We start from the raw sequence: 54685 nt of genomic DNA, 5'->3' as shown, positions 1-54685 counted from the left end.
GCATCGGTCAGACTGGGTCGCATGGCTCTTCTCGACCACCTCGGCATCTCCGTCCTCGACATCGACCAGGGCAGGCGACAGTTCCATCCGGTGCTGACAGCGCTCGGCTATTCGATGGGCATCGAGGCGCCACACGGGATCTCGTGGGACAACGGCGACGAGACGGAGATCATCATCTTCCAGATCAGGGACGAGGCGGATGCCTCGCCGCACAGCCACGGCGAGGCGGGCTGGCAGCACCTCGCGTTCTCCGCGGAATCGCGCGACGAGGTCGATCGACTGCATCGCATCGCCATCGAGGCCGGGTGGACCGCCGTCCGGGACCCCAAGTCGTATCCGCGCTTCAGCGAGCGCTACTACGCGTCCTTCGTGGAGGACGCCAGCGGCATCCGCCTGGAGTTCGTCCACAACCCGCCGCGTGACGGCGCCGCCGGATGAGAACCTCCTTGCCGATGTCGGTGGCCGGTCGCAGACTGTAGCAAGTCGGCGACGACGCCGGCATCCGATCGGAAGGTGAACCGATGGCTGTGCTCAATCCCTACCTGTCGTTCCGCGACAACGCGCGCGAGGCGATGACGTTCTACCAGTCGGTGCTGGGCGGCAAGCTCGACCTGGTCGAGTTCTCTGCGTTCCCCGACATGCCGCAGGATCCGGCCGACGCCGAAAAGATCATGCATTCCTGGCTCGCCACCGAAGACGGAATGGTGCTCGCCGGTTCTGACACGCCCACCGGCATGGAGTATCGGGAACCTCAGAACATCTCGATCTCCATCAGCGGCGAGGAGGCCCGGATGCAGGCCGTCTGGGATGGTCTCAGCGAAGGCGGCACCGTCACGATGCCTTTCGAGACGCCGCCGTGGGGCGGTCGCTTCGGCACGCTCGTCGACCGTTATGGCATGTCCTGGATGGTCTCGGCGGACGCTGCCGGGTAGTCGCGGCCCCGGCGGCGCCGTCCGGTGTCAGGCGGTGCGCTCGGCCGGCGCGAAGCGGAGCTCGTCCAGGGAGACGGCGTGGTGAACGTGCCCGACCGGCTCCTCCCCGAGCCGGGCCAGGTGGACGGCGTGCAGACCCGCCGCGAGGGCACCCTGAACGTCGGCCTCGATGGAGTCGCCGATCATCACCGCCTCGTCCGCGGCGACACCGAGCCGATCGAGCACGGCCGCGTACGCCCTGGGGTCGGGCTTGCCCGCGGGCAGCTCCGACGAGCAGAGCACGACGTCGATCTCGGAGACCAGAGCGAAGCGCTCGAGCTTGCGGAACTGCTGCGTCTGCTGGCCGTTGGTGAGCAGCGCGACGACCAGGCCCGCCTCGCGCGCACGGCGCAGCACGGGCACAGCGTCGGCGTAGATCTGCCAGCCTGCCTCGTAGCGTGTGAGGTAGGCGCCGAAGATCTCGGTCGCGTCAGCGTCAGAGAAGTCGCGGCCGAGGAACTCGCGCACGCGTTCGCACCTCTGCTGCTCGAAGGTGATCTCTCGAGTCTGATAACGGCGGTAGTGGCGGTGCGCGATCACGTGCCAGCGCTCGGCGACATCGTCGGCGACGATGCCGTGATCGGCGGCGAAGGCGACCGCCGCAGCATCCTGCGCGACCCGCTGATCGATCAGCGTCCCGTCCAGATCGAAGATCGCCGCACGCAGGGGCAGGTGGGCGAGCATCGTCAGCCCTTCCCGCCGGCGCGCAGGTGACGACGGCGCGGGACGACGTGGGGCGGCTCGCAAGCGCGGGTGGGGGCGGCGGCGGTCATGACACCAGTCTGCCCTGCCGGATGTCGGCGGCGTCCGGCACACTGTAAGGATGGCGACCTTGGATCACCTCGGCATCACCGTCGATGACGTTCCCCGGGCATCCGCCCAGTTCGATCCGGTCTTCGCGGCGCTGGGCTACACGCGTGCGTACGACGCAGAGGATCATGCGTACTGGCGGCGGCCCGGTCAGCCGGAGATCCTGCTCTACCCCTCACGCGATGCGGGGACCGGGCCGCACGTGCATGGCCGCGTCGGCTGGCAGCACCTGGCGTTCGCCGTCGACTCTCGCGAGGAGGTCGACCGGCTGCACCGGATCGCGCTGGATGCGGGGTGGGCGGCCGTGCGCGAGCCGAAGGAGTATCCGCGGTTCGCGGAGCGCTACTACGCCACCTTCCTCGAAGACGACAACGGCATCCGCCTCGAGATCATGCACAACCCGCCGCGCGACGCGGGCTGACCGCGTCACGGGATATGGCTGCGCACCGCGTCGAGTGCACTCGGCGGCGCCGGCGAGAGTTGACGGGGACGAGCGAAGACCCCTATGGTTGCAAGGCTGTGCCGAACGGCGCAGCAGCCAGCCGAGGAGACGACGGATGACCGCTCAGCAGCGGAGCCTTCCCACGGTCCTTGCCTTCGAACTGAAGCGCAATGACCGCGACGAGTCGTACCCTCCGGCGCGCGCCGTGTGACAGCATCCGCTGCTCGCATGCCCCGCACCGTCAGGTCCGGGGCATTTCCCTTGAATCCTCCGTGACCTGTGACCGGCACATCACAGAAGGAAAGGAATCATGGAGAGGCTCTCCGCACGGCTGCTGTCGTGGGCGTCACTGATCGACGACAAGACGCTCGATCAGGCGCACACCACCGCACGCATGCCGTTCATCCAGCCGCATCTGGCACTCATGCCGGATGCGCACCTCGGCAAGGGGGCGACGGTCGGCTCGGTCATCCCGACGCTCGGCGCCATCATCCCCGCCGCCGTCGGCGTCGACATCGGCTGCGGCATGATCGCCGTGCGCACGCAGTTCTCGGCATCCGAGTTCGCCCAGCGCGACCTCGCCCCGCTGCGCGAGGCGATCGAGCGCGCCGTCCCGCTCTCGGCAGGACGGTACAACCGCAAGATCGTCGCGACCGCCGAGCCCCGGATCGCGGAACTGGAGAGCCTCGCCGAGAAGGCGGGCTTCGACCCGACTTCGTACGCCGGCAACTGGATGCTGCAGCTGGGCACACTCGGTTCGGGCAACCACTTCATCGAGGTGTCGCTCGACGAGCTCGACCGGGTGTGGCTGTTCCTGCACTCCGGCTCCCGGGGCGTCGGCAACAAGATCGCCGCGCACCACATCTCCGTCGCGCAGCGGCTGGCCAAGCAGTTCTGGATCGACCTTCCCCACCCCGACCTGGCGTATCTGGTGGAGGGCACGCCGGAGTTCACCCGGTACATCCGGGAGCTGCGGTGGGCCCAGCACTTCGCCCTGCTGAACAGGGAGGAGATGATGGACCGGGTCGTGCGCCAGGTGTCGGAGTTCGCTGGCACCCCGGTCGACGAGCAGGAGCGCATCAACTGCCACCACAACTTCACCGAGTCGGAGAAGCACTTCGGCAAGCAGGTGTGGGTGTCCCGGAAGGGCGCCATCCAGGCGGACGTCGGTCGGCCCGGGCTCATCCCCGGATCGATGGGCACCGCGTCTTACGTGGTGGAGGGGCTCGGCAACCCGCTGTCGCTGAACTCGTCACCGCACGGGGCGGGTCGGGAGTACTCCCGGTCGGCGGCGCGGCGCACGTTCACGCACGACCAGCTGCGCGAGGCGATGGCCGGGATCGAGTTCCGTGACACGGACGCCTTCATCGACGAGATCCCGCAGGCGTACAAGCCGATCGATCAGGTGATGGCCGACGCCGCCGACCTGGTGTCGATCCGGCACACGCTGCGCCAGATCGTCAACGTGAAGGGCGACTGACCCGCCCCCGTCGAAGCACGGGACCTCGCCGAGTGCACGGCTTGTTCGCGCGAACAGGCCGTGCACTCGGCAGCATCGGCGCACTCGGCGAAGGGGCAAGCGCCCCGCCCCGCCCCCGTCAGGCGACCGGGACGCCCTGGGCCGTGCGGTCGGTGAACGCCTGCTTCGGCACGAACGCCAGCAGTGCGGCGGCCGCCAGCGCGGTCACGCCGCACACGATCCACACCGTGAGGTAGCCGGTCAGCGAGCCGGCGGTCGCCTCGGAGCCGGTGGCGGTGGCATCCGCCACGCCGTTCAGCAGCGCGATGCCGAAGACGCACGAGGCGATCGCCCCGCCGACCGTCTTGACGGAGTTGGTCAGCCCGGTCGCGACCCCGGTCTGCGTCGAGGGGGCGGCGGATGCTGCCGCGGCGGGCAGCGCGGCCACGAGCGCACCCGACCCCAGGCCGGCGATCACCATGTTCGTCACCACCTGCAGGTAGGTGTCGTGGAATGGGAGGAACAGCAGGAAGCCCACGCCGACGAGCGCCGAAGCACCCATCAGCGTCACCCTCGGCGCGGTCAGACGTGCGATGACGGGAAACAGCAGGGCGCCGGTGATCATCGCGATCAGGTAGATGCCGATGATCAGCGAGGTCGCGAACCCCGTCGTGCCGAGTCCGTAGCCGTACACCGACGGGTCGGTGCGGGCGAACGTCGACAGCGGCGCCTGGGCACCCAGCACACTCACCCCGAACAGCCCTGCGGTGAGGAACACGGGGCCGAGCGCCGGTGAGCGGAACATGCGCACGTCGATCACCGGATCGTCGTGGCGCAGCTCCCAGAGCACGAACGGAACGACGAGCAGGACGCCGAGCACGACGACACCCCACGCCCAGGCGCTCGTCAGTCCGCCCGGAAGGCGCAGCAGGCTGAGCCCGCCGGTGAACGCGATGAGCGCCAGCGAGATGAGGGTGATGCCGACCGTGTCGAGTCGCCCGCCGGTGAGCTCAGGCGACTCCTTCACCCCGAACAGGATCACGAAGAAGCAGACCACGATCAGCACCGCGGGCACGAGCAGCACAACCGTGAGCGGCAGCACGTCGATGAGCGCTCCGCCCGCCAGCGCCCCGAGGATGGCGCCGGTCTCCAGCGCCGCGACGAGCAGGCCCGCGGCGCGCGCGGTGATCACCGACCGGCCCTCCATCGATCGCGAGCGCGACCAGATCAGGGCGATCTCCAGCGGCAGCCACACCACGTAGAAGCCCATCAGCGCCCAGCCGATGAGGAAGACGACGAACGAGTCGGTGAAGGGCAGCACCAGGGCGGCCGCTGCGGTCAGCGCTGTCGAGACGAGCAGCATCCGCTTGTGCCCGATCATGTCGCCGAGCTTGGCGAAGGCCGGGACGACGAGCGCCGAGAGCATCAGCTGGGCGCCTTCGAGCCAGTTCACATCGGCGTCGTGGATTCCCAGATGCCGGGCGATGTCGGTCAGCATCGGCGTGTAGTAGCCCTGCAGCACACCGCTGGTGAACTCGACGAACGCGAGGAAGCCGACCACGGCGGCGAGCGCGCCGAGGGTCACGCGGGTGGTGTCGGTGCGCGTCATCGCGCCTCCTGTTCGGGTGCCTCGAAGGGTCGGGTCAGCTCACTGTAGCCGCTCGATGAGCGCGCGATGGAACCGCTCCCCTCGTTCGAGGGCGTCGACGTCGACGTACTCGTCGACGCCGTGGATGGACGCCCGCTGCGCGGCCGACATCTCCAGCGGGGCGAACCGGTACACGGCGGGCGAGAAGCGGTGGAAGTGCCGGGAGTCGGTCGCCGCCATCATCACGTAAGGGGTGGCGGGGATGCCGGGATGCGAGACGCCCAGCGCGGCGGCGAGCAGTGCCCAGGGCTCTCCGTCGGCTGCGGATTCCGGCGAGGGGTCGCTGCCGTCGAGCACCTCGATCGCGACCGACGGGTCGGCGAGCCGGTCGCGCACCCGAAGCACTGTCCCGTCTATCGTCTCGCCGAGCGCGAGCCGGAGGTTGATCGTGGCGGATGCCTGAGACGGGATGACGTTCGCCGCCGTCCCGCCGGACTGCATGGTCGCCGCGACCGTGGTGCGCACGAGCGCAGCCGGCTCACCACCGAGCCGGGCGAACAGCAGCGCGGTGAGTGCGGGCATCCGGCTCAGCATCCTCAGCCCGAAGCCGGCGGCGCCCGGTGTGCGGGTGGCGAACTGTGCCAGCATCCGCTGCACCGCCTTCGGCGACCGGGCGCGGAACGTGGACGGTCCCAGTCTGCTGACCGCGCGGGCGACGCGGCGCACCGCCGTGAGCGTCGGCGGGGTGGAGGCGTGACCGCCGTCACCGCGCGCCGAGAGCCGCAGCGTCACGATGCCCTTCTCCCCGACGCCGATCATCGCGGCGCCGCCGGGCACGAACGGCAGCGGCGAGTCGACGACGGCACCGCCTTCGTCGACGACCATCCACGGCGTGATGCCGCGCTCGCGGAACGCGTTCGAGATGGCGAGAGCCGCATCACCAAAGGTCTCCTCGTTGCCGCCGATGGAGAGGTACACGTCGCGGGCGGGCGTGAAGCCGGCGGCCAGCAGGTTCTCCACGGCTTCGATGACGACGATCAGCGGCCCCTTGTCGTCGAGCGCGCCGCGGCCGTACACCCGCCCGTCGGCGATGACCCCGTCGAAGGGCGGGTGCGTCCAGGCGTCGGACTCGTCGACCGGCACGACGTCGTAGTGCGCCATGAGCACCACGGGGTCGGATGCCGCATCTCGCCCCTTCCAGTGGAAGAGCAGTCCGAGTTCGGTGTGCTTCTCGAACGTCAGGTGCTCGTGCACGAGCGGGTAGAGCTCGGCGATCAGCCGCTCGAACGCCTCGAAGGGCGCATGACCGCGCTGCTCGAGCTCGGCGGAGACGGTCGGCAGCTGGATCATCCGGGACAGGCGCTCGGCGATGCCGGGGCGGGCGGTGCTCATCCGCTCAGCCTAGTGATCGCTGCCGTGCGAGACGCGGGCCGTCGAGCACTCGACGAGACGGCATGCGCGCGAAACCGGAGAGAATGGAGTCGTGAGCCTGTTCGCCTTCGGTCCCTCTCGCGGCCCTCGTTGGCAGATCGGCTTGCAGGCCGGCGTGGGCATCGCGGCTCCGATCGCGTTGATGACACTCATCGGTCATCCGCTTCTCGGCTACTTCGCGGCCTCCGGCGCGTTCACGGTGCTCTTCGCGGCGTCGTCGCCGGTGGCGGAGCGCGTGCGTGTGCTGCCGATCGTGGCAGGCGCTCTCGTTCTCAGCGCCGCACTCGGCGCCGCAGCGGCGGCGAGTCCCGTGACGGTGACGGTCGGCATCGTCGTCGTCGCGATCGTCAGCGCGACTCTCGCGTTCGGGTTCCGTCTCGGACCTCCGGGGCCCCTGTTCTTCGTGCTCGTGTTCGGCCTCTCCGCGACCGTCGCGTCGTCTGCGCCCGTCCCAGGATGGGTGTACGTCTCGGCGGTCGCGGCGGGCTGCGTGTTCTGCCTGCTCGTCTCGGCCGCGCCGCTGCTTCTCCGACGGATGCGGGCGGTGCGGGCCCGCCCGTTGCGCCGGCTGTTTCCGGGTCCCGCCTGGGACGCGGATGCGAAGTTGCTCATCCTGCGCGTCGCGATCGTGTCGGCGGTCGGCGTGCCGGTCGGCCTCTGGCTGGATCCCGCCCGGATGTATTGGGTCGTCGGCGCCGCGATCGCCGTCGTCGGCGTCGCCACCACTCGCCGCGCGGCCTTCGAGCGCGCCCTGCACCGGCTGCTGGGAACCATCGTGGGTGCGGGAGCGTACGTTCTGCTCGCCGCGCTGCATCCGAGCGGCCTGTGGCTGGCGCTCCTGCTGGGCGTGCTGCAGTTCTCGATCGAGCTCGTCGTCGTGCGCAACTACGCGCTGGCCCTGACGCTCATCACGCCGCTGGTGCTGCTGCTCCTGGGAGCGGCGACCGGCACATCGGGCGATCTCGGCATCGCGCTGGAACGCGTGATCGACACTCTGGCCGGTGCCGCCCTCGGAGCGCTCTCCGGACTCGTGCACCCGCGTGCGCGTGCTGAACCGCGCGCCTGAGCCGATCGCGTCAGTGCAGCGCGTGCTCCGACACGAAGGCGCGCAGCGCCGCCTCGTCGTCCGCCATCTCGGTGACGTGCTGCGGGGCATCCATCATCTGCCGCAGCTCGGGTGAGAATTCCAGCTCGACGCCGATGGCCTCGGTGATCGTCTCGGCGAACTTCTGCGGCTTGGCGGTCTCGAGCACGAGCATCGGCACGTCGTGCTCGACGAACTCACGCGCGACCTTCACGCCGTCTGCCGTGTGCGGATCGATGATCTCGCCGGAGCCCTCGTACACCGACCGGATCGTCGCGAGTCGGTCGGTGTGCGTCGAGGTGCCGCTGACGATGCCGAACTCCGCCTCGAAGCGCGGCTGCTCGGCCGAGAAGTCGAAGAAGCCCTGCGAATCCAGCGCCGCCCACGCGTCGATGACGCCCTGGCCGTCGCGCCCCACCAGGTCGAAGATGAAGCGCTCGAGGTTGGAGGCCTTCGAGATGTCCATCGACGGGCTCGACGTGGCATGGGTGTCGGCGGCCGACCGGGGGCGGTAGACGCCCGTGCGGAAGAACTCGTCGAGCACGTTGTTCTCGTTCGCCGCGAGCACCAGACGTCGGATCGGCACGCCCATTCCCTTGGCGAAGTGCCCCGAGAGGATGTTGCCGAAGTTGCCCGAGGGCACCGTGAACGACACCTCGAACCCTGGGCGGTACTCCGGCTCCACGGCGTCGGTCACGCGCAGCCAGGCCCAGAAGTAGTAGACGACCTGGGCGGCGATGCGCCCCAGGTTGATGGAGTTGACGGCACCGAGGTGCTGCGCGCGCTTGAAGTCGAGATCGCCGGCCAGCGCCTTGACCAGGTTCTGGCAGTCGTCGAAGACCCCCTCGACGGCGATGTTGTGCACGTTGGCGTCATCGAGCGAATACATCTGCGCCCGCTGGAACGAGCTCATCCGGCCCTGCGGCGACAGCATGAACACCGAGACGCGCTCCTTGCCCCGCAGGGCGTGCTCGGCTGCCGACCCGGTGTCTCCCGAGGTCGCGCCGACGATGTTCAGCACGCGGTCCTTCTTCTCCAGCACGTCCTCCAGCGCCTGCCCGAGGAACTGCATCGCCATGTCCTTGAAGGCGAGGGTCGGCCCTTCGGAGAGGCCGACGAGCGTGATGCCGTCGCCGATGGAGCGCAACGGCACGACCTCGTCAGGGAAATCGGCGTAGGCCGCGGCGGTCATCCGGGCGAGGTCTTCGCGCGGGATGTCTCCGGCGAAGAGCCCGAGCACCTCGGCCGCGAGCTGCGGGTAGGTGAGCGCGCGCCAGCGCTCGAGCGTCTCGGCCTCGACGCGGGGCAGGGTCTCGGGCACGGCGAGGCCGCCGTCGGGCGCGAGTCCCTCGAGCAGCGTCTCGCTGAACGGCTGCGGCTGCATGCCGCCGCGGGTGGAGATGTACTGCGCGTCGCTGCTGGACAACAGGGGACTCCTCGGGTCGGTCGCACGGGGTGCTTCCATTGTCGCAGGGTCGACCGTGTGCGAGATGCGCATGACGCCTGTCACACTTTCGGTCCGGTCTCCGACATGGTTGTGACGGCCTCGAACGAGCCGCCGGAGAGGACACCATGACCAGGATCGACATCGGACGCACCAACAAGCTCGGCTACGCCGCCGTGATCGGGATGGAGGCGTATGCGAGCAAATCGGTCGAGAAGCGCCTGTACGAGTTGATCAAGCTGCGAGCCTCGATCCTGAACGGGTGCGGCTTCTGCGTCGACATGCACGCCACCGATGGCGCGAAGCACGGCATCCCCCAGCGCACGCTGCACGCGGTCGGGGCGTGGCAGCACGCCCGCAACCTGTTCGAGCCGAAGGAGCTGGCGGTGCTGGCGCTGACCGACGCGATCACGCAACTCGGCCCGGACACGGTGACCGACGAGATCTGGGATGCTGCGGCGCAGCACTTCTCCGACAGCGAGATGGGCGGGATCGTGATGGCCATCTGCACCATCAACGTGTGGAACCGGATCGCCATCTCGACGCGGATGGAGCCGCCGGTCGATGACCGGCATCCGATCGTCTGACAGGGGGATGGCGGCGGTAGCGTGTCAACCATGACCACCGTCATCACCCCCGCGACCCGCGCCTGGGAGACCGAGCGCGGCCGGCTGATCGGCATCGCGTACCGGATGCTCGGAGACTTCGGCCACGCCGAGGACGTCGTCTCCGAGGTGGCGATCGACGCGCTGAACGCCGAGCGGGCGGATGCCGACGGCATCCGCTCGTGGCCGGCGTGGCTGACCACGACGTGCGTGCGGCGGGCGATCGATCGCGTGCGCTCCCTGTCATCCGTGCGCGAGGAGTACACCGGGCACTGGCTGCCCGAGCCCGTGGCGACCTCGCGACTGCCGGAAGAGGCGGTCGCCGACCGCGAGATGCTCTCGCTGGCCCTGCTGCACCTCGCCGAGCAGCTGACCCCCGAGGCGCGGGCGGCGGTGGTGCTGCACCGCGCCTACGCCATGTCGGCGGTGGAGATCGGCGAGGTCCTGGAGAAGTCTCCGGCGGCGGTGCGGCAGCTGATCTCCCGGGGCGAGCGCCGGCTGCGACTCGACGACGATTCGACGCCGCCGCGCGCCGCTGACCCGCGGACGCTGACGGCGCTGGTCGATGCCGTGCAGGGCGGAGATCTGCAGGCACTGCTGGGGCTGCTCACCGACGAGACGATCCTGTGGACGGATGGCGGGGGCGTCGTCTCGGCGACCCGGAATCCGATCTTCGGTGCCGCGAAGGTGCACCGCTTCTTCGTCGGCGTGCGCGAGAAGGCCGCTGCCTACGACCCGTCCCACCCGTTCACGATCACGCCGCTGGACGTCAACGGCGAGCCGGCCCTGGCGCTCGCCCACTCCGGCCGCGTCGATGTGATGACGATCGAGTTCGATCCCTCGGGGATGATCCGCGGCATCCGTCAGGTGTGCAACCCGCACAAGCTGACCCGGGTGCTCGGCTGAGAGGGCGCGGTCCGGGCCTCACGCCGGACGGGGCTGCTCCGCTGCGGCCAGCTTGCGCGCACGCAGCGCCGATCGGCGCACCTTGCCGGCGTCGTCGCGGATCGCCTCGTCGCTTCGCTCGAACGCGCGGGGGATCTTGTACGGCACGAGCCGCTCCTGCAGATGGGCTCTGAGCTCGTCGTCGCTCACCGGCGTCGAGGTCTGCACGATGGCGTGCAGCACGTTTCCGTACTCCTCGTCCGGGATGCCGTAGACGCAGCTCGACAGCACTGCCGGATGAGCCTCCAGCGCCCCTTCGACTTCTGCCGGGTAGACGTTGAATCCGCCCACGACCGCCATGTCGGCCTTCCGGTCGGCGAGGTACAGCCACCCGTCGTCGGTGTGCCCCATGTCGCCCACCGTCTCCCATCCCTGCTCGTCGCGTTCCGGCGTGGCGCCGAGATAGAGGTAGGGAGGCGGTGCTCCGGCGCCGCGGCGCACCCACAGCTCGCCGGTCTCGCCGTCCGGAAGCACACGGCCCCGGCTGTCGCGCACCTGGAGCTCTCCGATCGCAACGCGTCCGACCGTCCCCGGGTGCGCGATCCAGTCCTCCCCGGTCGCGATGACGATCGCCTGCGTCTCGGTCGAGGCGTAGAACTCGGAGAGACGGTCGCCGCCGATCCAATCCACCCAGAACTCCTTGAGCCACTGCGGGAGCATCGCGCCGCCGGTCGCGATGGCGCGCAGCGTCGAGAGGTCCGCACGGTCGCGCACTTCGGCGGGCAGCTTGGCGATCCGGTGCAGCATAGTCGGCACGAGACACGTCCAGTCCACTCCATGCCGGTCGATCAGCTCCAGGGTCGCCGCGGCGTCGAAGCGCGGCGCGATCACCAGCGTGCCGCCGGTGATGAGCGGGCCCGAGGAGAACATGATCCCCATGTTGTGGCTCAACGGCGTCGTCGTGAGCTTCACGCCGCCGTGATCCATCTTGAACAGCGGCATGAGCGGAAGCAGCACGTCGATCACCGCGGGGCCGGTCGAGACGATCACCTTGGGGGTGCCCGTGCTGCCGCCCGAGGTCGGTGCCTTCCAGCTCTTCGAGATCACGACGGGGAGGGGCCCGTCGTCGAGCTGCGGATCGGGCTCGAAGCCCGCCGGTATGCTCGCCCACCGCGCGCCGGCCTCCAGCCCCACCACCAGTGATGAGCCGGCGACCTCGATGATCGACTCCAGCTCACGCGCCGGCAGACGGTGCGACACCGGCTGCGGCGTGGCACCGAGCTTCCAGACCGCGATCACCGCCTCGAAGAACGGGATGCCGTTGGGCAGCCCGATCGTGACGAGGTCGCCTTCCTGTACACCCAGGCCGGCGTAGGCCCGAGCGAGCCGGTTGGTGCGCGACTCGAGTTCGCGCCGGGTGATCACCCCGGTGTCGTCGGTGATCACGACCTCGTCGGGACGCATCTCGGCGTACCGCCGGATGGCGGTGACGAACGGCGTGCCGGGGGTCAGGACGGCGGAATCCGGGTGTGCGGTTCCCATGTTGCTCCGATCGGGGTTGCGTCATTGCAATTCCCGGTTATCGTGCCCTGTCCGAAAGTAATAGTCAAGCTGTACTAGTCAGTCGATGACTCCAGAACGTGGTGCGCGAGGCGCTTCCAGCCCGGCAGGTTCGGATCGCGCTCATGGTCGCGGGCCTGGAACGTGTGGGTCAGAGCCACACCGCGCATGCTGCTCAGCAGCGTGCGGGTGAGGTCCTCGAACAACGGGTGGGCGGCGCACTCCGGGCCGAAGCGCTCGGCGATGACAGCGCGGATGCGCATCCCCAGCTCGCGCTCGCGGGGCCGCAGTGCCGCGGCGAGCTCCGGTCGGTGGTCGGCGGCGGCCCACAGCTGCAGAGCGGCGCGGAACAGGGTTCCTTGAAAGCTCGCCCAGAGGATCTCCACGGCTTCGTCGATGGAGACCTGCCCCCCGCCCTCCTCGGCGGGTGACGAGTTCGTCCACTGCTGCGCGAGATGCTGCACTGCGGCGATGAGCAGGTCGTCCCGCGCGGGGAACTGGTGCAGCAGGCTCCCCCGCGAGACGCCGGCGCGCTCCTGGATCCTGGATGTCGTCGTCGCCGCGTAGCCGTGCTCGGCCAGGCAGGTCACAGCCGCATCGAGAATGCGCTCGCGCGTGTCCCACGCTCGCTTCTGAACGGGCAGCGCTGCCTGACCGGATGCCATGACTGCATGTTAGCCGCTGCCACATCCGGCCTGACTAGTCCAGCTTGACTAATTTTCGGGAATCCGTCATAGTGCCTCACGGGCGACGCACGTCGCGTCGGCGACGAGCGACCGAGGCTCAGCGAGGAGGCGCGCATGACGAAGACCGTGGTGGCGGGCGTCGGGATGGTTCCTTTCTCCAAGCCGAGCGCCGGCGCCCGATACGAGGACATGGCATCGACCGCGACGATCAGGGCACTGCGAGATGCCGGCGTCGACTACGGCGACGTGCAGCAGGCTTATGCCGGCTGGGTGTACGGGGACTCCACCTCCGGCCAGGCGGCGCTGTACCGGGTCGGGCTCAGTGGCATCCCGATCGTGAACGTCAACAACAACTGCTCCACCGGATCCACGGCGCTCTTCCTCGCTCGCCAGGCGATCGAGTCCGGGATGGCCGACTGCGTCCTCGCCGTCGGGTTCGAGCAGATGACGCCGGGCGCACTGAGCGCCGCCTGGAGCGACCGGCTGTCGCCGTTCGCACGATTCGACGAGGTCACCGCGGCGGTGCAGGGCGCTAGCGATGCCCCGATGGCCGCCCAGTACTTCGGCGGCGCGGGGCGGGCGCACATGGAGCAGTACGGCACGAGCGCCGAGACGTTCGCGAAGGTCTCGGTCAAGGCGCGGCGGCACGCGGCCGGCAATCCGTATGCGGTCTTCCGTGAGCCGTTGACCCTGGATGACGTGCTGCGCTCTCCGTCCGTCTTCGCGCCGCTCACGCGTCTGATGTGCTGTCCGCCCACCTGCGGCGCCGCCGCCGCCGTGCTCTGCACGCCCGAGTTCGCGGCCGCCCACGGCATCGATGCGACGGTCCGCATTCGCGCACAGGCCATGACGACGGACACGGCGAGCACCTTCGAAGCCAACGACCTGCGGCAGCTCGTCGGCTACGACATGACGGCGAGCGCGGCGCAGCAGGTCTACGAGTCGTCCGGGGTCTCACCGACGGACATCCCCGTCGTCGAGCTGCACGACTGCTTCGCCACCAACGAACTGCTCGCCTACGAAGCGCTCGGACTGACACCGGAAGGCACCGGGGAGCGACTCGTCTCCGATGGCGACAACACCTACGGAGGCCGCGTCGTCACGAACCCGTCGGGCGGGCTGCTCTCGAAAGGTCACCCGCTGGGCGCGACCGGCCTGGCGCAGTGCGCCGAGCTGGTGTGGCAGCTCCGCGGGACCGCCGGCCCCCGACAGGTCGACGGCGCAGCTCTCGGGCTGCAGCACAACATCGGTCTCGGTGGGGCCGCCGTCGTCACCCTCTATGAGAGGGCGGCATGACCCGGTTTCCCGAGGCGCCTCGCCTCGGCCCCGGAGGAAGACAGGGAGACACCGTGGGAACGCTCGACGGCAAAGTGGCGCTCGTGTCAGGTTCGGGGCGCGGAATCGGACGCGAGATCGCGCTGAAACTCGCCCGTGAAGGTGCTCGACTGGTCGTCAACGACCTCGACGCCGAGCCCGCGGAGGACACGGTTCGCAGCATCCGCACAGCAGGCGGGCAGGCGGTGGCCGTCGTCGGCAACGTGACCGACCCCGACTTCGGCGACAGGTTCGTCGGCGCGGCCATCGACTCCTACGGAGGTCTCGACATCATCGTCAACAACGCCGGGTACACGTGGGACTCGGTGATCCAGAACATGACCGACACGCAGTGGGATGCCATCGTCGACGTGCATCTCAAGGCCCCCTTCCGCATTCTCCGTGCCGCGCAGCCCACGATCTCGCGCCTCGCGAAGGCCGAGGCCGCGACGGGCCGGCCGACGTGTCGGAAGGTCGTCAACATCTCATCGATCGCCGGTCTCGGGGGAAATGCCGGCCAGGCGAACTACGCGGCGGCGAAAGCCGGAGTGACGGGGCTGACGAAGACGCTGTCCAAGGAGTGGGGCAGGTACAACGTCACGGTCAACACCGTGGCGTTCGGGCTGATCGGCACCCGGCTCACGGAGCACGACGGCGACCGCCGGATCGACATCGACGGACGCTCGATCACCGTCGGAATCAGTGCGGGACTGCGAGAGATGTCGGAGACCATGATCCCGCTCGGCCGCGTCGGCACGACCGAGGAGGCCGCCGGTGCGGTCTACCTGCTGTGCCTGCCCGAGTCGGACTACGTCAGCGGGCAGACCCTGGTCTGCAGCGGCGGCCTGTGATGCGATCGCACATCCGCGCTCGTCCCCGCGCCTGACGGGCGGTCTCGCCTCAGTCGAGCAGGTGCCGCAGGTACCGCTCGGGCGCACCGAGGAAGGAGCGCCAGTGCCGCACGAGCTCGAGGTCGTCCCACTGCGCTTCGCGCAGGCCCCAGTCGCCGACCTCGAGAATGCGCGCGCCGGGGAGCGCGGCGAGCACCGGGGAGTGCGTCGCGCAGAGCACCTGCCCGCCCTCGGCGGCGATGCGCTGAAGGACCGAGATGAGAGTGAGCGTCGAGCCGAACGAGAGCGCGGCCTCGGGCTCATCGAGGCAGTAGAAGCCCGGGTCGTCGAAACGCGATCCGAGCAGCGCGAGGAACGATTCGCCGTGGCTCATCTCGTGGAAAGCCACATCCGGACCACTCAGGGAGGGGTTGAGTTCGAGATACGTGTAGAACGAGTGCATCGTCTCGGCCCGCAGGAAGAAGCCCCACCGGCTGGCGCCGACGCCGCGCTGCAGACGCAGCCAGTCCGACAGCGGCGACTCCGTCGGACGCGTGCTGTGCCGTGCCTGCCGTGAGCCGCCCTCGGGAGAGAGTCCGTAGGCGAGCGCGATGCCCTCGACGAGCGTCGACTTGCCGCTGCCGTTCTCGCCGACGAGGAAGGTCACACCCGGCGGCAGCGCCAGACCGTCGCGCAGCACCTGTGCGACGGCGGGAATGCTCGCGGGCCACTGCCCGCTCGGCGCCGGCGCCTCGTCGTTCGGATGCACCGCGACGATCGGATGCTCGCGCCGTGCGCCTGGTCGCCCGCCGTACCCGGCCATGTTCCCTCCCGCCGCTCAGAACAGCGCCGTCGGCAGGGCTCCCTCGTGCTCGAGCAGCCAGCGCTTGGTGAGCAGTCCCTCACCGGGACCTCCCCCCGAGTATCCCCCGAGCCCGTCGCTCGCGACCACGCGATGGCACGGGACGAGGAGAGGCAACGGGTTCGCGCCCATGATGGCGCCGATGCCCCGTGCGGGCACGTCGGTGCCGCTGCGGGCAGCGAGTTGACCGTAGGTGACGGTCTCGCCGTGCCCGACGGTCTCGTACAGCGCCATGAGCACCGCGTGCGTGGCGCGGGTCTGCCGCCCGAGATCGATCGGCAGATCGAAGGCGACGCGCTCCCCTCCGAAGTACGCCTGCAGTCGACGCAGCGCCTCCCTCACCAGCGGATCCGGATTCCCGGGAGCGCGCGGTCCGGCATCCGCCGGCCAGAACACGCGCGTGATCGCGGCACCGTCGCTTTCGACCGCGACGAGACCCACAGGTGTGGCCATGGTGTCGCTGTAGGTCATGCAGCGAACCTACCGGTGATCTCCGACGCCGGGCGCCTGCGACGTCCGGCGTCGGTTCCGCGGGCCCGGATTGTCCCAAACGTCGCCGCACCGCGGAATCCCCTTTCCCCGCGCGACCGCCCACTGTGGACTGGGCCTGCCCGGTTGACGACGAGAGTGAGGTCGGAGTATGCGCGAGCGCAGGATCGTTCGATCGCTGCGCGATGCGGTGGCGCCCGCGCGTCTGCTGCTCGCGGTGAAGACGGCCGTCGCCGTCGGCATCGCCTGGACGCTCGCCCCGCTCATGCCCGGCGTCACCGACGAGTACCCGTACTACGCACCCTTCGGGGCGCTGATCAGCATGTATCCGACGCTCATGTCGTCCGCGCGATCAAGCCTGCAGACCCTGCTGGGCCTCGCCGTCGGCACCGGTATCGCCGTGCTCATCGTGTTCACCGTCGGACCGAACCTGTGGACCATCGTGACCGCGGTGGGCCTGGGCATCCTGATCTCGGGCACCGGCTGGTTCGGGTCGGGCCGGGAGTACATCCCGGTGGCGGCACTGTTCGTGCTCATCGTCGGCGGCTCCAATGCCGAGGACTACTCCCTCGGCTACGTCGCGCAGACCGCTCTGGGCGTCGTGATCGGCCTCACGGTGAATCTCGTGGTGCCACCGGCTCCGCTCGTGACCGAGGCGGCTTCACGCATCGGCGCGTTCCAGCATCGTCTCGCCGAGCACCTGCGCGACATCTCCGCGGCCGTCGCGGAGTCCTGGCCGCCCGAGCACAGCGCGTGGAACGACCGGGCCGGGGCACTCGCCGAAACCAGTCGCTCCGTGCGGAGTGCGCTCCTCGAGGCAGACGAGAGCCGCCGCTGGAACGCGCGGGCACGGATGCGCCGGACGGGCACCGAGTCAGAGCACACCCGCCTGGAGATGCTCGATGCCGTGGCACACCAGATCCACGACGTCTCGGGCTGCCTCGGCGACACGATCTGGCAGCGACCCGGATCGTTCCCGCTCGACCCGGGGCTCGTCGACCCACTGTCGGCGGCGACGCGTGCTGTCGCCGATCTGCTCGCCGACGAGCAGGACGATGCGCTGCGGGAAGAGGCCGAGAGGGCGGTAGACGACCTGCTGCGCGCCGTGCACACCCGCTCGATCGAGGCCGATGCCGTCACAGGCCCCGGCGTGCTCACCGCCATGCACCTGCAGCGCATCCTGATTCTGCTGGATCCGCCGGGCGAAGAGCAGTCGTAGGCCGATCCGCGACGACGGCGGGCCGGCCACCGCTCCCACGCTGCGGGGTGGGGCCCGGCATCCGTGGTCCGATGCGCCGCACATCAGCGGCGACGAAGCCGCAGTCGGCCTCGACGATGCGCCGTCCGCAGGAACAGCACTGTCGCCGCAGAGCAGACGAGCACGGCGACGATGCTGCCCTCGGGTCCGAAGCCTCCCCCGGAGAACCAGTCCGGTCCCGCCGTCACCGCGGTGACGAGCGACTCGCGCGCCTCCGCCCCCGACACGACGGTGCCGAAGATGCCGACCGTGGCCACGTTCCAGCCGAAGTGCAGACCGATCGCCAGCCACAGCGATCCGGTGACGAGGTACGCCGCGCCGAGCATGAGTCCGGCCTCGATCGCGATGGTGATCGCGCCCCAGACGGACGCGCCCGGGTTGAGCAGGTGCATGAGTCCGAAGATGATCGCCGAGGCGCCGAGCGCCGCGCCAGCGCCCCACCGGCCCTGGATGAGCCGGAACAGGACCCCACGGAACAACACCTCTTCCGAGACGGCGATCGCGCACATCGTTCCGACCACCGCTAGCGCGCCGGCGAGCGAGCCCCAGCCGGTGATCCGGTAGGCGCCGAACAGGGCGAGGATGCCGATCGTCACCGCTGAGAGCGCCAGGCCGACTCCGATCCCGACCAGCAGGTGGCGGCCCGCGCCCTTCGGCGCGAAGTCCGCAACGCGGCGACGCTCGATTCGTCTCCCGACCCAGACGTGCAGCGCTGCGATCGCGACCGCCAGGACGGGACCGACGATGAGCGCGGCCACTGGATCGTGCAGCGCCGCGGCGATGGAGTTCGTGATCAGCATCGCGACGGTGAGCGCGACCACGACGATGGTCACTCTCACCCAGCCGCGGGTGCGGGGCTTCTGATCCTCGTCCGAGGTGCGGATGTGTGGTGTCGACGTCGTCATTCGTGCTCCTTGCCGGTGTTCGATCTCGAGTGCGAACTCGACGCTACGGGGGCTGTGGACACCCCGGAAACGCGCGCCGGTGGACACTTGGGGTCCCTCTCTTGGGGGATCCGTCGATGAGGTCACGGGGCCGGCGGCCCCGCTGGAAGGATCAGGACCAGGTGGCGATTCCCGCACGGTGAGCGAGCACGACGGCCTGCACCCGATCCCGTACGTCGAGCTTCGCGAGGATGCGTGACACGTACGTCTTCACCGTCTCGTGGCTGATCACGAGCTGTTCGGCGATCTCGGCGTTCGATCGCCCGTCGGCGACGAGGATCAGCACCTCTCGTTCGCGGGGTGTGAGGGCGTCGAACACCGCATCCTCGCGCTCGGCGGGACGCAGCCGCTCGCCGTAGCGGCCGATGAGCGCTCGCGTCACGGCCGGCGCGATCAGCGATTCCCCGGCGGCGACGGCCCGGATCGCCGCCGTCAGCTCGGCGGGCCTGGCGTCTTTGAGCAGGAAGCCGCTGGCTCCCGCGCGCAGCGCGTCGTACACGAGCGAATCCAGCGAGAACGTCGTCACGACAAGCACACGGGCCGCGTCTGGAACGCCCGGCCCTGCGATCCTCCGGGTGGCCTCGATCCCGTCGAGAAGTGGCATGCGGATGTCCATGATCACGACGTCCGGTCGCTCACGCCGAGCCACCCGCACGGCTTCCTCGCCGTCGGCGGCGGTGCCGACGACGGCGAGGTCGGGTTCGGCGTCGATGATGGTGACGAATCCGGTGCGCACGAGCTCCTGGTCGTCGCACACGACGACACGCAGCGGCGCTGTCACCGGCTGTCCGATCATGCGAGCACCCGCGCGCGCACGACGAATCGATCGCCGACCGGTCCGGCGTGGAACTCCCCGCCCACGAGCGCCACCCGCTCACGCATCCCGATGATCCCCCGTCCTTCCGGTGCAGACGACGAAGCCGTTGCGTGACCGGAACTGACCACTTCGATCAGGATCTCACGTTCGCGGTACTCGATGCTCACCGCTGCCGCCCCGTCCCGTGCATGCTTCATGGCATTCGTGATGCTCTCCTGCACGATGCGGACGACCGCGATTCCGGCGACTCCTCGCAGCGGTCGAGGCTCGCCGCGCTCCGCGAGCTCGACCGCTTGGCCGGCCGCGCGGGCACGGGCCCCGAGGTCGCCGATCTGCTGGTCGGCGGGCGCTCGGATGATGTCGGCCTCGCCGTCCAGTGCGCCGAGCAGGCTGCGCAGCTCTCCCAGCGATGCTCGGCCGCCGTCGGCGATCGAGACCAGGACATCCTTGGTCTTCGGATCGATCGCCTGGAGGTATTGCCCGGCCTCGGCCTGAAAGACCATGGCCGTCACATGATGAGTGACCACGTCGTGCAACTCACGTGCGATGCGCATCCGTTCCGCGGCGATCGCCTCTCGTTCCGCGCTCTCCACTCGGTTGCGACGCGCGACCGCCTGCGATCTGAGCCACGAGCCGAAGAGCCAGAGCGCAGTGAGCATCGCCCCGAAGACCAAGGCGTCGAGCACGTCCAGGTCGGTCTCGAGCCCGATCACCACTGCCGCGAGAGCAACGTAGCCGGTCAGCGCGATCAACGCGGTCGCCCCCCGATGCTCCTCGACCAGCGCTCCCGCGCCCACCAGGACGACAAGCAGGCCTAGCGCGGCGAACGTCGTGGGGAAGCCGAGCAGCTGGAACGCGGCGAATGCGCAACCGGTGAGAGCCAGGGCCCATCGGGGCCATCGGCGCAGCAGGGCGACAGCACCGCCCTGGATGACGATGAGCGCGACCCCGAACGGGTCCAGCGGCCGGTCGGGCAGCTCAGCGAGTTCGAGACCCTGATGCGCCACGCCCGGAACGAACGACAGGCCGATGAGCACGACAGCGGAGATGACGTCCCATCTGAGGCGGAACAGGACGAGCCTGGCGGAGCGCATGACTGAATCGTACGGCGACGAGATGCTCCACCTCCGAGCACGTCTGCCAGACTTCATCTGGAGGCGGTATGAGCAGAGGTAGCCCGGTGCGGCATCGATCCCGGATGCTGCGCGCGTCGCTCGCGATCGCCCTGGTCGCTTCGGCTGCCGCGACGGTCCTGACCGGATGCGCGACCGGCGACGGTCTGGCTCCCGCGTTCGCTCACGAGTTCTCGGACGACCCGGCGGTCGCCGAGGTCGACGTGACGACCATCGACGGGATGCCGTTCACCGGCGGGGTCAGCGGCACGGTGCGCACGACTGCGGATCTCGACGACGGCACGATCACAGCGCTCGTGCAGCACGTGCGCGCCTTCGCCGCCGAGGCCGGCGCCGACCGGGTGCGCATCGAGATCCACACGGACGGGTGGAGCTTTCCGGCCCTGCTCGACGCCGATGCCGGCGCACGCGTTCTCGACCGATTGCGTGCCCTGCGCGCTGATCCCCGCCTGCTCTCGGGGACGCTGAGCGCCGGAGAATCCGGCAGTGTGGAGCACCTCGCTCTGGTGACCACCGACCCGGATGCGACGATCAGCACGTGGCGCGAGGGTGTCGGTGACGAAGGTTGGCTGCCCGCTCATCTCGCGATCGCCGATGAGCAGGGCATCCTGGCCATCGACGGGCCTCCCGGCGACTGGGCAGACCCTGCCCTGCAGGTGCGCGCGCGGTTGGAGGGCGAGGTCGCCCTGCGGGCCGTGGAGATCGAGCGATCGTCGATCCGGGTCAGAGTGGGCGATGAGGCGGATGTCCAGCGCGCGCAGGAGATCGTCGACGCCGCCGCCGATAGATCGATGACCGTATCGGTCGCCAGCGACCTCGTCCTGCTCGCGCCGGGCGCTCGCGGCGACGCGGTTCGGGATCTGCTCGCGGCGCTCCCTCCCCCTGACGCGGATGTGGTGCAGGATGTCTGGACCGACGACGTCGCTGCGCGATTCACCATCCGCGGCCGGGGGGCCCTCCTCCCTCTGGCCCGCAGTCTCGGGGCGGCCGCGCCGGCCGCCGGGTTCGAGCGCATCGGCCTGCGGCACATCGCGTCCGACGATTCCGCGGTGAATCTGACGTATCCGCCGGTCGAGCTCGCCGAGCGCGCGAGCGCAGCATCCCGTGTCGTCAGCGCCGGAACCTTCCTGTCCTTCGAAGCGAGCAGCGCCACCGGCATCCGTCTGGAGGTCGACAGGAGGGTGAAGGATGCTGCGCTCGCCGCCTTCGCCCCCGCTCTGCGTGACCTCGCCCGAACCGGTGAACGGGTCTGCGTCGAGCGCGACGAAGAGGCGGCGTTCTGCTTCGTGGCGGAGTCGACGATCAGCACGTCCGGCGGGTCCGACTGGGGTCGTGCCCACGCGAGCGCGTTCGTCGCGGCGTGGAACAGCGCAGCCCGCGACTGATCAGCTCTCCATGGAGCGCCGGCGCTCCACCCTCACACGCTTCACCACGGCAACGAGTCCGAGGACGAGCAGAGTCAGAGCCGTCGTGAGGATCACCGTGTTCGCGGCGAACAGCCATCCGTCGTAGGTCGTGACGACAGGATCGTGCCAGGCGCGCTGGAACTCGAAGTCGATGGTCGCCGGATAGGCGATCGGGTCGTAGCGCGAGAGGTCCTGCTCGACCCACGCGAACGGCCGGCCGAACGCGCTGCTGACCAACTCGTTTCGCCGTGAGATCGTCACGCTGTCCGTGATCAGCAGGTAGATGTTCACGACGGCGCCCAGCGGCACGAGGAACAGGAAGTACTGCGCCGCATCGCGCACCGGTCGTGGACGGCGGTGAGGCGGCGCGGCGACGGTGCTCATGGTTCGTCCAGCATGCCATCACCCGGAAGGCAGCCCGCAGCCCGGCTATTCGGAGTCTCTGAGCGACCGCGCGGACTCGGCGTAGGTGTCGGCGGCCGCTGTGAGATATGCGCCCACTCCCGAGAGCTGCTCATCTGACAAAGCGGCGAGTGCTCTTGCGATGGGTTCGCGGACCCGTCGGAGTGCGTGATCGATGCTTTCAGGCAAGGCGCCCGTGTGCTCGATGACGACACGTCTGCGATCCGAGGTGTCATGGCTGCGACGCGCGATCCCCGCCTCGATCAAACGGTCTGCAAGGCGGGATCCAGCGGCGAGTGACAGTCCGAGACGCCTGGCGAGCTCGCCGCTGGTCATCGGGCCGTCAAGATCCAGCAGATTACTCGCCTGGTAGTCGGTACCGGACAGACCGGCCGAATCTGCGGCTGCCTGATGAAACAGGGTCAGTGCCGCGAGGTATCGGCGATAGAGGGCGGGGTCGAGTTCTCCCGCTTGCTCATTGCTTGCGTTCATGCAACTATTGCTTCCATGCAACAAAGTATAGACGATGTCCTCGGTCTGATGGTTGCGGCATGGGATGCCGGCGATGCGAAGGCGTATGCGGACCTGTTCACTGAGGACGCGACCTACGTGACCTTCATCGGGACAGTGAGCCGTGGGCGCGCCGCGATCGCCCGCGACCATGAGCCCGTGCTCACCCGCTTCCAAAAGGGCAGTCGCATGAGCGTTCGCGTCACTGATATTCGGTTCATCGGCACCGACTTGGCGATCGTCGTGAGCGAGGGCGGCATCGGCAAGCGTGACCGAATCAAGCTCGACAAGGTTCAGACCTTCGTCTTCAAGCGTGGAGTCGACGGCCGCTGGCTCTGCGCTGCGTTCCAGAACAGCAAGAAGAACAAGTTCACGGCTTTGCTCGCGGCCCGCAGCGGGAGCGCGGCCTGAATACCCACCTGCTTGACGACGTCGTGGGGCGACGGCGGCGTCATGGAGGGCGGTGCCTCGATCACAGGAACTGGGAGCATCCACATGAGCGTGTCCAGACAGCATCACCGCACACCCCTCGCGGAAGTCACTGTCGAACTCGATGCATCGGCCGATGCCGTCAGACGCCTGCTGCTGAGTGTCGCGCTCGGGCAAGTGACCTCAGCGAACGGCTGGCTTGTCGGGCACCGATTCGGGTTCGAAGGGCTCTCGCTCGAGGGCGGTCCGGTACGATTCGCGGTTCGCGGGGCCCCTTCGACCATACGCGTTGACGTCGATGATGAGCGGTCGATGATCGCCATGGAGGGTGGCTGGTGGTACCGCGGCGAGTACTGGGTCCAAGCCAGCAGGCGAGGCACACGAATCACCCATCGCGTCGTCAACATCGCCGGCGCCGGCACCCGATGGCTCGTCCCACTGGCCAATCGAGGGTTTGCACAGCTCAGCAACGAGACCAAAACCCACGCTGACGCCCTCGCCCACGCCGTCTCCGCTGCAGTCGAGGACCTCGGCGATCCGTCTCACCGCATCTGCTAGAACGGGCACGCGACCCACAGTCGTCCTGCTGATCGCGAAGGGTGGCCTTGCACCGCCGAGAGCCCAGTGGCAACGTGACCCGATGCAAGCGCGGAGACGAAGCACTTTCTGGCCGGCATCCTCGGACCCACTGTGTGGCGGACGGCCGCAGCCATGAAAGAACTCGACGACCACCGGCTTTCGTCGTCGATCACATGAAGTCCGCGTACCCGATCTTCGGCTGTTGTCGGATTCGGGTGGAGTCGTTCGTTGAAGGTGAAAGGCGCCGCATACGGTGGCGCTCAGCGCACGGAGGACGGAACAATGAATCTCACGACGATCACTCAGATCACCCTCGACGGAGTGACCCAGGGTAATGGCGGCTCGACCGAGGAGGACCGCGCAGGTGGTTTCGAACGGGGCGGATGGGCGAGGGGAGCGGGTGACGACACGACCCGCGATCACATCGCCGCGACGTTCCAGCGCGCCGACGCGTTCCTCTTCGGACGTCGGACATATGACATTCTCTACAGGTTCTGGGGCACGATGGATGATCTGAAGCGGCACCCGATCGGAGTTGCTCTGAACTCGAAGCCGAAGCACGTGGCGTCCAGAACGCTGACGGAGCCGGACTGGGCAAACACCGCCGTCCTGGGAGATGACCTCTTCGCCGCCATCACAGAGTTGAAGGCCAGCAGGGACGGCGAGCTGCAGGTGCACGGAAGCAGTCATCTCATTCAGTGGCTGCTGGAGAAGAACCTCGTCGACGAGATGGAACTCATCACCATCCCGGTGATTCTCGGACAGGGGGCCCGCCTCTTCGCCGACTCAGGCCGCGACATCGCGATGAAGCCGCTCGACTCACGTTCGGATTCGAAAGGCGTCACGATCCAGACCTATCGGCCGGCGGGACGACCCGAGTATGCAACGTTCTGATCGTCGGGTTCAACCGCAACCACAAGAGAGGATCTTGAGATGCAGTATCTCGTTTCCGTGATCGACGACAAGAGCAATCCCGGTCGCACGGACCGACGGCCGGCGATCAGCGCGTTCAACGAACGGCTCATCGCCGAGGGGTATTGGGTCTTCGCGGGGGGACTCGCCGGCACCGAGGCGGCTACGGTCGTCGACAACCGAGGCGAGCAGCCGATGCTCAGCGACGGCCCGTTCGTGGAGTCGAAGGAATACCTCGCCGGAGTCTGGGTGTGGGAGGCACCCGATCTCGATGTCGCACTCGCGCTCGCCGCCGAGGCATCGAAGATCTGTGATCGGAAGATCGAAGTGCGGCCCTTCGCGTGAGCGACGTCTCGGAGGCGCTCACGCGTGCGCACCGAGAAGAGTGGGCTCGTGTGGTCGCAGGCCTGGCCAGACGCTTCGGCAACCTCGACACCGCCGAAGAAGCCGCCGCGGAAGCGTTCGCGATGGCCGTCGAGCGATGGCATGCCGGCGGTGTGCCACCGAATCCCGGCGCCTGGCTCACCACCACCGCCCACCGCAAGGCCATCGATCGAGTACGGCGCGAGAACAAGCGCGACGACAAGCACAGGGAAGCCCAGATGGTGTACGAGCAGGCACCTGCCGAGTGGGCCGGTGCCATCGACGACGACCGGCTTCGGTTGATCTTCGTCTGCTGCCATCCGGCGTTGGCGATGGAGTCCCGAGTGGCGCTGACGCTGCGCATGGTCGGTGGCCTGACCGTGGCAGAGATCGCCCGCGCCTTCCTGGTGTCCGAGAGCACGATGGGTCAGCGCATCACTCGCGCCAAGGCCAAGATCAAGGCGGCAGGCATCCCCTACAGGATGCCTTCTGAGACTGATCTGCTCCCCCGGATGTCAGGCGTACTCGCAGTGCTCTTTCTGACCTTCAACGAGGGCTACCTCGCCACCGGGCCCGGCGCGGAGCCGGTTCGTGCCGACCTGACGGCGGAGGCGATTCGGCTCACGCGCCTGGTCCGCACCCTCATGCCGGAGGAAGGCGAGGTGACCGGACTGCTGGCATTGATGCTGTTGACCGAGGCCCGACGTACCGCCCGAATCTCAGCGGCGGGCGAGCTGGTTCCGTTGGACGAGCAGCACCGCGAGTCGTGGGACACGGTGCTGGTTGCTGAAGGCCACCGGTTGGTGCGCGAACGACTGGCGGCCGCCGCAGCCGGGGTTGCCCCGGGACGCTACCAGATCCTCGCAGCGATCGGCGCTGTGCACACCTCTGCCAGCGGCATCCGCGACACCGACTGGTCACAGGTTCTCGCTCTCTACGATCAGCTCGTGCGCCTCGACCCGTCGCCGGTCGTCGCCCTCAACAGGGCCATCGCAGTCGCCGAGGTCGATGGACCGGAGGCAGCACTTGCGACCATCGACGGGCTGGAGAAGACGCTGACCGGCTACCATGCGTTCCACGCGACGCGCGCCGATCTGCTGCGCAGGCTGGGTCGCACGCAGGATGCCCGCGCCGCGTATGACGAGGCGATCGCGCTGGCGGGCAATAGCGCCGAGACCGCCTACCTGACACGCCGACGCGGACAGCTGCTGCTCTAGTCGCTGGCACATCCGTAATCAAACCTTTACATTCGTTACCTCGTCGTTATACACTCATCGCACGGTGAATGTTTGCTGTGGCATCCACCGCATGTGATTGCAGGACACTCTTGGTGCAAGGGACAAGGGCCGGCCGGAAGCCTCTCCGACCGGCCCTTACTGCGCGTCACGCTCGATGTCGTCGCGCGACAGTACGCTGAGAGGATGACCGACCGACAGCTCGCCCTGCAGGCGTGGGAGAGCCTTTTCCGCGCGCAGCACGAACTCTTCGGCGAGATGACCGCCGACTTCGAGGGCGCCGAGATCACGCAGGCCGAGTACGACGTGCTGCTCACCGTCGTCCGCTCGTGCGAGATGACCGCGCGACTGCGCGACATCACCGCGAAGTCGCTGATCAGTCAGCCCAGCGTCTCGCGCCTCGTCGACCGGATGGTCTCCCGCCAGCTGGTCACGAAGAACGCCGATCCCGACGACCGGCGCGGGGCCGTCGTCACCGCGACGGATGCCGGGGTACGCGCCTTCCGCACGCTCGCCGCCTCGCACGGGCGCTCGATCGCCGAGCGGATGTCGAAGCTCGACGACGACGAATTGCGCGCCCTGCTCGAGCTCACCCAGAAGCTGCGCGGGCTGTAGCCGCGGCCCTCCGCGCGTTCTGACTCCCCACTTCTGGCAGGGTGGAGGTCAACAACCTTCTGAGGGGAAAGGGAACACTATGGAGATCGCCGGAGCACTCGGCATCCTGATCATCGTCGGCATCGCCGTCGTCGGTGTCGTCATCGTCGGACTCATCCTGCTGCTGTTCGCGCGCAGCTGGATCAAGGTCGCCCGTGCCGACGAAGCCCTCGTCATCTCGGGCCGCAAGCAGAAGGTGCAGCGGGCCGTCATCAACGCCGACGGCAGCACCAGCTCCGAGATGGCCGAATCGCCGGTCACGGTGATCGTCAACGGCAAGTCGCTGGTCAACCCCATCACGCAGCGCCACGAGATCATCTCGCTGCGTTCGCGCCAGGTGCTGCTGAACGCCGAAGCCCAGTCCCTCGACAGCGTCACCCTCAACGTCGACGGCGTCGCGATCGTGAAGATCGGCTCCGACCCGCTCTACGTGCGCCGCGCCGCCGAGCGATTCGCTTCGCAGGACAAGGCCATCGAGCAGTTCACCACCGAGCAGCTCGAAGGTGCGCTCCGAGGCATCGTGGCCACGCTGTCGGTGACCGAGCTGATGCGCGAGCGCAAGAAGTTCTCCGACCAGATCGCCGCCGACGTCTCCAACGAGCTGGCCGACCAGGGTCTGATCCTCGACTCGTTCCAGATCAAGGGCATCACCGACAAGGTCGGCTACATCCAGTCGCTCGGTGCGCCCGAGATCCAGGCGAAGCGCCAGGCCGCCGAGATCTCGCAGACCAACGCCGACCGTGCGATCAACCAGAAGAACATCGCCAACCAGGAAGCCAACCTGATCGAGCAGACCGCGCTCGACACGAACACCGCCAATGCGAACGCCGGCATCGGCCGCGCCCGCGCCGAGGCCGAGCAGGCGGAGCAGCTCGCCCGCGCTCAGGCCGAGCAGGCCGTTCTGCAGCAGCAGGCAGAGAACAAGCAGGCGCAGCTGGATGCCGACGTCAAGCGCGTCGCCGACGCGCAGCGGTACGAGGCCGAGACGCGCGCCCAGGCCGACCTGTTCACCCGCGAGAAGTCCGCCGAGGCGGCTGCCATCGAGCAGGTCAAGCAGGCCGAGGCGCGCACCCGCATCGCCGAGCAGCAGGCGCAGGCCGACAAGGCCCGCGCGGCCGGTGAGGCCGCCGCCGCCGAGGCGAAGGCGACCGGTGAGGCCAACGCGCTGCGCGCCCAGGCCGAGGCGGAGTCCGAAGCCCGCCGCCTGCGCGCCAACGCCGAGGCCGAAGCCATCCGCGCCGAGGGTGAGGCCCGCGCGGCCGCCGTCGAGGCAGAGGCCAAGGCCATCGCGTCCAACCAGGAGGCCTTCCTGTCGCAGCGCGTGCTCGAGGTGCTGCCGTCGATCATGGCCGAGTTCGCCAAGGGATACTCCACGATCGGCAACGTGTCGATCATCGGCGGCACCGGCGAGGACGGCGCCTCCAGCGTCGTCGGCGGAGACAGCGCCAAGGCCATGCGCTCGGTGTTCGACAGCGTCAGCGCCGCCACCGGCCTCGACCTCGCAGCCATCATCCAGGGTCAGGCCGTCGGCCGCGGCTTCGGCACCGCTGTCGCCCAGGCGTCCGAGGCGGCCCCCGCGGCATCCGCCCCTCGCGCATCCGCACCCCGGGCATCCGCCGCACGCGAGGCAGCCGCGCCGGACGCCCCGCCCAGCGCCGAGTGACATCGATCTGACGAAGAGGCCGTCCCGTTCTCGGGACGGCCTCTTGCGTCCGCCCCGGCAGAGGGCATCCGCCTCTTCGGCCCGCACGGAACGGATGCCGGCGGATGCGTCCGTAGACTCGCAGCATGAGCATGCCGAACCACCTGCCGTACGCCGTGTTCTCCGGAGCGCTGGGCGACACCGCGACCGGAGGGTGGTTCCCCGCCCAGGCGGCGGTGAGCGGCGGCGTCGTCACCCTCTGGGTCGCGTCGCCCACGGGATGGACGCAGCGCTTGAGCGTCCCCGCGAGCCAGGTGACCGTCAAGTCGGCCGCCCAGCGCATCACGCTGGTCGCCGCAGGGCAGAGCTTTCCCATCCTCGCCGACCCGGGTGCGGTCAACCGCGCCCTCGGACTGAACGCCGCGAACGTCGTGGCGGGCATGGTCGATGCCCCGATCGCGGGCGCCGCTGCCACGGCCGGGCGCGGTGTCAACCAGGTGAACGCCGCACAAGCGTTCTCCGCCAACGGCGGGGGCGAGTTCCTCGCCGCGATGCGGGCCTCCGGTGCACGCGTCTCGCGGCTCGGCTACGGCGCGATCGTCGCGATCGGATGCGGGGGCGGTCTGCTCGCCGTCATCGCCGTGACCGTGATCACCCTGCTCCTGCTGAATCTGTAGGCCCTCGATGTTCGATCTGGCCCGGATCGGCGAGGGTCTCTCGTTCGCCTCGGCGCTCGACGACCTGGGAACCGCGCTCGACGCGAGCCGTGGGGTCGTCGTCACCTCTCCGCCCGGCACCGGAAAGACCACACTCGTGCCGCCGATGCTGGCATCCCGCAGCGCCGGCCGAGTGATCGTCACCCAGCCCAGGCGCGTCGCCGCCCGCGCCGCGGCACGACGGCTCGCACAGCTCGACGGCTCTGCGCTCGGCGACCGGGTGGGCTTCACGGTCCGCGGCGAGCGCGCCGTCGGCCGCGGCACGCGGGTCGAGTTCGTCACGGCCGGCGTGCTGCTGCGGCGGATGCTGGACGACCCCGGCCTCGACGGCGTGGGCGCCGTGATCATCGACGAGGTGCACGAGCGCGCCCTCGAGACCGACCTGCTCATCGGGCTGCTCGGCGAGGTGCGGGATCTGCGCGACGATCTTGCGCTGGTGGCGATGTCGGCGACTCTCGACGCGGAGCGCATCGCGGCCGTGATCGGGTCCGCCGACTCCCCCGCGCCCGTCATCGACCACGTCGTGCCGGCTCACCCGCTCACCGAGCGCTGGGCGCCCAGCCCGTCGCCGCGGCTGGACGAGCGCGGTGTGACCCGGGCGTTCCTCGAGCACGTCGCCGGCACCGCAGCATCCGCCGCCCGCGAGCTGATCCGGGACGATCCCGCCGCCGACGTGCTCGTCTTCGCGCCAGGCGCCCGCGAGGTGTCCGAGGTCGCACGCCGCATCCGCGACGCTGCACGCGGCTTCGACGTGCGCGAGCTGCACGGCCGGCTTCCCGCGGCGGAGCAGGATGCCGTGATCCGCGGGCGTCTGCCGGAGCAGCCCCCGCGCATCGTCGTGACCACCTCGCTCGCCGAGTCGTCGCTGACCGTGCCGGGCGTGCGGCTCGTGGTGGACAGCTGCCTCGCCCGGAATCCGCAGCGCGACGCGTCGCGCGGCATGAGCGGACTCGTCACGTCGGCGGCATCCCGCTCCTCCTGCGTGCAGCGGGCGGGACGCGCCACACGGCAGGGCCCGGGAACCGTGATCCGGTGCGTCGACGAGCGCGGCTACGCGGCAGCACCTGCCCGGTCCGCGCCCGAGATCGCGACAGCCGACCTGACCGACGCCGCACTCCTGCTGGCCTGCTGGGGCACGCCCGAAGGTGCGGGTCTTCGGCTGATCGACCCGCTGCCGGCCGCCAGCCTCGCCGACGCGGTCTCGGTGCTGCGCGGCCTTGGCGTGATCGACGAGGATGGGCGCGCCACGGACGAAGGTCGCGCGCTCGCCCGCATCCCGACAGATCCCCGGCTGGCACGCGCGCTGCGGGACGGCGGACCTGTCGTCGGCGATCGGCTCGCCGCCGAAGTGGTCGCGCTGCTCAGCGGCGATCTGCGCATCGCGGATGCCGACGTGGCCCAGGCGATCCGTGCGCTGCGTCACGGCGACGGACCCGACACTCGACGGTGGCAGCGCGACGCCGAACGGCTGCGGCGCCTGATTCCCGGCTCGCGGGCCGCCCGGTCGGGCCTCGACGACGTCGGACTCGTCATCGGGCTCGCCTTTCCCGAGCGGATCGCCCGGCGCGTGGAGCGCTCAGCGGACGGTGCGGCGTTCCTGCTGGCATCCGGCACCCGCGGCGGCGTGCGCGGGCAGCTGGCGGATGCCGAGTGGCTGGCCGTCGCCGACGTCGCCCGCGCCACGGGCCGAGCGGCAGCCGGATCGGGAGCGGTCATCCGCGCCGCAGCCGTGATCTCGGAGGAGCACGCCGAGCGGGCTGCGGAGCAGCTGATCACCGACCGGATCGAGGCGGAACTCGTCGGCGGCCGCGTGCAGGCCCGGCGCGAGCGCCGCATCGGCGCGATCGTGCGCTCGTCGGTGCCGGCGCGTGCCGATGCCGCAACCGGGCGCGACGCCGTGCGGCGCGCGGTGCGCCGCGACGGGCTGGGACTGTTCAGCTGGTCGGATGCCGCGGACGACCTACGCCGTCGACTCGCGCTGCTGCACCGCGAGCTGGGGCAACCGTGGCCGGAGGTATCGGATGCCGCCCTGCTCGCCGGATTGGACGACTGGCTCGGTCCCGAGCTCGACGCCCTCGCGGGAGGAGCCCCGGCGGCGCGGATCGATCTGACATCCGCCCTGCGCCGGCTGCTGCCGTGGCCGGCCGCCTCACACTTCGACGCCTTGGCGCCGGAGCGGCTGCAAGTGCCCAGCGGCAGTCGCATCCGCATCGCGTACCCACCTGCGGACGATCCGACGGCCCGGCCCGTCGTTGCCGTGAAGCTGCAGGAGTGCTTCGGCTGGGCCGAGACGCCTCGTCTCGTCGACGGACGTGTGCCCGTGCTGTTTCACCTGCTCTCGCCCGCTGGTCGCCCGCTCGCGGTCACCGACGACCTCGGCTCGTTCTGGTCCGGTCCGTACACGCAGGTGCGGGCTGAGATGCGTGGGCGCTATCCGAAGCATCCGTGGCCGGAGGATCCCTGGCAGGCGGCGCCGACCCGCCACACGAAGAACCGCGCCGCGCGCGGGTGAGCCGGCTACCCCCTCCGTGGGCGCACCCTCCCCCGCTCCAGCTCTTACCCCTCCCGCTCCCGCGGATGTGGCGCAACACGCGGCATCCCCACGGCGCATGCGACGATCTGCGACCCGAACCCGACGGTCCGAGGCGTGCCGCACCGACCTGTCAGGGCGTGCGGCGGCGCAGCGTGAGGGGCGCGAGCACGAGGAACGCCGCCGCGAACGCCGCCACGATCAGCACCGGCGCGCCGACATCCCAGCCCTCATCGCCCGCCGTGACCGCCTGGATCGCGTCGATCGCGTGGCTGAGCGGCAGCCAGTCCGAGATCGCGTAGAGCACGTCGGGCATCTCGTCGCGCGGCATGAACAGCCCGCCCAGGATGATCTGCGGGAACACCAGCAGGGGCATGAACTGCACGGCCTGGAACTCGGTCGAGGCGAACGCACTGGCCAGCAGCCCCAGGGCCGTGCCGAGCACGGCGTTGACCACGGCGACCAGCCCCAGCTGCCACAGCGGGCCGTCGACGTTCAGACCGCACACGTACACGGAGAAGGCGACCGTGATCACGGCCTGCAGGACGGCCATGAGCCCGAACGCGAGCGCGTAACCCAGAATGAAGTCGGCCTTGCCCAGCGGAGTGGTCATCAGGCGCTCGAGAGTGCCCGACCGACGTTCGCGCAGAGTCGTGATCGACGTGATCAGGAACATGACGATGAACGGGAACAGAGCCAGGATCGCTCCGCCGAAACGGTCGAAGACGCCGTCCTGATCGGCGAACAGCCAGGCGAACAGCCCGACCAGCAGGCTCGGCGCGACGAGCATCAGCGCGATGGAGCGAGGGTCGTGGCGCAGTTGCTGCAGCACGCGGCCCGCGGTGGCGAGAGTGCGCATCATCGCTCCTCCTCGCGTCGGGAACGGCGCGTTTCGCGATGCTCCCCCTCGTCGCGCCGGATGAGCGTGAGGAATGCGGCCTCAGCATCCGACTGGCCCGTGTCGGCGAGCAACTGTTGCGGCGTGGTGTCGGCCACGATGCGCCCGTCGCGCATGAGCAGCAGCCGGTCACAGCGCAGCGCCTCGTCCATGACGTGGCTCGAGACGAGCATGGTCGTGCCGGCGTCCGCGATCTCGCGGAAGAGGTTCCACAGCTCGGCGCGCAGCACCGGGTCGAGACCGACGGTCGGCTCATCGAGCACCACCAGCTCAGGCGCGCCCAGCAGTGCCGCGCCGAGCGAGACACGATTGAGCTGCCCGCCGCTGAGATCGTCGACCGTCTGCTGCGCGTGGGCCGCGAGACCGACCTGGCGCATCACGCGGTCGACGTCGCTGCGCGGCGCGGCGGCGACGGATGCGAAGTAGCGAAGGTTCTCGCGCACCGTCAGGTCGGTGTACACCGCGGATCCCTGCGTGCCGTACGAGACGACCCGGCGCAATCGGCGTGATCCCGCCGGCTCCCCGAACACCTCGACGCTGCCCCCGTGAGTGCGCTGCACGCCGACGATGGAGCGCATGAGCGTCGTCTTGCCGCATCCCGACGGGCCGAGCAGGCCGATGACCTGCCCGCGCGGAATACGCAGCGACAGCCCGTCGAACACCTCGCGGCGCCCGCGCCGCACCCGGAGTCCGTCGATCACCACCGCATCCGAATTATTCATCGTTCGTTGAATTATTCTCCTCGGCGGGATGCGCGTCAACCCGCGATCGAGACCTGCGACCCGCGATCTATCCCGTGGATGTGGCGCATCCGGTCGTCTCCACGCGGAGCATGCGGCGTGTTGCGCCACATCCGGCGGGGCGGATGCCCGCCACCCAGCCGGCTCGCCGAGGAGTCCAGGTCGCAGATGGTCCCGCTTTCCCGCCGGCTTTCCGGGACGAATCGCGACCTGGGCGGAGCGGATGCCTGGATACCGGGACGAATCGCGACCTGAGCGGAGCGGATGCCCGGATTCCGAGACGAATCGCGACCTGGGGCGCGATGTCCACCCGAGCGCCGAAGCGCGCTCCCCCGCGGACTCAGCCGAACAGGTAGCGCTGCACGGTCGGGGCGATGCGGGCGACGAGCTCGTCGACCGTGGCATCCGCCATCGCCGGCAGGCGAACGACGTGACGGGCGATCAGCAGGCCGGCGATCTGCGAAGCCACCAGCGAGGCGCGCAGCTCGGCATCGGGGGCGTCCAGTTCCGCCGCGATGCGCGGCAGCAGCTCGCGCGAGAGGAAGCCGGTGACCAGTGGCGCCGTGAGCTTTCCGCCGATCGCCGTGCGCAGCAGGATGACACCGCGCTTGCGTACGCCGGGGTGCTCGAACGATTCGAGCACGAAGCGTACGATCCGCTCCCCCGCCGCATCACGCGGACCGCGCAGAATGCGCGGCACCTCGAGATCAGGACGCAACGGCAGGTCGGTGATCTCCGCGAACAGATCCGCCTTCGCGCCGAAGTAGTGGTGCACGAGCGCGGCGTCGACCTCGGCCCGCGCTGCGATCGCACGCACCGTGGCGCCCTCGTAGCCGTGCTCGCCGAACTCGTGCACCGCGGCGGCCGCGATCCGGGCACGAGCGTCGGATCCGCCTGGAGGCCTGCCCCTGCCGCGTCTGGTCGCCATCCCGTCAGCACTCGATGACGTTCACCGCGAGACCGCCCTCGCTGGTCTCCTTGTACTTGGTCGACATGTCGGCACCGGTCTGGCGCATCGTCTCGACGACCGCGTCCAGCGAGACGTAGTGCTCGCCGTCGCCGCGCAGGGCCAGCCGCGCGGCTGCGACCGCGGTGGATGCTGCGATCGCGTTGCGCTCGATGCACGGGATCTGCACGAGCCCGCCGATCGGGTCGCACGTGAGTCCCAGATGGTGCTCCATCGCGATCTCGGCGGCATTCTCGATCTGCCGGTTCGTGCCGCCCATCACGGCGGTCAGGCCGCCGGCGGCCATCGCGCACGCCGAGCCGACCTCGGCCTGGCATCCGCCCTCCGCGCCGGAGATCGATGCGTTGGCCTTGAACAGCGATCCGAGCGCCGTGGCGGTGAGCAGGAAGCGACGGATGCCGCGGCGGCGGTTCGCCTCGGCGGTCTGCGCCTCGTCCAGCTCCCCGATGGCGGGCGTGGACTCGGAGCCGAACCCCAGCAGCGCGCTGCCGACGAGCTCCCCGTACGGCGTGACGGCGTTGCCCGCACCGAGACCCGAGTCGGCCAGGAACCGCCACCAGTACATGGCGACGGCGGGAAGGATGCCCGCGGCGCCGTTGGTGGGTGCGGTGACCACCCTTCCGCCTGCGGCGTTCTCCTCGTTGACGGCCAGCGCGAACGCGCCCAGCCACTCGCCGGGGAGCTCGCGGTGACCGTCGGATTCCACGGACTCGAGCTGCTCCCGGATGTCGGCTGCACGGCGCTTCACCTTGAGGATGCCCGGCAGGGTGCCGCCGGTGTGCAGCCCCGCATCGACGCAGGCGCTCATCGCGTCCCAGATCGCGTCGAGGCCTGCGGCGACCTCGTCCTCACTGCGCAGCGCGGTCTCGTTCAGTCGCGCGACCTCGGCGATCGAGAGTCCGTGCTCATCGCACAGGGCCAGCAGCGACGCGGCGTCGGCGTACGGGTACGGCTGCACCGCTGCGGTCACGCGCGCCTGCTCGCCGTCGCGGCGGATGAACCCGCCGCCGACCGAGTAGTAGATCTGCTCGGCGACTTCTGCGCCGTCGGCATCCAGCGCGCGCAGGGTCATCGCGTTCGGATGCCCGGGCAGACGCGTGCGCGGGCTGAAGACCACGTCGTCCTTCGCGAAGGCGATCGGATGCCGGCCCGCCAGGTCCAGCTGCTTTCCTGCGGGCCATTCCTGCCACGCGGCGCGCACGTCGTCGGGATCGCACGTCTCGGGAAGCAGACCCTGCAGGCCCGCGACCACGGCATCCGGCGTACCGTGACCGATACCCGTGGCGCCGAGCGAGCCGAACAGCTCGCAGGTGACGCGTGCGACGCGCTCGAGCAGGCCCTCGGCCTGCAGCCGCGCGGCGAAGTCGACGCCGGCGCGCATCGGGCCGACGGTGTGGGAGCTCGAGGGACCCACTCCGATGGAGAAGAGATCGAAGGCCGAGACGTACGCAGTCACCCTTCCAGCCTAGGCCCGGCCACGCGACAGAAGGCTGGGTCATGTCATACGCGAGAGGCGCCTGGGTCAGGGTGTGCGCGCTTCGAGCTGTGCGGTGAGCTCTTGCGCTGCCGCGACGACAGTGTGGCCGAACTCCGCGATCCTGCTCCCGTCCATCCGGTACCTGGGGCCGGCCACGCTGATCGCCGCGATGATCGCGCCGCCGGAGCCGTGCACCGGGGCACCCACGACCGTCGCGTCGGGGTCGTCGACCGCGGCCATCACGACGTAGCCCTCTTCGGGAGTCCGGTTTTCGAAGATCTCTCCCACGACCGAGCCGGACATCGGAACCGTCCTGCCCGCCCAGCCGTCGAACCCGACGTGGCGGATCGGCAACGGGCTCTGCACCTCTCGGAGGAAGGTGCAGGTGTTCGCGGGTCCCGGGATGGCGAGGTAGCTCGACTCCTGCGTCTGGGCCGTGAGGCGCTGCATGAGCGCGGCGGAGAGGTCGATGAGTTCCTCGGCACGGGCATTGTCGTTCGACATCGTCGACTGCACGAAGCGCACCCCGGGCGAGTATCGCCCATCCGTCCCCCGCGAGGCGTAGCCCCAGTGCTCCAGCGCGCGCAGCATGCGCAACGTGGTGCTCGTCGGCAGCCTGCTCGCTCGAGCGATGTCGCTCAGCGCCAGTGGTCCATGATCGACGACGTGCGTCAGAACCTCGAGTGCGCGGTGCACCGACTGCGGGCCGAGCGAGGCATCGACCTCGGCGCCCGCGCCGTCCGCCGCACTTCCGGCCATCATTCCCCCTGTCGAACCGGCGTCCCACCGAAGTCTAGTCACGACCCGGATTCCGCACGGCAGCTGCGAACGCCGGGATGAGTTCGCGGGCGAGCTCGACATCCCCGCGCAGATCACGATCGGCCATCCCGGCCGGAAGTCGGCTCGCGACGCCGACCAGCTGCGCCAGCCCTGGCGAGAGCACGCCGCTCGGGCCGTCAGTCCCGCGCAACCGCAGTGCCCGAACCGCAACGAGGACCTCGGAGGCCACCATGACCTCGAAGCCGGTGGTCGCACGCTCGAGCTTATCGAGCGCCGTCGGTGCGAACGTCGCATCCTCTTCTACGCCGCAGGAGAGCACCGCGCCGTGAACCGAGATCGGCGCTGCGGCCGCGTGGATGTCGCCCATCGCGCTCGCGGCGACGTACTCGACGATCATCGTGCCGGAGCCGCCGGCGGTCCCGGCCGCCAGGAAGCGAGGCAACCCGGTGAAGGAGTCGTCGTTCGTGAAACGGAGCCGCGCGAGTGCCAGGGGCGCATTCTGCGCCAAAGCGATCGCTGTCGCGTCGAGTTCATGGGCGAGCCACATCTCGAGGAATGCGCCGTGATGCACCACGTTTCCGTCCTCGGCGAAGAACCGGGGGTTCTCGCCTGCGCGGCTCATCAGCGCTTCGACTGCTTCGCACAGGCGTTCCGTGGCGCCGGCGAGCACGCTGATCGCCGGCAGGAACCCGCGATAGGCGAACGGGTCCTGAATGCGCGCTGGCGTCCATGCGGTGTCGCCGATGACGGCGGAGAGTCGCGCCGCGTGCTGGGCCGCCGCGGGAGACGCCACGGCGAGTGCGGCCTCGCCGGAGAAGGCGGAGGGATTCGCACGGATCGCGAGAGCGGACAGCGCGAAGGCCCCGACCTGCGCCTGGACGAGGTCGTCGAGGCGGGCAGCGGTCAGTGCCGCACCGGCGAGCGTCAATGCGCTCGAGCTCATGAACGGCAGGGCGCTGTCGGAGCGGATCGGACCGACGGGCTCGAATCCTGCTCGATCGACGGGGCGCTCACCCGCGAGCGCGAGAGCCGTCCCGGCGAGGGCCGGCAGATCCGCCGTTCCGATGCCGCCGAATCGTCGCAGTTCGGGCAGGCTGTCAGCGGCCAGCATCCGTGCGAGGCCGTCGACAAGCGAGACATCGATCCCCGACCCCGGATGCAGCAGTTGGTTCAGCCGCACCGCCAGCATGGCGCGCACGCGTGCGCGTTCGACCACGGGTCCCGCGTCGACGGCGTGACTGCGCAGCAGATTCATTCCGTGTGCCACCGGATCGACCTCCGCCGCGGTCAGCCGATTCGCGCCCACTCCCGTCGAGCGACCGTACACCGGATGCTGCTGAGAGATGAGGTCGGCCGAGCGATGGTGCTCCTCGATCGCCGCGCGTGCGGATTCGGAGACGGTCACGGCAGCGCCTCCTGCGATCCTCTCGACGTCATGAACGGTGAGCCCGGTCGGAAGTGTGTACGTCATCGTGCCTCCCTCTGCAATCGAAGTCTTGCCAGATCTGCCTGCAGATTATTACAGTATGAACATCTGCTGTTTCGTCAGATGAAACTCTACCTGATCACTCGCACCGTCGCGAAGGAGACGAAGATGACTTCGCCCAGTCCCATCACTACCCGGCAGGCCGCGGCGACCGAATGCTCGATCACCCGGGGAGTCCGCGCATGATCGAGTTCAAGAGCGTCGTCAAGACGTATGACAACGGCACCACGGCGGTCGACGACCTCTCGTTCGTCGCCCCGACGGGGAAGATCACCGTGCTCGTCGGCCCCTCGGGATGCGGCAAGACCACCACGCTTCGCATGGTGAATCGACTGATCGAGCAGAGCTCGGGCTCGATCCTGCTCGGCGGCGAGGATAACGCGCGGACCGACACGATCCGGATGCGTCGCAGGATCGGGTACGTGATTCAGAACGCCGGTCTGTTCCCGCACCAGACCGTGCTCGACAATGTCTGCGCAGTGCCCTTCCTGAACAAGAGCGACAGACGCGCCAGCCGCGAGCGCGCCCTCGATCTACTCGAGCTCGTCGGCCTCGATCGCAGCTATGCGAGCCGTTACCCGTGGCAGCTCTCCGGTGGCCAGCAGCAGCGCGTCGGGGTAGCCCGCGCCCTCGCCGCCGACCCACCGTACATGCTGATGGACGAGCCGTTCAGCGCCGTGGATCCGATCGTGCGCAAGCAGCTGCAGGACGAGTTCTTGAAGATCCAGGCAGATCTGGCCAAGACGATCGTGATGGTGACGCACGACATCGAAGAGGCTCTGAAGCTCGGCGACCAGATCGTCGTGCTGAAAGAGGGCGGCGTGCTGGCGCAGGTCGGCAGCCCTGCCGAGATTCTCGCGAACCCCGCGGATCAGTTCGTCGCCGACTTCCTCGGCGTCTCGCGGGGGTACCACGCCCTCAGCTTCGAACGGATCGACCGGCTGCCGCTGGAGGCCACCCCCGCGGTGCGCGTGCACGAGCGGCTGCTCGGACAGGCTTCTGACTGGGTCGTCGCCTGCGGCGAGAACGATGAGCCGCTCGGGTGGGCCGAAGCCGACGGGGAGACGCTGACCGCGGACAGGATCACCGTCGCGGCCCCGGTGTCGCTGCCCCGGGGCAGTCTTCGTGAACTGCTCGACGCGGTGCTCGCAAGCCCGAGTGGCCGGGCCATCGTGGTGAACGACGGGGGGACCTACGCGGGCACCATCGGCCACGAGTCCGTGATGCGTGGCGCGATGGGGAGCCTCGAGACGGAGCGGGCCTCATGAGGCTCGACTGGATCGCGAACAACCTCGATCAGATCCTTGAGCTGACCCTCGCGCACCTCTGGCTCACTCTGCTTCCGACGGCGATCGGGCTGCTGCTCTCCGTCCCGTTGGGCTACCTCGCCTTCAACCACCGCAGAAGCTACCCCTACATCGTGGGCGGCACGAGCCTGTTCTACACGATCCCCTCGCTGGCGCTGTTCATCCTGCTGCCCAAGCTGATGGGTACGAAGATCCTCGACCCGCTGAACGTGGTGGTGGCCCTGGTGATCTACACGGTCGCCCTTCTGGTCCGTGTCGTGGCCGACGGCCTCGATGCGGTGTCGCCCGATGTCGTCAAGGCCGCACAGGGCGTGGGCTACACCCGCTCGCAGACGTTCTTCAAGATCCAGCTGCCCATCTCAGTTCCCGCCATCCTCAGCGGGCTCAGGGTGGTCGTGGTGTCGAACATCTCTATCGTGACGATGGCTGCGGTAATCGGGATCGCGCAGCTCGGGTCCCTCTTCACGCTGGGCTTCAGCCGTCGCCTCTTCGTCCCCATCATCGCGGGTCTGGTCATCTGCCTGCTGCTCGCCCTCCTGCTCGATCGCCTGCTCGTGCTGGTGGGCAGGATCATGACGCCGTGGAGCCGGAGAGGAGCACTCTGATGGACATCCTGAACTGGCTCGTCGATCCCGAGAACTGGAGCGGTGCCGGCTCTATCCCCTTCCAGGCGCTCATGCACTTGATGTACTCCGCCGTGTCGCTACTCGTCGCCGCGGCGATCGCCGTTCCCCTGGGCGTCTTCGTCGGACACACCGGCAGGGGCGAGAGCCTGATCATGGGCTCCGTGAACGCCATGCGAGCGCTGCCGACCCTGGGGCTGCTGATCCTGTTGGTGCTGCTCATCGCACCCACGATCGCGAACAATCTCGCCTTCGTGATCCCCGCGCTGATCGTTCTCGTGCTCCTCGCGGTGCCTCCGATCCTCAGCGGCGTGGCGAGCGGCATCCGCGCCATCGACCACTCCGTGATCGATGCCGCACGCGGGATGGGTTACTCCACCCTGCAGATCGTCCTGCGAATCGAGATCCCGTGCGCGCTGCCGCTGACGCTCTCGGGGGTACGCGGTGCGACGCTGCAGGTGGTCTCGACCGCCACCGTGGCCGCGTACGTCTCCCTGGACGGACTCGGCCGGTTCATCATCGACGGGCGCGCCGGAAACGATTATGCGCAGATGGCCGGCGGATCGCTCGTGCTCGCCGTGCTCGCGATCGTCCTCGAACTGGGCTTCGCGCTTCTGGGTCGCACGCTCGTCTCGCCCGGCCTCACCCGCCGCGCCGTGCGCGCACCGATTCCACCCGCACTCGACACGGAGACTCGCGCCCTGCGCGTCGCCTGACATCCCATTCATCCCGACCCTCCTGCGAAAGGACCCACGATGCGCAAGAAACTCATCCTCGCGGCGATCACCGTTACCGCCCTCGCCCTGACGGCCTGCTCCGGCGGGGACCCGCTGAGCTCCGGAGACGAGGACGGTGGCTCCGCCGGCTCGACCTCGCTGGTCGTCGGCTCGGCCGACTTCGCCGAGAGCCAGCTGCTCGCCACCATCTACTCGCATGCACTGCGCGATGCCGGCGTCGATGTGGAGGAGAAGCTGAACATCGGCAGCCGCGAGGTGTACCTGCAGGCGCTGCGCGACGGCTCCATCGACCTTCTCCCCGAGTACAACGGGTACCTGCTCGGAGAACTCGATCCGTCTACCCAGGAGACCGATCGCGCCGCCATCCGCCAGCAGCTTCAGGAGAAGCTGGCTCCCGAAGGCATCGAGGTGCTCGACGAAGCGGAGGCGGAGAACACCGATGTGCTGGTCGTCGACCCCGACGTCGCGCAGAAGCACGATCTCGTCAACATCTCGGATCTGCAGGCCGTGGCCGGTGAGCTCGTGCTGGCGGGTCCCGCGGAGTGGAAGAGCCGGCAGATCGGCCTTCCCGGCCTGGAGCAGGTCTATGGGCTGAAGTTCAAGGAGTTCAAGGTGCTCGATGCTGGCGGACCCCTCACCCTCGCAGCACTTCAGAACGGCCAGGCTCAGGTCGGCGACATGTTCAGCTCCGACCCCGCGATCGAGGAGGGTGGCTTCGTCAGCCTCGTGGATGACAAGGGCCTGTTCCTCCCTGCCAACGTCATCCCGACGATCCGCGAGGACGCGGTGACGGCCGAGGTGAAGGACGTGCTGAACGCCATCTCGGCCGCGCTGACGACCGAGGATCTGATGGAGATGAACGGTCGCATCGCCGCGGGCGACGACATCCAGAAGATCGCCGACGACTGGATCGAGGAGCACATCGCGTAGCCGGCGACCACGGGAGCGGCCCTTCGTCCCCGGCGAAGGGCCCCCTCGGTCCGCTCATCCCGCGCGCCGCTCCCGCCGCTACTCGACCAGTTTCCCGGCGGTGTCGACGTCGCGCATGAGCTCGGCGATCTCGGTCGGGACCGGAGCGATGGGCTCGCGGGTGACGCCCGCGGTCGGCGACCAGACGAGGTTCACCTGCAGCGCGGGATCGGTCTCGGGGTGATCGCTGCGGTTGTGGCATCCGCGGGTCTCTCGGCGCTCCAGCGCCGCCTCGAGCGTCGCACGTGCCGCGATCGCCGAGGCCTTCAGGTCGAAGGCGTGCGCGAGGTCCTGGTACCCGGCGATGTCGGGGTGGATGCCGACTTCGGTCATGCGGGATTCGATGGCGTCCAGCTCGCGCAGCCCTGCGAGCAGTCCTTGCTCGTCGCGGACCACGCCGGCGTGCTCGGTCATGGTGTTGCGGATGGCGCGCTGCAGCGCGCGCACGTTCTCATGCCCGTCGGCGGCGAGCAGGTCGTCGATCTCCGCGCGAGCCTGCGCGACGGCATCCGCCGACCGATGCTGGGATTCGAGGCCGAGCGCGTGCGCCATCGCCGCCTGCGCGACGATGCGCCCGTAGACGAGCAGCTCGATGAGCGAGTTGCCGCCGAGCCGGTTCGCGCCGTGCAGCCCGCTCGACGCCTCGCCGACGGCGAAGAGCCCGTCGACGTCGGTGCCGTGATCCTCCGACCGCACCCACACCCCGCCCATGGAGTAATGCGCCGTCGGGGCGATCTCGATCGGATCGGTGGTGATGTCGAGCATCTGCAGCTCGAGCATCGTCTGATAGACGCGCGGCAGCCGCGACATGATCGTCTCGCGCGGCAGGTGCGAGACGTCGAGCAACACGCCGCCGTTCTCGGTGCCGCGGCCCTGCTTGATCTCCGTGTACGCGGCGAGCGCGACGCGGTCGCGGGTGGAGAGCTCCATCCGCTCGGCGTCGTAGTTCGCCATGAACCGCTCGCCCAGGCCGTTGCGCAGCACGCCGCCCTCACCGCGGGCCGCCTCGGACACCAGGGTGCCGGCAGCGTTCTCCGGCTCGATGATGCCGGAGGGGTGGAACTGCACGAGCTCCGGATCGCGCAGCCGTGCACCCGCGTCGACGGCGAGCCGGAACGAGTCGCCGGTGTTCTCGTCGCGGCGCGACGAGGTGCGCCGCCAGATGCGGGTGTGGCCTCCGGCTGCCAGGATGACCGCGTCGGCGTGGATGAGGTAGCGGGTCCCGTCGGCCTGGTCGAAACCGTAGGCACCGAACACGACGTTGTCCCTGACCAGGACGCGCGTGATGTAGACGCCGTCGAGGATGGGCACGTCGAGCTGCTCCGCCCGGCGCACGAGGGTGCGCTGGATCTCGAGCCCGGTGTAGTCGCCAGCGAACGCCGTGCGGCGGAAGGTGTGCGCGCCGAAGAAGCGCTGCGAGATGCGACCGTCGTCCTCGCGAGCGAAGTCCATACCCCAGCGCTCGAGATCCCGGATGCCCCGTTCGGCGCCCTTCGTGACGACCTCGACGGTGTGCGGGTCGGCGAGCAGATAGCTCTCCTTGATGGTGTCGGCAGCATGCTGCTGCCAGCTGTCATCGGCATCCATGGTGCCGAGTGCGGCGTTGATCCCGCCGGCGGCGAGAGAGGTGTGCGCATCCTGCCGCGGGCGCTTGCCGACGGCGAGGACGTCGATGCCGTGTTCGGCGACCTCGATCGCCGCCCGGAGTCCGGATCCGCCGGTGCCGATGACGAGAACGGTGGTGGAGATCTGTCGTTCGCGAGTGCTCATACGGCCGACGCTACGCGCGCCACAGCGATAACTCCAATGCATTATGCGCGTGAACTCGATAGCCTGTGAGCATGAATCTGGAACAGCTCCGCGGCTTCGTTGAAGTGGCCAGACTGGGGCACTTCACCCGCGCCTCCGAGGCGCTGCACCTCGCGCAGCCCTCGCTCAGCCGGCAGATCTCCACACTCGAGCGCGAACTCGGCACCGACCTGCTGCGTCGCGCGCGCGGTCACATCTCGCTCACCCCCGCGGGCGAGGCACTGCTTCCCCGCGCGCAGCGGATTCTGGCCGAGGTCGAGGCGATCCGCGACGAGATGGACGAGCTCGCCGGGCTCCGTCGCGGCCGCGTGCGCCTGGGCGCGCCGCCCACACTGTGCGTGAGCCTGGTGGCCGAGGCGCTCAGCACCTTCCACGGAGCGCATCCGGGAGTCGACCTTCACCTGGCGGAAGCCGGCTCCCGCTCGCTGGTGGAGCAGCTCGCCGTGGGCGAGCTCGACATCGCGCTGATCACGTCATCCGACGCCCGACCCCTGCCGGGGGTGACGCTCAGCCGCATCCCGCTGCTCGCCGAGGAGCTGGTCGTGGTCACATCATCCGCGACGCCGCTCGTCGCCGCCGGAGCGGCGATCGGCATGGCCTACCTCGCCGACCTGCCGATCATCGCCCTGGACCGCAGTTACGATCTGCGGGCGACGACGGATGCCGCGTTCCGCGCCGCGGGACTGTCACCGACACCGGTTCTCGAGGGTCCGGAGATGGACACGGTGCTGCGGTTCGTGGAGCGCGGGCTGGGCGTGGCCGTCGTGCCCGCGATGGCACTCACCGACCGCCCCTCGCTGCGCTCCGCCCGCCTGTCGACCCCGCTCACCCGTACCGTGAGCCTGGCGCACCGGTCCGATGTCACACCGGGCGCGGCTGTCGCGGCGATGCAACGGGTCATCATCGAGACTGCGGCGGGCTTCGCCGACCGCGATCCGGCACTGCACAGTCTGCGCGAGGCGTGATGCGCACCGTCACCGACCGGCGCGCGATCGCCGCGGTCAGCGCGCGGGGGCGCCGATCACCGCGTGGAAGGCCGTCGTGAGCGCACCGGCGACCGACTCCGGTTCGCCGAGGTAGCCGTTCACCATGGCCCCGTCGCGCAGGAGCATCAGCTGCCGCGCGACGGATGCCGCATCCGTCGCGCCCGCATCGTGCGCGATCGCGGCGAACTCGCCGAGCATCCAGCTGCGATGCTCCTCGACGGCGGCTCGCACCGGATCGCCGGGGTCGGAGAACTCCGCGGCGGCGTTGATGAACGCGCATCCGCGGAAGCCGGGGCTGCAGCTGGCAGCGCCGATGCCGGCCGCCAAGGCGTCCAGTGACGCCGTGGCGTCGCCGGTCCGACGGATGCCGGTGATCCAGCCGCGCTCGGCGGCCGCCTGCCGGGTCAGATAGGCCACCACGAGCTCACCCTTGCTGGGGAAGTGGCGGTAGAAGGTGACCTTCGTGATGCCCACCTCGGCGATGATCCGGTCGGCGCTCGTCGCCCGGATCCCCTCCGCGTAGAACAGTTCGTCGGCCGCCTGCAGGATGCGCGCGCGAGTCGCTCGACCGGATCTGCCGCCCTCCGCCTGTGGCGCCTTCTGCTCCATGCGTCTCCCTGCTTGCGTTCGGTGTACCAAGTAGTCTACATTACCGATGTAGACGAACTAGTAACTCTACTTAGTCGCATCCCGAAGGAGAACCGCATGTCCACGCCCCTGTACACCACCACCGCCACCTCGACCGGTGAGGGCCGCGCCGGAGGTCGCGCCACCACCGACGACGGCCTGCTCGACCTCACCCTCGCGCTCCCCGTCACCATGGGCGGTCCGGGTGGCGCGACGAACCCCGAGCAGCTGTTCGCCGCAGGATGGGCTTCCTGCTTCCACTCGGCCCTGAAGCTGGTCGCCGCGCAGCGTCGCACCACCATCGCCGATTCGACCGTCACCGCCGAGGTCTCGATCGGCAAGAGCGATGATGGCGCACTGGGTTTGAGCGCGGCGCTGACCGTGCACTTCGGCGCCGGCATCGACCAGCAGACCGCCGACGACCTCGCCGCTGGCGCACACCAGGTCTGCCCGTACTCGAACGCGACCCGCGGCAACGTCCCCGTCACCCTCACCACGACCGTCGCCTGAGCAATCCGCGACAAGACCTCAAGGACAAGTCATGACCGTCACCGATTCCTCGACCGCGCTCTCGTACGGCCGTGCGCTTCGCAAGCTCTACTTCACGCGCTTCGCCTTCGCGATCCTCTGGGTGGGGATCGTGTTCGCGACGTCCGCGAGCGCATCCGAGCCGAGCGCGCTGCTGACGACACTGCTCGTGCTCTACCCCCTCTTCGATGCCGCAGCCGTGCTGTGGCAGCTGCGCGCCGACCCCGACAAGGAGCGCCCGAAGGCCGCTGAATGGACGAACGTCGTCGCGAGTGCGGCAGTCGCCGTCGCTCTCGGCGTCGTCTCTTCGATCTCGGTCGCCGGCGCCGTCGCCGTCTGGGGCCTCTGGGCGATCGTCGCCGGTGTGCCGCAGTTCGTCGCCGCGATCCGCAACCGCCGCAGCGGCGGGCAGGTCGCCCAGATGCTCTCCGGTGGCATCTCGGTGCTCGCCGGTGCCGCATTCCTGTTCCAGGGTCTGCAGGGAGGCGGGATGATCTCGGGCCCGGCCGGCTACGCCGGGGTCGGGGCGGTCTTCTTCCTGATCTCGGCCATCCGCCTGAGCGCGAAGCCGAAGGCGCAGGCCGCATGAGTTCGCCGGATCCCGACTGATCGGGGTGAAAGCCTCGGCACGACGACGAAGAGCCCGGCCGACGGCCGGGCTCTTCGTGGTGTGTCGCGCGCCTGGAGGGACTCGAACCCCCAACCTTCTGATCCGTAGTCAGATGCTCTATCCATTGAGCTACAGGCGCACTGCCCGCCGAGCGGGCCAGGGACCAGCCTACATCACCTTCTTGCGGGACACGAAATCGCCGTGAGGCCTCACCCGCGGTCCGCGTGTCGCGCCTCGCGGCGGGAGGCGCGACCGGACTTGGCGGTCTCCTTCGAGGCCTCCTTCTCGGCCGCCTTCTCCGCCGAGCGCTCGCGCTTCTTCCTCGCCCGCTGCGCGGAGGACAGCGCCTGCAGATCGACGAGCTTGAGCGCCTGCATCCTCGCCTCCCGCATCCGCTCGTAGTCGGGATCCTGATCCGGCCGCATGCCCTCGACCTGGAGCCGGCGGTCGAGATTGCCGCGCACGTCGCCCCAAGCGGCGATCCGCGCATCTTCCACCAGGGAGTGCAGCGCCTCGGGGTTCTCCGTCATCTTGCGCAGTCGCTCGGCGACGCCGATCGACTGCTTGGCGCGTCTGCGGAGGTTGCGCACGTCGCGGTCGCGGTAGTCATGCGTTCCGTGCGGGTCGGAATGGCGGCCGCGGGCGCGCTTGCGCAGCGCGTCGAGCAGCTCGGCCGCGTCGTCCGACTCCTGCGCCATGGCGAGCAGGGCCGCCTTGGCGTCTTCGGCGTAGCGCGCGGCGTCGAAGACGCCGCCCCGGGCGATCGTGCCGACCAGGATGTGGTTCTTCACCGTCAGCCGGGCGGCCGCCGTGGCGATGGCGACGCCCTCTGCGATGGCATCCGCTGTTCGTCCCACGCTACCTCCCGTGTCGAGCGTACCCGCAGGCGGGGACACCGACGAGACCCCGCCAGGCGGCACCGCTCACCGGGCGTGCCCGCGGTGCTCCGGCCGCTTGGGCTTCTCCGGATGCTGCGCGCCCTCGCGCACGCGCTCGAGCAGGCGGCGCTCGGCGGCTGCCCGGCCGTACGCCAGGTGCTCGGGGATCAGCCGTCGGATGGCGTCGACGTCACGCCGCCTCATGGCGGCGAGGATGACCCGATGGCTCGAGACCATGTGCGACAACTCGACGTGCTGCCCGAACAGCCAGCGCAGACGCGTCACCAGGCTCGCGGCGAGCTCGGTGAGCATCGCGTTCTCGGCCAGGCCGACGGCGGTGATGTGGAACATGGCAGATGCCGTGCGCGACGCGTCGACGTCGCCCTCCGAGGCGGCCGACTCCTCGCGGTCGATCAGCGATTCGAGCATCCGCAGCCCGGCGTCGTCGGCGCGCTGGGTGGCGAGCACGAAGGCGAGGGTCTCCATCGCCTCGCGCACCTCGGCGAAGTCCTGCAGGTCGTGCACCGAGAACTCCCGCACCACCGCCCAGGTGCGGGGCCTGGCCACCACGATGCCGTCGGCGACGAGCGCCTTGATCGCCTCGCGCACCGGAAGCCTCGACACCTGCAGCTCGGCGGCGATGTCCCGCTCGACGAGTCGGGATCCGGGCTGGCGGCGGCCGAGCATGATGTCTTCGCGCAGGGCGTTGGCCACGCGCGCCGACTCGAGCTCGGTCGTCCGCGCCATCACCATGGTGGGATTCAACCACCAGGCAGCATCTCTCACCAGTAGTCGCGTCGACCGCCTGGCATCCTGGTGGTATGACGTCTGCTCAGTCCGCCCTCGACGGCATGGTCCGTGTGTATCCGGCCGGCGCCGGCCCGCTCGCTGGAAGCGCCCTGCTCTGGGCGCACGGCGGCGGGTTCGTGCAGGGAGACCTGGACATGCCCGAGGCGGATGCCGTGTCCCGCGCCTTCGCCGAGCGCGGTGCCGCCGTCGCCTCCGTCGACTATCGGCTCGTGGCCGACGGCGAAGGCGTGTTCCCGGCAGCGTCTGACGACATCCTTACCGCGTGGTCCTGGCTGGTCGCACACGCGGGCGATCTCGGCGCCGACCCGACACGCCTGTTCGCCGGAGGCACCAGCGCCGGCGGCAACCTGATCGCGGGCGCGGTGCTGCGGATGCTCGGTCACGCGCCGGCCACGGCATCCGCTCCCCTGCCCGCGGGTGTCTTCCTCGCCTACCCGACGCTGCTGGCGGTGCAGCCCCCGCCGTCGGCCGATCTGCGCGCGGCCCTTGACGCGAACCCGGACGCCGATGTCTTCGCACCTCCGGCCGTGATGAGGATGTACCGCACCTACCTCGGCGGGGAGGTCGACGATGCGCCCGTGACGGCGATCCCGGGACGCGCCACGGCGGCCGACGTCGCCGGCTTCCCGCCGACGATCATGATCAACGACGACACGGATGAACTGCGCGTGTCGGGTGAGCTGTTCGCCGTGACGCTGAAGAGCGCAGGCGTGCCGATCGAGCTGTCGCTGGAGCCCGGCACGACGCACGGGCATCTCAACCGGCCCGATGAGAACGGCTTCCTGCAGACGATCGAGCGCGTCACCGACTGGATCGCCGCGCGCTGAGACCACGCGGAGCGGGGAGCGCGGGCGCGAACTCGGAGCGCGGGCGCGGGCTCAGAGTTCGACGGGCGGATCCGGCTCCGCCTCGGTCGCCTCGGGGTGCCGGGCGAGGTTCACGACGCCGGCGATGAGCCCACCCCAGACGGTGACCATGGCGATGACCATCATGACGATGGCGACGGGGGTCATGAGCGCGCTCCCTTCGACATCGACGCGACTCTGACGGCGCCGGTCTCGGCATCCGGCTCGTAGTCCTCCTCGACGAGGAACGCGTCGTACTCCGGATCCTCCTTCGCGTGCGAGTTCCGCCGCCACGGCAGCAGCGACAGCAGAACCGCGAGCACCACGAGAGAGATCACCATGCCCCAGCCGAAGATGGCGAGGAACCACTGCGGATAACCCGAGTACGGCTCGCCGGTCTTGGCGATGATCTCGCTGACGAACAGGTAGCCGAGCACGACCGGGGCGAGCGCTCCGACCAGCAGCATCCAGAACCGCCCGATGCGGAAGCTGGAGCGCCGGTTGAGGTGCTCGCGCAGCACCGGCAGCTTGTGCAGGATCCACGCCACGACGATCACCGCGACGAGCGCGACCGCCATGATGCCGAACGCGTTGACGAAGGCGTCGGTGGTGTCGAGCACGGCCAGCGCCGTCGTCGTCGAGAACATCGCGATCGAGATGAGCGCGACCGGGATGGAGACGGTGAGCGTGGTGCGCACGCGCCCCCACCCGAGCTTGTCCTGCAGGGCCGCGACGACCACCTCGAGCACCGAGATGAGAGAGGTGATGCCGGCGAACACCAGCGCGCCGAAGAACAGCACGCCGATGATCGAGCCTCCGGTCGCCTGGGAGACGATCGTCGGGAACGCCACGAAGGCCAGGGTGATGCCGGATTCTGCGACCCCGGAGACATCCACGCCCTGCGCCTGCGCCATGAAGCCGAGCGCTGCGAAGACGCCGATGCCGGCGAGGATCTCGAAGCCCGAGTTGGCGAACGCGACCACGAGCCCGGAGCCGGTCAGGTCGGTCTTGCGCTTGAGGTACGACGAGTAGGTGACCATGATGCCGAAGGCCACCGACAGGGAGAAGAAGATGTGTCCGTACGCGGATGCCCAGACGCCGGGGTCGGCGAGCGCCTCCCAGTTCGGGGTGAAGAACGCGTTCAGGCCCTCGGCCGCGCCGGGCAGGAAGAGCGCCTGGACGACCAGCACCGCGAACATGAGTGTCAGCAGCGGCATGAGCACGGTGTTCGCCCGGCCGATGCCGCGCTTGACGCCGAGGCCCATGATGACGATCACGATCACCCAGACCGCGATGAGGGGAATCCCGACCTGCGGGACGAACTGGGTGGAGACGCCGGTCTCGGCGACGTTCGCGACCTGCAGGAACTCCCCGAAGAACGCCTCTTCGTTGCCCTTGCCCCAGGTGATCTGCGCCGAGAACCAGGTGTACATCGCCGCCCAGGCGATGATCACGGCGTAATAGGTCGCGATGACCACGCAGATCAGCACCTGCCACCAGCCGAGCGGCTCGGCCGCCCGGTGCATGCGCCGGAAGGCGAGAGGGGCCGATCCGCGGAAGCGGTGACCGATCGCGTAGTCGAAGAAAAGCAACGGGATGCCCGCGGTCAGCAGCGCGCAGAGATACGGGATCAGGAACGCTCCGCCGCCGCCCTCATAGGCGACGTAGGGGAAGCGCCAGATGTTTCCGAGGCCGACGGCCGAGCCGATGGCCGACAGGATGAAGACGTTCCGAGAGCCGAACGCCTCGCGCCGGGTGGTCTGCGTCGTCGCGGTTGCCATGCTCATGAGGGTACCGGGGCCGACGCCAGATCATGGCAGGCGCCTCACTCCGGTTCGGTCTCGACGCCCGGGCCCGGGCCCGGGCGGACCGCCGCCGTGTCGGCGACGTCGATCCGCACGTTCCCATCGTGCTCCGACACCTCGATGCGCGGCGCGGCATCGGCCTCGGTGGACTCCTCGGCCCGCAGGAGCTGGTCTCGCCGCTTCTGCTCGGCATCCATCTGGCTGGGTTCATGCGTGTTCTCGGACATGTCGAGAACGATGGACCTCGACCGGGGATCATGCGATCCCCTGGTCTCGGGGATCGGTGTCTGGTAGGAGGCGTTGAAGCGAACATCCGCGTCTGCGAGGGGTAACCACCGCGTCTGCGAAGGATAAGAAGAGACCTCGGATCATCCCGCCGCGGTATCGCTGGTTGAATAGGCGCATGCCCTTTCGCACGACACCCTCCCCTGTCACGCTGACCGGCCGGCTCGTCGAACTCCGACCACTCCAACGTGACCATCACGATGAGCTGATCGAAGCATTGCAGGAGGGCGATCTGTGGCGGACCGCCTGGTATACGTCTGTTCCCAGCCCGGACGGCCTGGCCGTCGAGATCGAGCGCCGGCTCGTACTCAGCGAGAAGGGCCAGATGGTGCCGTTCACCGCGTTCGACGCCGCCGGCCGAGCCCTCGGCATGACGACGTACTACGACATCGACGCAGGCGCACCTCGCCTGCACATCGGCTACACCTGGAATCGGCCGTCAGCACACGGTAGCGGCACGAACGCCGAGTCGAAGCTCCTTCTGCTGAGTCATGCGTTCGAGACGCTCGGCGTCTTTCGCGTCGGCCTCACCGCGCAGTGGATGAACTTTCGGTCCCGTGCAGCGATCGAAAGACTCGGCGCGAAGCAGGACGGCGTCATGCGGGCGATGTCGCGCTATCGCAACGGTGCGCTCCGGGACAGCGTGGAGTACTCGATCCTCGAGACCGAGTGGCCGGCGGTGCGTGCCAACCTCGAAGCGCGACTCGCCAAACGGGCCTGAGTCCTCGGCGCGATCATGCCACGCTGCACGTGATCTCCGTGGGAAAGACAACTACCCCACCTCCGGCGACGGCCGACGGCGTCCTTCCACTGCGGACAGAGTCGCGGCTAGCGCCTGGGTGACGGCGTCCGGCCGGCGTTGCGCGACGCCGGTGAAGAGCACGTCCACGATCATCAGCTGCGCCATACGGCTCGACATCGCGCCATAGCGGAAACGGGTTTCGCGGGATGCCGTCGCCAGGACAGAGTCGGCGAGGTCCGCGAGAGGGGATCCGGGGAAGTTCGTAACGGCCACCGTGTACGCGCCGGTGCGCTTCGCGATATCTAGCGCGGTGAGCGCCTCCTCCGTCTCGCCGGAGTGGGAGAAGGCGATCGCGACGGAACCGGGTCGCAGCACCGCCGCGCTCGTCATGCCGAGGTGCGCGTCGCTCCACGCGCTTGTGTAATAGCCGATCCGTCGGAGCTTGTAGGCGAGATCCTGCGCGGCGAGGCCGCTCGACGAGGATCCGTAGACGTCGATGAATGGCGCTGCGATGATCGCGTCGACCACTCGATCCACCTCTTCCAGGTTGAGCATCTCGGCCGTCTCCTGCACTGCGCGCGCTTCCTGGTAGGCGAGTTTGCGAACCACCTCGCTCGTGGCGTCTGTCGGGGCGATGTCGCCTTCCGAGACGCCGAACTGGCGCCTGCGGCCGTTCTCATCGGCGACTGCACCCGCGAGAGCGAGGCAGAAGCTCTTGTAGTTCTCGAAGCCGATCGTCCGGCAGAAGCGCGCAACCGTCGCCGTCGACGTGTCGCAGTGCGCGGCGAGCTCCGTGATGCGCAGCGAAGAGACGGCCGCAGGATCAGCCAGCGTCGCCTCGGCAATCCGCCGCTCGCTCGGACGCAGCGTCGGAAGTGTCTGACGCAACCGCGCCAGCATGTCCTCGACCAATCGGATTCCTCACGTTCCTGGTAGGCGGCCGCCGTCCTGTGCACGCCTTCGAGCAGAGGTGGCGAAGCAGAACAACATCCTGTCCCCCGCGGTGGACCTCGTCGAAGCGATGTCCGTCGGGACCCGGCAGACGTCCTCGGCCAGCGCCGGGCAATTATTGACACGCTGAAGTGCATCTAGGTAGCTTTTTATCACGCCTGTATCTGTGACGCCACCTGCGTCGCCGACCATCGGTGAAGATCACTTGTTCAAGGGAGAACTGGGATGAAGGTCATACGCTCCACGCACAGATCGGCTACCGCCGCTGCGATGCTGATAACGGCATCGCTGCTGCTCGCCGGATGCGCCAGCGGCGGATCCGGCAAGCCGAACGAGGGTGGCGGCGCCGCAGACCCCGACTCGACGATGGTCTTCGGGATCACGGCCGACGTGGCGCAGACCCTGCCTTGGACGACGACATCCGAGCAGTCGTTCCAGGTGCTCTCGCAGATCTACAGTCCGCTGCTCAGCACCGACAAGGACAGCGTGATCATCGGCAATCTCGCCGATCTCCCGGAGATCTCCGACGACAACCTGACCTACACCTTCACACTGAAGGAGGGTCTGAAGTTCAGCGATGGATCCGCGCTCGATTCGGAAGACGTGAAGTACACGTACGACCTCATCATGGATCCGGATTCGGCCGCGAGCTCCTCTTCGTTCTTCGCTTCTGTCGAGTCGATCGAGGCGCCGTCCCCGACGTCAGTGGTCATCACGTTGAAGAACCCTGATGCCTCGTTCCTCTCCGGCCTCAACGGGGTGAACACCGGCATCGTCCCGTCGGATGTCGACATCGAGACGCTGCAGACCACGCCCGTCGGCTCCGGCCCCTACAAGTGGGCGAAGCGCGTCGCAAACGAATCGATCACTCTCGAGCGCAACGACGACTTCTTCCTCGGCAAGCCGGGTGTCGCCGAACTCGAGTTCCGCATCATCCCGGAGAGCCAGGCCATGGTCTCTGCGCTGAAGACCGAACTGATCGACGTCGCGATCTTCGACAACCCGGTCACCGCGAAGACCGCAGCATCGAACGTCACAAAGACGGAAGAGGTGGGCTCGCTGCAGTATCACGTGCTCCAGCTTCGCGCCGCATCGCCAGTACTCGCCGACGTGAACAAGCGTCTCGCGATCCAGTGCGCGATCTCGCGCCAGGAGGTCATCGACTCCGCCGCCCTCAGTGCGGGAGAGGTCACCGGTCCGATCACCGCGCCGGAGTTCCGCTCGGACGTCACCGCGCAGCCGTGTCCCGAACAGGACCTCGACAAGGCGAAGGAGTACCTGACGAAGGCCGGCACTCCGGACGGCTTCGATCTCGACATCATCACCTCGCAGGGCCTGTACTCGACGGCTGTCGACGAGGCTCAGACCGTGCAGGCTCAGCTCGCACTGGTCGGCATTAAGGTGAAGGTCGAGACTCTCGACTCGAGCGCCTACGTGGACAAGTGGCTCGCCGGTGACTTCGATGCGGCGATCGCGGCGAACGGCGGCGGCACCGATCCGCATACCGGATACGCGCGCTACTTCACCTCGACGGGAAGCTTCAACAACGTCGCGGGCTACAGCTCGCCCGAGCTCGACGCACTGTTCGCCGAGGGAATCGCGACGACCGACATCGCGGAGCGCAAGGCCATCTACACGAAGCTCTCCAGCTACCTCGTCGACAACGCGGTGTGGGCGTGGCTCTTCACCCCTAAGAAGTTCATCGTGTTGAACGCTGCGGTGAACGACTACGAGGCGCGCATCGACGCGGGTCTCACCGGGCTGTGGAAGGCGAACATCTCGAAGTAGACGACGTGTGGTGGGGAACGGGCTGTCCCAGTTCCCCACCACACCAG

Annotated in this window: 57 protein-coding genes and 1 tRNA gene; 30 read left to right on the top strand and 28 right to left on the bottom strand. The window is 69.0% G+C overall.

Annotated features, from left to right (window positions below):
• Window positions 1-21 precede the first annotated feature (21 nt).
• The gene (locus tag ACFWHT_RS02785) at window positions 22-438 is read left to right on the top strand and encodes a VOC family protein (protein ID WP_378825250.1); all 417 of its coding nucleotides are present in this window, start codon (window positions 22-24) and stop codon (window positions 436-438) included.
• 83 nt (window positions 439-521) lie between these two features.
• A complete protein-coding gene (locus ACFWHT_RS02780) occupies window positions 522-932 on the top strand; it encodes a VOC family protein (RefSeq protein ID WP_378825249.1) in 411 nt (136 codons plus the stop codon).
• 27 nt (window positions 933-959) lie between these two features.
• Here the strand turns inward: ACFWHT_RS02780 and ACFWHT_RS02775 are convergent, their stop codons facing one another.
• Window positions 960-1655 carry an HAD family hydrolase gene (locus ACFWHT_RS02775; RefSeq protein WP_378825248.1) on the bottom strand — a complete coding sequence of 232 codons (696 nt, stop codon included), beginning with the start codon at window positions 1653-1655 and terminating at the stop codon, window positions 960-962.
• 139 nt (window positions 1656-1794) lie between these two features.
• Here ACFWHT_RS02775 and ACFWHT_RS02770 point away from each other — a divergent pair, with 139 nt between their 5' ends.
• Window positions 1795-2202 carry a VOC family protein gene (locus tag ACFWHT_RS02770; protein WP_378825245.1) on the top strand — a complete coding sequence of 136 codons (408 nt, stop codon included), beginning with the start codon at window positions 1795-1797 and terminating at the stop codon, window positions 2200-2202.
• A gap of 331 nt (window positions 2203-2533) precedes the next feature.
• Window positions 2534-3703 carry an RtcB family protein gene (locus tag ACFWHT_RS02765; RefSeq protein ID WP_378825243.1) on the top strand — a complete coding sequence of 390 codons (1170 nt, stop codon included), beginning with the start codon at window positions 2534-2536 and terminating at the stop codon, window positions 3701-3703.
• 118 nt (window positions 3704-3821) lie between these two features.
• On the opposite strand, the gene ACFWHT_RS02760 is transcribed toward ACFWHT_RS02765, so the two are convergent.
• Both ACFWHT_RS02760 and ACFWHT_RS02755 read right to left on the bottom strand, forming a co-directional pair.
• Entirely contained in the window at window positions 3822-5291 is a 1470-nt protein-coding gene (locus ACFWHT_RS02760) for an MFS transporter (RefSeq protein WP_378825241.1), read from the bottom strand.
• A 39-nt stretch (window positions 5292-5330) separates the two neighbouring features.
• Window positions 5331-6662: a M20/M25/M40 family metallo-hydrolase gene (locus ACFWHT_RS02755; protein ID WP_378825240.1), complete on the bottom strand. Its 1332-nt coding sequence runs from the start codon at window positions 6660-6662 to the stop codon at window positions 5331-5333.
• A 91-nt stretch (window positions 6663-6753) separates the two neighbouring features.
• On the opposite strand from ACFWHT_RS02755, the gene ACFWHT_RS02750 reads away from it, so the two are divergent.
• A complete protein-coding gene (locus ACFWHT_RS02750) occupies window positions 6754-7767 on the top strand; it encodes an FUSC family protein (RefSeq protein ID WP_378825239.1) in 1014 nt (337 codons plus the stop codon).
• Between the two features lie 10 nt (window positions 7768-7777).
• On the opposite strand, the gene thrC is transcribed toward ACFWHT_RS02750, so the two are convergent.
• Complete coding sequence (thrC, locus tag ACFWHT_RS02745; RefSeq protein ID WP_378827866.1) at window positions 7778-9169, bottom strand: threonine synthase; 1392 nt, start codon at window positions 9167-9169, stop codon at window positions 7778-7780.
• Window positions 9170-9357: 188 nt separating this feature from the next.
• Here thrC and ACFWHT_RS02740 point away from each other — a divergent pair, with 188 nt between their 5' ends.
• Together ACFWHT_RS02740 and ACFWHT_RS02735 are read left to right on the top strand one after the other, a co-directional pair.
• A complete protein-coding gene (locus ACFWHT_RS02740; protein ID WP_378825237.1) occupies window positions 9358-9816 on the top strand; it encodes a carboxymuconolactone decarboxylase family protein in 459 nt (152 codons plus the stop codon).
• Window positions 9817-9846: 30 nt separating this feature from the next.
• The gene (locus ACFWHT_RS02735) at window positions 9847-10740 is read left to right on the top strand and encodes a sigma-70 family RNA polymerase sigma factor (protein WP_378825235.1); all 894 of its coding nucleotides are present in this window, start codon (window positions 9847-9849) and stop codon (window positions 10738-10740) included.
• Window positions 10741-10758: 18 nt separating this feature from the next.
• Here the strand turns inward: ACFWHT_RS02735 and ACFWHT_RS02730 are convergent, their stop codons facing one another.
• The gene (locus ACFWHT_RS02730; protein WP_378825233.1) at window positions 10759-12261 is read right to left on the bottom strand and encodes an AMP-binding protein; all 1503 of its coding nucleotides are present in this window, start codon (window positions 12259-12261) and stop codon (window positions 10759-10761) included.
• Window positions 12262-12335: 74 nt separating this feature from the next.
• Window positions 12336-12944, bottom strand: coding sequence for a TetR/AcrR family transcriptional regulator (locus ACFWHT_RS02725; protein ID WP_378825232.1), 609 nt, complete (start codon window positions 12942-12944; stop codon window positions 12336-12338).
• A gap of 135 nt (window positions 12945-13079) precedes the next feature.
• On the opposite strand from ACFWHT_RS02725, the gene ACFWHT_RS02720 reads away from it, so the two are divergent.
• The gene (locus ACFWHT_RS02720; RefSeq protein WP_378825230.1) at window positions 13080-14261 is read left to right on the top strand and encodes a lipid-transfer protein; all 1182 of its coding nucleotides are present in this window, start codon (window positions 13080-13082) and stop codon (window positions 14259-14261) included.
• A gap of 53 nt (window positions 14262-14314) precedes the next feature.
• Complete coding sequence (locus tag ACFWHT_RS02715; protein ID WP_378825228.1) at window positions 14315-15130, top strand: SDR family NAD(P)-dependent oxidoreductase; 816 nt, start codon at window positions 14315-14317, stop codon at window positions 15128-15130.
• Between the two features lie 49 nt (window positions 15131-15179).
• Here the strand turns inward: ACFWHT_RS02715 and ACFWHT_RS02710 are convergent, their stop codons facing one another.
• Complete coding sequence (locus ACFWHT_RS02710; RefSeq protein ID WP_378825226.1) at window positions 15180-15932, bottom strand: AAA family ATPase; 753 nt, start codon at window positions 15930-15932, stop codon at window positions 15180-15182.
• 15 nt (window positions 15933-15947) lie between these two features.
• Window positions 15948-16442, bottom strand: a complete 495-nt coding sequence (locus ACFWHT_RS02705) for a methylated-DNA--[protein]-cysteine S-methyltransferase (protein ID WP_378825225.1) — start codon at window positions 16440-16442, stop codon at window positions 15948-15950.
• 169 nt (window positions 16443-16611) lie between these two features.
• Here ACFWHT_RS02705 and ACFWHT_RS02700 point away from each other — a divergent pair, with 169 nt between their 5' ends.
• Window positions 16612-17679, top strand: a complete 1068-nt coding sequence (locus ACFWHT_RS02700; RefSeq protein ID WP_378825223.1) for an aromatic acid exporter family protein — start codon at window positions 16612-16614, stop codon at window positions 17677-17679.
• Window positions 17680-17762: 83 nt separating this feature from the next.
• Here ACFWHT_RS02700 and ACFWHT_RS02695 read toward each other — a convergent pair whose 3' ends face one another.
• From ACFWHT_RS02695 to ACFWHT_RS02685, 3 genes are all read right to left on the bottom strand, one after another.
• Window positions 17763-18623, bottom strand: coding sequence for a CPBP family intramembrane glutamic endopeptidase (locus ACFWHT_RS02695; protein WP_378825221.1), 861 nt, complete (start codon window positions 18621-18623; stop codon window positions 17763-17765).
• Between the two features lie 151 nt (window positions 18624-18774).
• Complete coding sequence (locus ACFWHT_RS02690; RefSeq protein WP_378825219.1) at window positions 18775-19458, bottom strand: response regulator; 684 nt, start codon at window positions 19456-19458, stop codon at window positions 18775-18777.
• Entirely contained in the window at window positions 19455-20573 is a 1119-nt protein-coding gene (locus ACFWHT_RS02685; RefSeq protein WP_378825216.1) for a sensor histidine kinase, read from the bottom strand. Before ACFWHT_RS02685 ends, ACFWHT_RS02690 begins: the two co-directional genes overlap by 4 nt.
• Window positions 20574-20641: 68 nt before the next feature.
• Here ACFWHT_RS02685 and ACFWHT_RS02680 point away from each other — a divergent pair, with 68 nt between their 5' ends.
• The gene (locus tag ACFWHT_RS02680) at window positions 20642-21997 is read left to right on the top strand and encodes a hypothetical protein (RefSeq protein ID WP_378825214.1); all 1356 of its coding nucleotides are present in this window, start codon (window positions 20642-20644) and stop codon (window positions 21995-21997) included.
• Here the strand turns inward: ACFWHT_RS02680 and ACFWHT_RS02675 are convergent, their stop codons facing one another.
• Window positions 21998-22402, bottom strand: a complete 405-nt coding sequence (locus tag ACFWHT_RS02675; protein ID WP_378825212.1) for a hypothetical protein — start codon at window positions 22400-22402, stop codon at window positions 21998-22000.
• Window positions 22403-22447: 45 nt separating this feature from the next.
• The gene (locus ACFWHT_RS02670) at window positions 22448-22912 is read right to left on the bottom strand and encodes a MarR family winged helix-turn-helix transcriptional regulator (RefSeq protein ID WP_378825210.1); all 465 of its coding nucleotides are present in this window, start codon (window positions 22910-22912) and stop codon (window positions 22448-22450) included.
• Between ACFWHT_RS02670 and ACFWHT_RS02665 the strand changes: the two genes are divergently transcribed.
• From ACFWHT_RS02665 to hrpB, 9 genes are all read left to right on the top strand, one after another.
• Complete coding sequence (locus ACFWHT_RS02665; protein WP_378825209.1) at window positions 22832-23341, top strand: SgcJ/EcaC family oxidoreductase; 510 nt, start codon at window positions 22832-22834, stop codon at window positions 23339-23341. The genes ACFWHT_RS02670 and ACFWHT_RS02665 overlap by 81 nt on opposite strands.
• Window positions 23342-23425: 84 nt before the next feature.
• A complete protein-coding gene (locus ACFWHT_RS02660; RefSeq protein ID WP_378825207.1) occupies window positions 23426-23917 on the top strand; it encodes a hypothetical protein in 492 nt (163 codons plus the stop codon).
• A 303-nt stretch (window positions 23918-24220) separates the two neighbouring features.
• A complete protein-coding gene (locus ACFWHT_RS02655; RefSeq protein ID WP_378825205.1) occupies window positions 24221-24832 on the top strand; it encodes a dihydrofolate reductase family protein in 612 nt (203 codons plus the stop codon).
• A gap of 39 nt (window positions 24833-24871) precedes the next feature.
• Window positions 24872-25195, top strand: a complete 324-nt coding sequence (locus tag ACFWHT_RS02650) for a YciI family protein (RefSeq protein WP_378825202.1) — start codon at window positions 24872-24874, stop codon at window positions 25193-25195.
• 50 nt (window positions 25196-25245) lie between these two features.
• Window positions 25246-26430, top strand: a complete 1185-nt coding sequence (locus ACFWHT_RS02645) for an RNA polymerase sigma factor (protein ID WP_378825200.1) — start codon at window positions 25246-25248, stop codon at window positions 26428-26430.
• A 204-nt stretch (window positions 26431-26634) separates the two neighbouring features.
• Window positions 26635-27063 carry a MarR family winged helix-turn-helix transcriptional regulator gene (locus tag ACFWHT_RS02640; RefSeq protein ID WP_378825198.1) on the top strand — a complete coding sequence of 143 codons (429 nt, stop codon included), beginning with the start codon at window positions 26635-26637 and terminating at the stop codon, window positions 27061-27063.
• 79 nt (window positions 27064-27142) lie between these two features.
• The gene (locus ACFWHT_RS02635) at window positions 27143-28765 is read left to right on the top strand and encodes an SPFH domain-containing protein (RefSeq protein ID WP_378825196.1); all 1623 of its coding nucleotides are present in this window, start codon (window positions 27143-27145) and stop codon (window positions 28763-28765) included.
• 125 nt (window positions 28766-28890) lie between these two features.
• On the top strand, window positions 28891-29421 hold the full coding sequence (locus tag ACFWHT_RS02630; protein ID WP_378825194.1) for a hypothetical protein: 531 nt from the start codon (window positions 28891-28893) through the stop codon (window positions 29419-29421).
• 7 nt (window positions 29422-29428) lie between these two features.
• Window positions 29429-31972, top strand: a complete 2544-nt coding sequence (hrpB, locus tag ACFWHT_RS02625; protein ID WP_378825192.1) for an ATP-dependent helicase HrpB — start codon at window positions 29429-29431, stop codon at window positions 31970-31972.
• Between the two features lie 151 nt (window positions 31973-32123).
• Here the strand turns inward: hrpB and ACFWHT_RS02620 are convergent, their stop codons facing one another.
• From ACFWHT_RS02620 to ACFWHT_RS02595, 6 genes are all read right to left on the bottom strand, one after another.
• On the bottom strand, window positions 32124-32852 hold the full coding sequence (locus tag ACFWHT_RS02620; RefSeq protein WP_378825191.1) for an ABC transporter permease: 729 nt from the start codon (window positions 32850-32852) through the stop codon (window positions 32124-32126).
• The gene (locus ACFWHT_RS02615; RefSeq protein WP_378825190.1) at window positions 32849-33610 is read right to left on the bottom strand and encodes an ABC transporter ATP-binding protein; all 762 of its coding nucleotides are present in this window, start codon (window positions 33608-33610) and stop codon (window positions 32849-32851) included. The genes ACFWHT_RS02620 and ACFWHT_RS02615 overlap by 4 nt, the downstream gene beginning before the upstream one ends.
• 358 nt (window positions 33611-33968) lie before the next feature.
• Window positions 33969-34556 (bottom strand): TetR family transcriptional regulator, encoded by a 588-nt coding sequence (locus ACFWHT_RS02610; protein WP_378825188.1) that lies wholly within the window; start codon window positions 34554-34556, stop codon window positions 33969-33971.
• Between the two features lie 4 nt (window positions 34557-34560).
• Window positions 34561-36051, bottom strand: coding sequence for an L-serine ammonia-lyase, iron-sulfur-dependent, subunit alpha (locus ACFWHT_RS02605; RefSeq protein WP_378825186.1), 1491 nt, complete (start codon window positions 36049-36051; stop codon window positions 34561-34563).
• Between the two features lie 66 nt (window positions 36052-36117).
• Window positions 36118-36834 carry an IclR family transcriptional regulator gene (locus ACFWHT_RS02600; RefSeq protein ID WP_378825184.1) on the bottom strand — a complete coding sequence of 239 codons (717 nt, stop codon included), beginning with the start codon at window positions 36832-36834 and terminating at the stop codon, window positions 36118-36120.
• A gap of 31 nt (window positions 36835-36865) precedes the next feature.
• Complete coding sequence (locus tag ACFWHT_RS02595) at window positions 36866-38323, bottom strand: aromatic amino acid lyase (RefSeq protein WP_378825181.1); 1458 nt, start codon at window positions 38321-38323, stop codon at window positions 36866-36868.
• 197 nt (window positions 38324-38520) lie between these two features.
• Here ACFWHT_RS02595 and ACFWHT_RS02590 point away from each other — a divergent pair, with 197 nt between their 5' ends.
• From ACFWHT_RS02590 to ACFWHT_RS02575, 4 genes are read left to right on the top strand one after another with little or no spacing between them, the layout of a single operon-like run.
• Window positions 38521-39606: an ABC transporter ATP-binding protein gene (locus ACFWHT_RS02590; protein WP_378825179.1), complete on the top strand. Its 1086-nt coding sequence runs from the start codon at window positions 38521-38523 to the stop codon at window positions 39604-39606.
• Window positions 39603-40250: an ABC transporter permease gene (locus tag ACFWHT_RS02585; RefSeq protein ID WP_378825177.1), complete on the top strand. Its 648-nt coding sequence runs from the start codon at window positions 39603-39605 to the stop codon at window positions 40248-40250. Before ACFWHT_RS02590 ends, ACFWHT_RS02585 begins: the two co-directional genes overlap by 4 nt.
• Entirely contained in the window at window positions 40250-40984 is a 735-nt protein-coding gene (locus tag ACFWHT_RS02580; protein WP_378825176.1) for an ABC transporter permease, read from the top strand. The genes ACFWHT_RS02585 and ACFWHT_RS02580 overlap by 1 nt, the downstream gene beginning before the upstream one ends.
• 39 nt (window positions 40985-41023) lie before the next feature.
• On the top strand, window positions 41024-41935 hold the full coding sequence (locus ACFWHT_RS02575) for a glycine betaine ABC transporter substrate-binding protein (protein WP_378825174.1): 912 nt from the start codon (window positions 41024-41026) through the stop codon (window positions 41933-41935).
• A 78-nt stretch (window positions 41936-42013) separates the two neighbouring features.
• On the opposite strand, the gene ACFWHT_RS02570 is transcribed toward ACFWHT_RS02575, so the two are convergent.
• The gene (locus tag ACFWHT_RS02570) at window positions 42014-43744 is read right to left on the bottom strand and encodes an L-aspartate oxidase (protein ID WP_378825173.1); all 1731 of its coding nucleotides are present in this window, start codon (window positions 43742-43744) and stop codon (window positions 42014-42016) included.
• Between the two features lie 71 nt (window positions 43745-43815).
• On the opposite strand from ACFWHT_RS02570, the gene ACFWHT_RS02565 reads away from it, so the two are divergent.
• Window positions 43816-44748 carry a LysR family transcriptional regulator gene (locus tag ACFWHT_RS02565; protein WP_378825172.1) on the top strand — a complete coding sequence of 311 codons (933 nt, stop codon included), beginning with the start codon at window positions 43816-43818 and terminating at the stop codon, window positions 44746-44748.
• 36 nt (window positions 44749-44784) lie between these two features.
• On the opposite strand, the gene ACFWHT_RS02560 is transcribed toward ACFWHT_RS02565, so the two are convergent.
• Window positions 44785-45378, bottom strand: coding sequence for a TetR/AcrR family transcriptional regulator (locus ACFWHT_RS02560; RefSeq protein WP_378825170.1), 594 nt, complete (start codon window positions 45376-45378; stop codon window positions 44785-44787).
• Window positions 45379-45474: 96 nt separating this feature from the next.
• Here ACFWHT_RS02560 and ACFWHT_RS02555 point away from each other — a divergent pair, with 96 nt between their 5' ends.
• The gene (locus ACFWHT_RS02555) at window positions 45475-45906 is read left to right on the top strand and encodes an organic hydroperoxide resistance protein (protein ID WP_378825168.1); all 432 of its coding nucleotides are present in this window, start codon (window positions 45475-45477) and stop codon (window positions 45904-45906) included.
• A gap of 31 nt (window positions 45907-45937) precedes the next feature.
• Window positions 45938-46513 (top strand): hypothetical protein, encoded by a 576-nt coding sequence (locus ACFWHT_RS02550; protein WP_378825165.1) that lies wholly within the window; start codon window positions 45938-45940, stop codon window positions 46511-46513.
• An 87-nt stretch (window positions 46514-46600) separates the two neighbouring features.
• Here the strand turns inward: ACFWHT_RS02550 and ACFWHT_RS02545 are convergent.
• The 3 genes from ACFWHT_RS02545 to ACFWHT_RS02535 all read right to left on the bottom strand — a co-directional run bounded on the left by ACFWHT_RS02545 (window position 46601) and on the right by ACFWHT_RS02535 (window position 48165).
• A tRNA-Arg gene (locus ACFWHT_RS02545) sits at window positions 46601-46673 on the bottom strand.
• A 70-nt stretch (window positions 46674-46743) separates the two neighbouring features.
• The gene (locus ACFWHT_RS02540; RefSeq protein WP_378825164.1) at window positions 46744-47391 is read right to left on the bottom strand and encodes an asparagine synthase; all 648 of its coding nucleotides are present in this window, start codon (window positions 47389-47391) and stop codon (window positions 46744-46746) included.
• Between the two features lie 66 nt (window positions 47392-47457).
• Entirely contained in the window at window positions 47458-48165 is a 708-nt protein-coding gene (locus tag ACFWHT_RS02535) for a GntR family transcriptional regulator (RefSeq protein ID WP_378825162.1), read from the bottom strand.
• A gap of 68 nt (window positions 48166-48233) precedes the next feature.
• Between ACFWHT_RS02535 and ACFWHT_RS02530 the strand changes: the two genes are divergently transcribed.
• The gene (locus tag ACFWHT_RS02530; RefSeq protein WP_378825160.1) at window positions 48234-49049 is read left to right on the top strand and encodes an alpha/beta hydrolase; all 816 of its coding nucleotides are present in this window, start codon (window positions 48234-48236) and stop codon (window positions 49047-49049) included.
• 51 nt (window positions 49050-49100) lie between these two features.
• Here ACFWHT_RS02530 and ACFWHT_RS02525 read toward each other — a convergent pair whose 3' ends face one another.
• The 3 genes from ACFWHT_RS02525 to ACFWHT_RS02515 are packed head-to-tail and all read right to left on the bottom strand — an operon-like array spanning window position 49101 to window position 51099.
• The gene (locus ACFWHT_RS02525; RefSeq protein ID WP_378825158.1) at window positions 49101-49235 is read right to left on the bottom strand and encodes a methionine/alanine import family NSS transporter small subunit; all 135 of its coding nucleotides are present in this window, start codon (window positions 49233-49235) and stop codon (window positions 49101-49103) included.
• Window positions 49232-50848, bottom strand: a complete 1617-nt coding sequence (locus ACFWHT_RS02520; RefSeq protein WP_378825157.1) for a sodium-dependent transporter — start codon at window positions 50846-50848, stop codon at window positions 49232-49234. The genes ACFWHT_RS02525 and ACFWHT_RS02520 overlap by 4 nt, the downstream gene beginning before the upstream one ends.
• Window positions 50849-50892: 44 nt before the next feature.
• A complete protein-coding gene (locus ACFWHT_RS02515) occupies window positions 50893-51099 on the bottom strand; it encodes a multidrug transporter (protein WP_378825156.1) in 207 nt (68 codons plus the stop codon).
• Between the two features lie 176 nt (window positions 51100-51275).
• On the opposite strand from ACFWHT_RS02515, the gene ACFWHT_RS02510 reads away from it, so the two are divergent.
• Entirely contained in the window at window positions 51276-51878 is a 603-nt protein-coding gene (locus tag ACFWHT_RS02510; RefSeq protein ID WP_378825154.1) for a GNAT family N-acetyltransferase, read from the top strand.
• 51 nt (window positions 51879-51929) lie between these two features.
• Here the strand turns inward: ACFWHT_RS02510 and ACFWHT_RS02505 are convergent, their stop codons facing one another.
• The gene (locus tag ACFWHT_RS02505) at window positions 51930-52811 is read right to left on the bottom strand and encodes a MurR/RpiR family transcriptional regulator (RefSeq protein WP_378825152.1); all 882 of its coding nucleotides are present in this window, start codon (window positions 52809-52811) and stop codon (window positions 51930-51932) included.
• 309 nt (window positions 52812-53120) lie between these two features.
• On the opposite strand from ACFWHT_RS02505, the gene ACFWHT_RS02500 reads away from it, so the two are divergent.
• The gene (locus tag ACFWHT_RS02500; RefSeq protein WP_378825151.1) at window positions 53121-54638 is read left to right on the top strand and encodes an ABC transporter substrate-binding protein; all 1518 of its coding nucleotides are present in this window, start codon (window positions 53121-53123) and stop codon (window positions 54636-54638) included.
• Window positions 54639-54685: the final 47 nt, after the last annotated feature.

Source organism: Microbacterium sp. NPDC058342, from assembly GCF_042723935.1.
Taxonomy (GTDB): domain Bacteria; phylum Actinomycetota; class Actinomycetes; order Actinomycetales; family Microbacteriaceae; genus Microbacterium.
Note: the sequence above shows the minus strand (reverse complement) of the source record. Positions and strands in the feature narration are given on the sequence as shown.

Coding starts and splice junctions, on each gene's coding strand:
- thrC (WP_378827866.1), bottom strand. CDS start 9,169: ATGCAGCCGCAGCCGTTCAGCGAGACGCTGCTCGAGGGACTCGCGCCC.
- ACFWHT_RS02705 (WP_378825225.1), bottom strand. CDS start 16,442: ATGACCTACAGCGACACCATGGCCACACCTGTGGGTCTCGTCGCGGTC.
- ACFWHT_RS02660 (WP_378825207.1), top strand. CDS start 23,426: ATGAGCGTGTCCAGACAGCATCACCGCACACCCCTCGCGGAAGTCACT.
- ACFWHT_RS02535 (WP_378825162.1), bottom strand. CDS start 48,165: ATGGTGATGGCGCGGACGACCGAGCTCGAGTCGGCGCGCGTGGCCAAC.
- ACFWHT_RS02785 (WP_378825250.1), top strand. CDS start 22: ATGGCTCTTCTCGACCACCTCGGCATCTCCGTCCTCGACATCGACCAG.
- ACFWHT_RS02585 (WP_378825177.1), top strand. CDS start 39,603: ATGAGGCTCGACTGGATCGCGAACAACCTCGATCAGATCCTTGAGCTG.
- ACFWHT_RS02610 (WP_378825188.1), bottom strand. CDS start 34,556: ATGGCGACCAGACGCGGCAGGGGCAGGCCTCCAGGCGGATCCGACGCT.
- ACFWHT_RS02735 (WP_378825235.1), top strand. CDS start 9,847: ATGACCACCGTCATCACCCCCGCGACCCGCGCCTGGGAGACCGAGCGC.
- ACFWHT_RS02555 (WP_378825168.1), top strand. CDS start 45,475: ATGTCCACGCCCCTGTACACCACCACCGCCACCTCGACCGGTGAGGGC.
- ACFWHT_RS02565 (WP_378825172.1), top strand. CDS start 43,816: ATGAATCTGGAACAGCTCCGCGGCTTCGTTGAAGTGGCCAGACTGGGG.
- ACFWHT_RS02615 (WP_378825190.1), bottom strand. CDS start 33,610: ATGAATAATTCGGATGCGGTGGTGATCGACGGACTCCGGGTGCGGCGC.
- ACFWHT_RS02780 (WP_378825249.1), top strand. CDS start 522: ATGGCTGTGCTCAATCCCTACCTGTCGTTCCGCGACAACGCGCGCGAG.
- ACFWHT_RS02755 (WP_378825240.1), bottom strand. CDS start 6,662: ATGAGCACCGCCCGCCCCGGCATCGCCGAGCGCCTGTCCCGGATGATC.
- hrpB (WP_378825192.1), top strand. CDS start 29,429: ATGTTCGATCTGGCCCGGATCGGCGAGGGTCTCTCGTTCGCCTCGGCG.
- ACFWHT_RS02550 (WP_378825165.1), top strand. CDS start 45,938: ATGACCGTCACCGATTCCTCGACCGCGCTCTCGTACGGCCGTGCGCTT.
- ACFWHT_RS02650 (WP_378825202.1), top strand. CDS start 24,872: ATGCAGTATCTCGTTTCCGTGATCGACGACAAGAGCAATCCCGGTCGC.
- ACFWHT_RS02570 (WP_378825173.1), bottom strand. CDS start 43,744: ATGAGCACTCGCGAACGACAGATCTCCACCACCGTTCTCGTCATCGGC.
- ACFWHT_RS02685 (WP_378825216.1), bottom strand. CDS start 20,573: ATGCGCTCCGCCAGGCTCGTCCTGTTCCGCCTCAGATGGGACGTCATC.
- ACFWHT_RS02640 (WP_378825198.1), top strand. CDS start 26,635: ATGACCGACCGACAGCTCGCCCTGCAGGCGTGGGAGAGCCTTTTCCGC.
- ACFWHT_RS02770 (WP_378825245.1), top strand. CDS start 1,795: ATGGCGACCTTGGATCACCTCGGCATCACCGTCGATGACGTTCCCCGG.
- ACFWHT_RS02710 (WP_378825226.1), bottom strand. CDS start 15,932: ATGGCCGGGTACGGCGGGCGACCAGGCGCACGGCGCGAGCATCCGATC.
- ACFWHT_RS02595 (WP_378825181.1), bottom strand. CDS start 38,323: ATGACGTACACACTTCCGACCGGGCTCACCGTTCATGACGTCGAGAGG.
- ACFWHT_RS02590 (WP_378825179.1), top strand. CDS start 38,521: ATGATCGAGTTCAAGAGCGTCGTCAAGACGTATGACAACGGCACCACG.
- ACFWHT_RS02580 (WP_378825176.1), top strand. CDS start 40,250: ATGGACATCCTGAACTGGCTCGTCGATCCCGAGAACTGGAGCGGTGCC.
- ACFWHT_RS02630 (WP_378825194.1), top strand. CDS start 28,891: ATGAGCATGCCGAACCACCTGCCGTACGCCGTGTTCTCCGGAGCGCTG.
- ACFWHT_RS02675 (WP_378825212.1), bottom strand. CDS start 22,402: ATGAGCACCGTCGCCGCGCCGCCTCACCGCCGTCCACGACCGGTGCGC.
- ACFWHT_RS02740 (WP_378825237.1), top strand. CDS start 9,358: ATGACCAGGATCGACATCGGACGCACCAACAAGCTCGGCTACGCCGCC.
- ACFWHT_RS02655 (WP_378825205.1), top strand. CDS start 24,221: ATGAATCTCACGACGATCACTCAGATCACCCTCGACGGAGTGACCCAG.
- ACFWHT_RS02765 (WP_378825243.1), top strand. CDS start 2,534: ATGGAGAGGCTCTCCGCACGGCTGCTGTCGTGGGCGTCACTGATCGAC.
- ACFWHT_RS02515 (WP_378825156.1), bottom strand. CDS start 51,099: ATGTCCGAGAACACGCATGAACCCAGCCAGATGGATGCCGAGCAGAAG.
- ACFWHT_RS02520 (WP_378825157.1), bottom strand. CDS start 50,848: ATGGCAACCGCGACGACGCAGACCACCCGGCGCGAGGCGTTCGGCTCT.
- ACFWHT_RS02775 (WP_378825248.1), bottom strand. CDS start 1,655: ATGCTCGCCCACCTGCCCCTGCGTGCGGCGATCTTCGATCTGGACGGG.
- ACFWHT_RS02635 (WP_378825196.1), top strand. CDS start 27,143: ATGGAGATCGCCGGAGCACTCGGCATCCTGATCATCGTCGGCATCGCC.
- ACFWHT_RS02530 (WP_378825160.1), top strand. CDS start 48,234: ATGACGTCTGCTCAGTCCGCCCTCGACGGCATGGTCCGTGTGTATCCG.
- ACFWHT_RS02690 (WP_378825219.1), bottom strand. CDS start 19,458: ATGATCGGACAGCCGGTGACAGCGCCGCTGCGTGTCGTCGTGTGCGAC.
- ACFWHT_RS02525 (WP_378825158.1), bottom strand. CDS start 49,235: ATGACCCCCGTCGCCATCGTCATGATGGTCATCGCCATGGTCACCGTC.
- ACFWHT_RS02665 (WP_378825209.1), top strand. CDS start 22,832: ATGAAACAGGGTCAGTGCCGCGAGGTATCGGCGATAGAGGGCGGGGTC.
- ACFWHT_RS02725 (WP_378825232.1), bottom strand. CDS start 12,944: ATGGCATCCGGTCAGGCAGCGCTGCCCGTTCAGAAGCGAGCGTGGGAC.
- ACFWHT_RS02600 (WP_378825184.1), bottom strand. CDS start 36,834: ATGATGGCCGGAAGTGCGGCGGACGGCGCGGGCGCCGAGGTCGATGCC.
- ACFWHT_RS02560 (WP_378825170.1), bottom strand. CDS start 45,378: ATGGAGCAGAAGGCGCCACAGGCGGAGGGCGGCAGATCCGGTCGAGCG.
- ACFWHT_RS02695 (WP_378825221.1), bottom strand. CDS start 18,623: ATGACGACGTCGACACCACACATCCGCACCTCGGACGAGGATCAGAAG.
- ACFWHT_RS02720 (WP_378825230.1), top strand. CDS start 13,080: ATGACGAAGACCGTGGTGGCGGGCGTCGGGATGGTTCCTTTCTCCAAG.
- ACFWHT_RS02575 (WP_378825174.1), top strand. CDS start 41,024: ATGCGCAAGAAACTCATCCTCGCGGCGATCACCGTTACCGCCCTCGCC.
- ACFWHT_RS02680 (WP_378825214.1), top strand. CDS start 20,642: ATGAGCAGAGGTAGCCCGGTGCGGCATCGATCCCGGATGCTGCGCGCG.
- ACFWHT_RS02700 (WP_378825223.1), top strand. CDS start 16,612: ATGCGCGAGCGCAGGATCGTTCGATCGCTGCGCGATGCGGTGGCGCCC.
- ACFWHT_RS02510 (WP_378825154.1), top strand. CDS start 51,276: ATGCCCTTTCGCACGACACCCTCCCCTGTCACGCTGACCGGCCGGCTC.
- ACFWHT_RS02620 (WP_378825191.1), bottom strand. CDS start 32,852: ATGATGCGCACTCTCGCCACCGCGGGCCGCGTGCTGCAGCAACTGCGC.
- ACFWHT_RS02500 (WP_378825151.1), top strand. CDS start 53,121: ATGCTGATAACGGCATCGCTGCTGCTCGCCGGATGCGCCAGCGGCGGA.
- ACFWHT_RS02670 (WP_378825210.1), bottom strand. CDS start 22,912: ATGAACGCAAGCAATGAGCAAGCGGGAGAACTCGACCCCGCCCTCTAT.
- ACFWHT_RS02760 (WP_378825241.1), bottom strand. CDS start 5,291: ATGACGCGCACCGACACCACCCGCGTGACCCTCGGCGCGCTCGCCGCC.
- ACFWHT_RS02730 (WP_378825233.1), bottom strand. CDS start 12,261: ATGGGAACCGCACACCCGGATTCCGCCGTCCTGACCCCCGGCACGCCG.